At 59.5% G+C, this 52,161-nt stretch carries 49 protein-coding genes; 24 read left to right on the top strand and 25 right to left on the bottom strand.

Annotation, left to right across the window (positions count from 1 at the left end):
* Window positions 1-98: 98 nt before the first annotated feature.
* Complete coding sequence (tyrS, locus tag ACIOYV_RS31705) at window positions 99-1,298, bottom strand: tyrosine--tRNA ligase (RefSeq protein ID WP_401330196.1); 1,200 nt, start codon at window positions 1,296-1,298, stop codon at window positions 99-101.
* A 211-nt stretch (window positions 1,299-1,509) separates the two neighbouring features.
* Between tyrS and ACIOYV_RS31700 the strand changes: the two genes are divergently transcribed.
* Window positions 1,510-2,928: a peptidoglycan DD-metalloendopeptidase family protein gene (locus tag ACIOYV_RS31700; RefSeq protein WP_401330193.1), complete on the top strand. Its 1,419-nt coding sequence runs from the start codon at window positions 1,510-1,512 to the stop codon at window positions 2,926-2,928.
* Window positions 2,929-2,931: 3 nt separating this feature from the next.
* Window positions 2,932-4,023, top strand: a complete 1,092-nt coding sequence (locus ACIOYV_RS31695; protein ID WP_401330191.1) for an anhydro-N-acetylmuramic acid kinase — start codon at window positions 2,932-2,934, stop codon at window positions 4,021-4,023.
* Window positions 4,024-4,115: 92 nt separating this feature from the next.
* Here the strand turns inward: ACIOYV_RS31695 and erpA are convergent, their stop codons facing one another.
* Together erpA and argC are read right to left on the bottom strand one after the other, a co-directional pair.
* A complete protein-coding gene (gene erpA / locus ACIOYV_RS31690) occupies window positions 4,116-4,466 on the bottom strand; it encodes an iron-sulfur cluster insertion protein ErpA (RefSeq protein ID WP_007947969.1) in 351 nt (116 codons plus the stop codon).
* Between the two features lie 168 nt (window positions 4,467-4,634).
* Complete coding sequence (gene argC / locus ACIOYV_RS31685; RefSeq protein ID WP_401330187.1) at window positions 4,635-5,669, bottom strand: N-acetyl-gamma-glutamyl-phosphate reductase; 1,035 nt, start codon at window positions 5,667-5,669, stop codon at window positions 4,635-4,637.
* Window positions 5,670-5,804: 135 nt separating this feature from the next.
* Here argC and hemJ point away from each other — a divergent pair, with 135 nt between their 5' ends.
* The 6 genes from hemJ (at window position 5,805) to coq7 (ending at window position 10,435) form a co-directional block, all read left to right on the top strand.
* Entirely contained in the window at window positions 5,805-6,233 is a 429-nt protein-coding gene (gene hemJ / locus ACIOYV_RS31680) for a protoporphyrinogen oxidase HemJ (RefSeq protein ID WP_401330184.1), read from the top strand.
* Between the two features lie 34 nt (window positions 6,234-6,267).
* Window positions 6,268-7,236, top strand: a complete 969-nt coding sequence (locus tag ACIOYV_RS31675; RefSeq protein ID WP_265041254.1) for a nitronate monooxygenase family protein — start codon at window positions 6,268-6,270, stop codon at window positions 7,234-7,236.
* Between the two features lie 92 nt (window positions 7,237-7,328).
* Window positions 7,329-8,315, top strand: coding sequence for a DUF805 domain-containing protein (locus ACIOYV_RS31670; protein WP_054044113.1), 987 nt, complete (start codon window positions 7,329-7,331; stop codon window positions 8,313-8,315).
* A gap of 62 nt (window positions 8,316-8,377) precedes the next feature.
* The gene (locus ACIOYV_RS31665; protein ID WP_054044114.1) at window positions 8,378-9,166 is read left to right on the top strand and encodes an SDR family oxidoreductase; all 789 of its coding nucleotides are present in this window, start codon (window positions 8,378-8,380) and stop codon (window positions 9,164-9,166) included.
* 81 nt (window positions 9,167-9,247) lie between these two features.
* Window positions 9,248-9,586, top strand: coding sequence for a histidine triad nucleotide-binding protein (locus ACIOYV_RS31660; RefSeq protein WP_163911318.1), 339 nt, complete (start codon window positions 9,248-9,250; stop codon window positions 9,584-9,586).
* A gap of 201 nt (window positions 9,587-9,787) precedes the next feature.
* Window positions 9,788-10,435, top strand: coding sequence for a 2-polyprenyl-3-methyl-6-methoxy-1,4-benzoquinone monooxygenase (coq7, locus tag ACIOYV_RS31655; protein ID WP_054044116.1), 648 nt, complete (start codon window positions 9,788-9,790; stop codon window positions 10,433-10,435).
* 136 nt (window positions 10,436-10,571) lie between these two features.
* Here the strand turns inward: coq7 and speD are convergent, their stop codons facing one another.
* Entirely contained in the window at window positions 10,572-11,366 is a 795-nt protein-coding gene (speD, locus tag ACIOYV_RS31650; protein WP_054044117.1) for an adenosylmethionine decarboxylase, read from the bottom strand.
* Between the two features lie 239 nt (window positions 11,367-11,605).
* Window positions 11,606-12,028: an OsmC family protein gene (locus ACIOYV_RS31645; RefSeq protein WP_007941657.1), complete on the bottom strand. Its 423-nt coding sequence runs from the start codon at window positions 12,026-12,028 to the stop codon at window positions 11,606-11,608.
* Window positions 12,029-12,276: 248 nt separating this feature from the next.
* Here ACIOYV_RS31645 and crp point away from each other — a divergent pair, with 248 nt between their 5' ends.
* The gene (crp, locus tag ACIOYV_RS31640; protein WP_054044118.1) at window positions 12,277-12,921 is read left to right on the top strand and encodes a cAMP-activated global transcriptional regulator CRP; all 645 of its coding nucleotides are present in this window, start codon (window positions 12,277-12,279) and stop codon (window positions 12,919-12,921) included.
* Here crp and ACIOYV_RS31635 read toward each other — a convergent pair.
* From ACIOYV_RS31635 to ACIOYV_RS31620, 4 genes are all read right to left on the bottom strand, one after another.
* Window positions 12,918-13,619: a biotin/lipoate A/B protein ligase family protein gene (locus ACIOYV_RS31635; RefSeq protein ID WP_401330178.1), complete on the bottom strand. Its 702-nt coding sequence runs from the start codon at window positions 13,617-13,619 to the stop codon at window positions 12,918-12,920. The genes crp and ACIOYV_RS31635 overlap by 4 nt on opposite strands.
* Window positions 13,620-13,763: 144 nt before the next feature.
* The gene (gene trpC / locus ACIOYV_RS31630) at window positions 13,764-14,600 is read right to left on the bottom strand and encodes an indole-3-glycerol phosphate synthase TrpC (protein WP_163911312.1); all 837 of its coding nucleotides are present in this window, start codon (window positions 14,598-14,600) and stop codon (window positions 13,764-13,766) included.
* On the bottom strand, window positions 14,597-15,646 hold the full coding sequence (trpD, locus tag ACIOYV_RS31625) for an anthranilate phosphoribosyltransferase (RefSeq protein ID WP_054044121.1): 1,050 nt from the start codon (window positions 15,644-15,646) through the stop codon (window positions 14,597-14,599). Before trpD ends, trpC begins: the two co-directional genes overlap by 4 nt.
* Window positions 15,647-15,655: 9 nt before the next feature.
* Window positions 15,656-16,249 carry an aminodeoxychorismate/anthranilate synthase component II gene (locus tag ACIOYV_RS31620; protein WP_007906885.1) on the bottom strand — a complete coding sequence of 198 codons (594 nt, stop codon included), beginning with the start codon at window positions 16,247-16,249 and terminating at the stop codon, window positions 15,656-15,658.
* 47 nt (window positions 16,250-16,296) lie between these two features.
* Between ACIOYV_RS31620 and ACIOYV_RS31615 the strand changes: the two genes are divergently transcribed.
* Both ACIOYV_RS31615 and estP read left to right on the top strand, forming a co-directional pair.
* Window positions 16,297-16,572 carry a hypothetical protein gene (locus tag ACIOYV_RS31615; protein WP_401330199.1) on the top strand — a complete coding sequence of 92 codons (276 nt, stop codon included), beginning with the start codon at window positions 16,297-16,299 and terminating at the stop codon, window positions 16,570-16,572.
* An 84-nt stretch (window positions 16,573-16,656) separates the two neighbouring features.
* The gene (gene estP / locus ACIOYV_RS31610) at window positions 16,657-18,567 is read left to right on the top strand and encodes an esterase EstP (RefSeq protein WP_290026668.1); all 1,911 of its coding nucleotides are present in this window, start codon (window positions 16,657-16,659) and stop codon (window positions 18,565-18,567) included.
* Between the two features lie 217 nt (window positions 18,568-18,784).
* On the opposite strand, the gene trpE is transcribed toward estP, so the two are convergent.
* The 10 genes from trpE to ACIOYV_RS31560 all read right to left on the bottom strand — a co-directional run bounded on the left by trpE (window position 18,785) and on the right by ACIOYV_RS31560 (window position 31,325).
* A complete protein-coding gene (gene trpE / locus ACIOYV_RS31605) occupies window positions 18,785-20,266 on the bottom strand; it encodes an anthranilate synthase component I (protein WP_054616816.1) in 1,482 nt (493 codons plus the stop codon).
* Window positions 20,267-20,337: 71 nt separating this feature from the next.
* Window positions 20,338-21,156 carry a phosphoglycolate phosphatase gene (locus ACIOYV_RS31600; protein WP_163911307.1) on the bottom strand — a complete coding sequence of 273 codons (819 nt, stop codon included), beginning with the start codon at window positions 21,154-21,156 and terminating at the stop codon, window positions 20,338-20,340.
* On the bottom strand, window positions 21,153-21,827 hold the full coding sequence (gene rpe / locus ACIOYV_RS31595; protein ID WP_401330172.1) for a ribulose-phosphate 3-epimerase: 675 nt from the start codon (window positions 21,825-21,827) through the stop codon (window positions 21,153-21,155). Before rpe ends, ACIOYV_RS31600 begins: the two co-directional genes overlap by 4 nt.
* A gap of 116 nt (window positions 21,828-21,943) precedes the next feature.
* Window positions 21,944-23,092: an iron-containing alcohol dehydrogenase gene (locus tag ACIOYV_RS31590; RefSeq protein ID WP_054044126.1), complete on the bottom strand. Its 1,149-nt coding sequence runs from the start codon at window positions 23,090-23,092 to the stop codon at window positions 21,944-21,946.
* 227 nt (window positions 23,093-23,319) lie between these two features.
* On the bottom strand, window positions 23,320-24,144 hold the full coding sequence (locus ACIOYV_RS31585; protein ID WP_169372820.1) for an ABC transporter permease: 825 nt from the start codon (window positions 24,142-24,144) through the stop codon (window positions 23,320-23,322).
* Between the two features lie 13 nt (window positions 24,145-24,157).
* Complete coding sequence (locus tag ACIOYV_RS31580) at window positions 24,158-25,405, bottom strand: ABC transporter permease (RefSeq protein WP_401330168.1); 1,248 nt, start codon at window positions 25,403-25,405, stop codon at window positions 24,158-24,160.
* A 192-nt stretch (window positions 25,406-25,597) separates the two neighbouring features.
* Entirely contained in the window at window positions 25,598-26,641 is a 1,044-nt protein-coding gene (locus ACIOYV_RS31575; protein WP_054044129.1) for an ABC transporter substrate-binding protein, read from the bottom strand.
* Window positions 26,642-26,689: 48 nt separating this feature from the next.
* Window positions 26,690-27,814, bottom strand: a complete 1,125-nt coding sequence (locus ACIOYV_RS31570; protein WP_054044130.1) for an ABC transporter ATP-binding protein — start codon at window positions 27,812-27,814, stop codon at window positions 26,690-26,692.
* 345 nt (window positions 27,815-28,159) lie between these two features.
* Window positions 28,160-28,789, bottom strand: coding sequence for a response regulator transcription factor (locus ACIOYV_RS31565; RefSeq protein WP_003210977.1), 630 nt, complete (start codon window positions 28,787-28,789; stop codon window positions 28,160-28,162).
* A gap of 139 nt (window positions 28,790-28,928) precedes the next feature.
* A complete protein-coding gene (locus ACIOYV_RS31560) occupies window positions 28,929-31,325 on the bottom strand; it encodes a PAS domain S-box protein (protein ID WP_401330164.1) in 2,397 nt (798 codons plus the stop codon).
* A gap of 73 nt (window positions 31,326-31,398) precedes the next feature.
* On the opposite strand from ACIOYV_RS31560, the gene ACIOYV_RS31555 reads away from it, so the two are divergent.
* Entirely contained in the window at window positions 31,399-32,391 is a 993-nt protein-coding gene (locus ACIOYV_RS31555; protein WP_401330162.1) for an alpha/beta hydrolase family protein, read from the top strand.
* Between the two features lie 114 nt (window positions 32,392-32,505).
* On the opposite strand, the gene ACIOYV_RS31550 is transcribed toward ACIOYV_RS31555, so the two are convergent.
* Genes ACIOYV_RS31550 through ACIOYV_RS31540 form a run of 3 tightly spaced genes read right to left on the bottom strand, consistent with a single transcriptional unit; the run spans window position 32,506 to window position 34,962 of the window.
* The gene (locus ACIOYV_RS31550; protein WP_054044133.1) at window positions 32,506-33,273 is read right to left on the bottom strand and encodes a TerB family tellurite resistance protein; all 768 of its coding nucleotides are present in this window, start codon (window positions 33,271-33,273) and stop codon (window positions 32,506-32,508) included.
* A 1-nt stretch (window position 33,274) separates the two neighbouring features.
* On the bottom strand, window positions 33,275-33,946 hold the full coding sequence (gene murU, locus ACIOYV_RS31545) for an N-acetylmuramate alpha-1-phosphate uridylyltransferase MurU (protein WP_401330158.1): 672 nt from the start codon (window positions 33,944-33,946) through the stop codon (window positions 33,275-33,277).
* Complete coding sequence (locus ACIOYV_RS31540; RefSeq protein WP_401330155.1) at window positions 33,943-34,962, bottom strand: aminoglycoside phosphotransferase family protein; 1,020 nt, start codon at window positions 34,960-34,962, stop codon at window positions 33,943-33,945. The genes murU and ACIOYV_RS31540 overlap by 4 nt, the downstream gene beginning before the upstream one ends.
* Before the next feature lie 130 nt (window positions 34,963-35,092).
* Between ACIOYV_RS31540 and ACIOYV_RS31535 the strand changes: the two genes are divergently transcribed.
* The 11 genes from ACIOYV_RS31535 (at window position 35,093) to ACIOYV_RS31485 (ending at window position 49,285) form a co-directional block, all read left to right on the top strand.
* Window positions 35,093-37,894 (top strand): LPS-assembly protein LptD, encoded by a 2,802-nt coding sequence (locus ACIOYV_RS31535; RefSeq protein WP_401330152.1) that lies wholly within the window; start codon window positions 35,093-35,095, stop codon window positions 37,892-37,894.
* Window positions 37,875-39,191 carry a peptidylprolyl isomerase SurA gene (surA, locus tag ACIOYV_RS31530; protein WP_054616825.1) on the top strand — a complete coding sequence of 439 codons (1,317 nt, stop codon included), beginning with the start codon at window positions 37,875-37,877 and terminating at the stop codon, window positions 39,189-39,191. The genes ACIOYV_RS31535 and surA overlap by 20 nt, the downstream gene beginning before the upstream one ends.
* Window positions 39,188-40,177 carry a 4-hydroxythreonine-4-phosphate dehydrogenase PdxA gene (gene pdxA / locus ACIOYV_RS31525; protein WP_401330149.1) on the top strand — a complete coding sequence of 330 codons (990 nt, stop codon included), beginning with the start codon at window positions 39,188-39,190 and terminating at the stop codon, window positions 40,175-40,177. The genes surA and pdxA overlap by 4 nt, the downstream gene beginning before the upstream one ends.
* Window positions 40,174-40,992, top strand: a complete 819-nt coding sequence (rsmA, locus tag ACIOYV_RS31520; protein WP_401330146.1) for a 16S rRNA (adenine(1518)-N(6)/adenine(1519)-N(6))-dimethyltransferase RsmA — start codon at window positions 40,174-40,176, stop codon at window positions 40,990-40,992. Before pdxA ends, rsmA begins: the two co-directional genes overlap by 4 nt.
* Before the next feature lie 123 nt (window positions 40,993-41,115).
* Entirely contained in the window at window positions 41,116-41,496 is a 381-nt protein-coding gene (gene apaG / locus ACIOYV_RS31515) for a Co2+/Mg2+ efflux protein ApaG (protein ID WP_054044140.1), read from the top strand.
* Window positions 41,496-42,377, top strand: coding sequence for a symmetrical bis(5'-nucleosyl)-tetraphosphatase (locus ACIOYV_RS31510; RefSeq protein WP_401330142.1), 882 nt, complete (start codon window positions 41,496-41,498; stop codon window positions 42,375-42,377). Before apaG ends, ACIOYV_RS31510 begins: the two co-directional genes overlap by 1 nt.
* 33 nt (window positions 42,378-42,410) lie before the next feature.
* Window positions 42,411-42,740, top strand: coding sequence for a thiosulfate sulfurtransferase GlpE (gene glpE, locus ACIOYV_RS31505; RefSeq protein ID WP_054044142.1), 330 nt, complete (start codon window positions 42,411-42,413; stop codon window positions 42,738-42,740).
* Window positions 42,741-43,036: 296 nt separating this feature from the next.
* Entirely contained in the window at window positions 43,037-44,959 is a 1,923-nt protein-coding gene (locus ACIOYV_RS31500; RefSeq protein WP_054044143.1) for a PrkA family serine protein kinase, read from the top strand.
* Window positions 44,960-45,161: 202 nt separating this feature from the next.
* Window positions 45,162-46,433, top strand: coding sequence for a YeaH/YhbH family protein (locus tag ACIOYV_RS31495; RefSeq protein WP_054616829.1), 1,272 nt, complete (start codon window positions 45,162-45,164; stop codon window positions 46,431-46,433).
* A complete protein-coding gene (locus ACIOYV_RS31490) occupies window positions 46,430-47,992 on the top strand; it encodes a SpoVR family protein (protein ID WP_054044145.1) in 1,563 nt (520 codons plus the stop codon). The genes ACIOYV_RS31495 and ACIOYV_RS31490 overlap by 4 nt, the downstream gene beginning before the upstream one ends.
* A 63-nt stretch (window positions 47,993-48,055) precedes the next feature.
* The gene (locus ACIOYV_RS31485; RefSeq protein ID WP_401330138.1) at window positions 48,056-49,285 is read left to right on the top strand and encodes a multifunctional CCA addition/repair protein; all 1,230 of its coding nucleotides are present in this window, start codon (window positions 48,056-48,058) and stop codon (window positions 49,283-49,285) included.
* An 85-nt stretch (window positions 49,286-49,370) separates the two neighbouring features.
* On the opposite strand, the gene folK is transcribed toward ACIOYV_RS31485, so the two are convergent.
* Window positions 49,371-49,889, bottom strand: coding sequence for a 2-amino-4-hydroxy-6-hydroxymethyldihydropteridine diphosphokinase (gene folK / locus ACIOYV_RS31480; protein ID WP_401330135.1), 519 nt, complete (start codon window positions 49,887-49,889; stop codon window positions 49,371-49,373).
* Complete coding sequence (folB, locus tag ACIOYV_RS31475; RefSeq protein ID WP_008051601.1) at window positions 49,880-50,236, bottom strand: dihydroneopterin aldolase; 357 nt, start codon at window positions 50,234-50,236, stop codon at window positions 49,880-49,882. The genes folK and folB overlap by 10 nt, the downstream gene beginning before the upstream one ends.
* 74 nt (window positions 50,237-50,310) lie before the next feature.
* Between folB and plsY the strand changes: the two genes are divergently transcribed.
* Window positions 50,311-50,880: a glycerol-3-phosphate 1-O-acyltransferase PlsY gene (gene plsY / locus ACIOYV_RS31470; protein WP_054044148.1), complete on the top strand. Its 570-nt coding sequence runs from the start codon at window positions 50,311-50,313 to the stop codon at window positions 50,878-50,880.
* Between the two features lie 23 nt (window positions 50,881-50,903).
* Here plsY and tsaD read toward each other — a convergent pair whose 3' ends face one another.
* On the bottom strand, window positions 50,904-51,929 hold the full coding sequence (gene tsaD / locus ACIOYV_RS31465) for a tRNA (adenosine(37)-N6)-threonylcarbamoyltransferase complex transferase subunit TsaD (protein WP_401330130.1): 1,026 nt from the start codon (window positions 51,927-51,929) through the stop codon (window positions 50,904-50,906).
* Window positions 51,930-52,161: the final 232 nt, after the last annotated feature.

Raw genomic sequence — 52,161 nt, 5'->3', positions numbered from 1 at the left:
TAACTCTTTGTTTACCAAGGAGTTTTCCGTTTCGACTGCGCCGGAAGTGGGGCGAATTATAGACTTCCAGAATCTGCCGTCAACCCCTGATTTCAGGTTTATTCGGATTTGAGCGTAATACGCGCAAATGCCTTCTTTCCGGCCTGGCAAACATGGGTCGCGCCCAGTACGTATATAAAGGTGCGATCGACAACCTCACCATCTACACGCACACCACCGGAATTCAGAAGATCACGCGCCACTGCCGAGTTCTTCACCAGGCCAGCCTTATTAAGGACAGCGGCGATCGGCATGTCTTCGGCAGCCGTCAATTCGATCTCTGGCAGATCATCCGGCAGCTCGCCTTCCTTCATGCGATTACCCGCCGCACGATGAGCATTGGCCGCAGCCTCTTCACCATGGAAACGCGCAACGATCTCTTCAGCCAGCTTGATCTTGATATCCCGCGGATTTGCACCCGCTTCGACATCAGCCCGGAATGCATTGATCTCATCCATGGAGCGGAAGCTGAGCAGCTCGAAATAGCGCCACATCAGCGCATCAGGAATGGAAACCAGCTTGCTGTACATCACACCCGGCGCTTCCTGGATACCAACGTAGTTGCCCAACGACTTGGACATCTTCTTCACGCCGTCCAGACCTTCAAGCAATGGCATGGTCAGAATGCACTGCGGCTCCTGACCATAACCACGCTGCAGCTCACGCCCCATCAGCAGGTTGAACTTCTGATCGGTGCCACCCAACTCGACATCCGCGCGCAAGGCAACCGAGTCATAGCCCTGGACCAGCGGATAGAGGAACTCATGAATAGCGATGGGTTGATTGGTCGTGTAGCGCTTATCGAAATCGTCGCGCTCGAGCATGCGAGCCACAGTGTATTGCGAAGTCAGGCGAATGAAGTCAGCCGGCCCCATCTGATCCATCCAGGTGGAGTTGAACGCCACCTCGGTTTTGGCAGGATCCAGAATCTTGAAGACTTGAGTCTTGTAGGTCTCGGCATTCTCGAGAACCTGCTCGCGGGTCAGCGGAGGACGAGTAGCACTCTTGCCACTCGGATCACCGATCATCCCGGTGAAGTCACCTATAAGGAAGATCACCTGGTGGCCCAGCTCCTGGAACTGGCGCAGCTTATTAATAAGCACCGTGTGACCCAGGTGTAAATCCGGCGCAGTCGGATCAAAGCCCGCCTTAATACGCAGCGGTTGGCCACGCTTGAGCTTTTCGATCAGCTCGGACTCGACCAACAGTTCTTCCGCACCACGTTTAATCAGCGCTAGCTGCTCTTCAACCGACTTCATAACAGACCCGCAAGGCTCAGATTCAAAGGGAACCAACCATACAAGATCGCGCACCAAATACAAGTTTTGCCCGGCGCACGCACGCCAATCCACGGACAGAGCATCCGCAGGCTTGCTTCAGAGATGATTTGGTTATATTTTATACAGTTATTTCATCTTCATCATGTCATTCATCTTTTCCAATTCATCTTTTCAAAGTCAAAAATTACCTATGACCACAGAACCGTCTAAAGCGCCCCCGCTTTACCCGAAGACCCACCTGCTTGCCGCAAGTGGAATAGCCGCCCTTCTCAGCCTGGCGCTCCTGGTATTCCCTTCCAGTGATGTTGAAGCCAAAAAGACGACCCTGAGCCTTGAACTGGAAAGTCCTGCTGAACAACTGACACAAGATCAAGACGCTGCCGAAGCCGTCCAAGCCACAAATGAGCCAGCAGCTTCTCCTTTCGCGCAGATCGAAGACAGCGCCGAAGACACCAAGCAAACCGCCCAGGCCGTGCCTGAGCCAGTGGTCGAAGTAAAGAAAGCGCCGAATCATAAAGAAGTGATCGTCGGCAAAGGCGACACCCTTTCGACTCTGTTTGAAAAGGTCGGCCTTCCCGCCGCCTCCGTGCATGAAGTCCTGGCCAGCGACAAGCAGGCCAAGCAATTCAGCCAGCTCAAACATGGCCAGAAACTCGAATTCGAGCTGAACCCTGAAGGCCAACTGACCAACCTGCACAGCAAGGTCAGCGACCTCGAAACCATTACCCTGACCAAGAATGACAAGGGTTATGTGTTCAACCGCGTTACCGCCAAACCGACCGTGCGCTCCGCCTACGTTCATGGCGTGATCAACAGCTCGCTTTCGCAGTCCGCCGCTCGCGCCGGCCTGTCCCACAGCCTGACCATGGACATGGCCAGCGTGTTTGGCTACGACGTCGACTTCGCCCAGGATATTCGCCAGGGTGACGAATTCGACGTGATCTACGAACAGAAAGTCGTCAACGGCAAGGCTGTCGGCACCGGCCCGATCCTTTCCGCACGCTTCACCAACCGCGGCAAGACCTACACCGCCGTGCGTTACACCAACAAACAAGGCAACAGCAGCTATTACACCGCTGACGGCAACAGCATGCGCAAGGCGTTCATCCGCACACCGGTAGACTTCGCCCGCATCAGCTCGAAGTTCTCCATGGGCCGCAAGCACCCGATCCTTAACAAGATCCGCGCCCACAAAGGCGTCGATTACGCAGCCCCTCGCGGCACGCCGATCAAGGCCACCGGTGACGGCAAAGTATTGCTGGCCGGGCGTCGCGGCGGTTACGGCAACACCATCATCATCCAGCACGGCAACACCTACCGTACGCTGTATGGCCACATGCAGGGCTTCGCCAAAGGCGTACAAACCGGCGGTAGCGTCAAGCAAGGCCAGGTGATTGGTTATATCGGCACTACTGGCCTGTCCACCGGCCCGCATTTGCACTATGAGTTCCAGGTTAACGGCGTCCACGTCGACCCACTGGGCCAGAAGCTGCCAATGGCTGATCCGATCGCCAAGGCCGAGCGCTCACGTTTCCTTGCGCAAAGTCAGCCATTGATGGCGCGGATGGATCAAGAGAAGGCCACCATGTTGGCTTCGAGCAAACGCTAAGCCATGGCGCTCTATATAGGTGTGATGTCCGGGACCAGCCTCGATGGCCTGGACATCGCGCTGATCGAGCAAACCTCGGCGATCAGGCTGATCGCCACGCACTACATCCCCATGCCGGAATCCCTGCGCGCCGAGCTGCTTGGCTTGTGCGCCAGCGGCCCGGATGAGATTGCCCGCTCGGCCATCGCCCAGCAAAACTGGGTGAAACTGGCTGCGCAGGGCATTCACACCCTCCTCGATCAACAACATCTGAAACCCGAAGACATTCGCGCGATTGGCAGCCACGGCCAGACCATTCGCCACGAACCGGCGCGCGGTTTCACCGTGCAGATCGGCAACCCTGCCCTGCTGACCGAGCTGACCGGCATCACCGTAGTCAGCGACTTCCGCAGCCGCGATGTCGCCGCTGGCGGCCAGGGCGCACCACTGGTTCCAGCCTTCCACGAAGCCTTGTTTGAAGAACGACCAGGCAATCGCGCGGTACTGAACGTTGGCGGTTTCAGCAACCTCAGCCTGATCGAACCCGGCAAACCAGTTGCCGGTTTCGACTGTGGCCCGGGTAATGTGCTGCTGGATGCCTGGATTCACCAGCAGCGAGGCGACAATTTTGATCGCGACGGCCAATGGGCAGCCAGCGGCAACGTCGAACCGGCCTTGTTGAGCGAACTGCTCAGCGATCCCTTCTTCGTGACCAAAGGCCCCAAGAGCACCGGCCGCGAAGTGTTCAACCTGCCCTGGCTGACTCAGCATCTGTCGCACTTGCCCGCCTTCGCAGCAGAAGACGTACAAGCGACCCTGCTCGAACTGACCGCCCTGACCATCGTCGAATCACTGCAAAGTGCCCAGGCAGATACCCGGGAACTGCTGGTCTGCGGGGGCGGCGCGCACAACGCTACGCTAATGGCCCGTTTGGCGAGTTTGTTACCCAACGCCAAGGTCAGCAGCACCGCAACTTACGGCGTAGACCCGGATTGGGTCGAAGCGATGGCTTTCGCCTGGCTGGCCCATTGCTGCCTGGAAGGCATCGCCGCCAATCGTCCGAGCGTCACCGGCGCCCGCGGCTTGCGCGTACTTGGCGCCATCTACCCCGCCTGACAACCCCGACTGACCTATCCCGATGAATCCCGGACAGCAAAACGCCGCAGGACTGTGAAGCCCTGCGGCGCTTTGTAATTCGGTGACGCGGATCAGATCGAGAACGACGAACCGCAGCCACAAGTCGTGCTGGCATTCGGATTCTTAATCACGAAACGCGAACCTTCCAGACCTTCCTGATAATCCACCTCGGCACCTGCCAGGTATTGGAAGCTCATCGGATCAACCACCAGACTCACACCTTCGCGCTCGACGATGGTGTCGTCATCGGCCACTTCTTCATCGAAGGTGAAGCCGTACTGAAAACCTGAACAACCACCACCCGTAACGAATACGCGCAGCTTCAAGCGATCATTCCCCTCTTCATCGACCAGGCTCTTCACCTTGTGCGCGGCACCGTGGGTGAATTGCAAAGCCGTGGGGGTGAAGGATTCGACGCTCATGCTAACTATCTCCCGGCGTTACGCCGCCATAATGCGTGATGTCGGGCATTATCCGCTTCTCCTAGAAAATTGGTCAACTATTGTTACGGTATATCAATCGATCCAATTGTCAGACCAGAATGCAAAAAGGCCCTTTAGAAGGGCCTTTTTGCCGAGCGCGATAAAGCCTTACGGCAGCATGCCCGCGTGGGACAGGCCGAAGCGCTCATCCAGACCGAACAGGATGTTCATGTTCTGCACCGCCTGGCCCGACGCACCTTTGACCAGGTTATCGATCACCGACAACACCACCACCAGGTCACCATCCTGTGGACGATGCACGGCGATACGGCAAACGTTGGCACCGCGCACGCTGCGGGTTTCCGGATGGCTGCCAGCCGGCATCACATCGACGAACGGTTCGTTGGCATAACGCTTTTCAAACAGCGCCTGCAGATCCACCGAGCGATCGACGACAGTCGCGTACAGCGTCGAGTGGATGCCGCGAATCATCGGGGTCAAGTGCGGAACGAAGGTCAGGCCGACGTCCTTGCCCGAGGCGCGACGCAGCCCTTGGCGAATTTCCGGCAGGTGACGGTGCCCTTTGACGGCGTAAGCCTTCATGCTTTCCGACGTCTCGGAGTACAGCGAACCTACCGCAGCACCACGACCGGCGCCGCTGACACCGGATTTGCAGTCAGCGATCAGACGGGAAGTGTCCGCCAGGCCCGCTTCGAGCAATGGCAGGAAACCCAATTGCGTGGCGGTTGGATAGCAACCCGGCACGGCGATCAGGCGCGCTTGCTTGATCTGCTCGCGATTGACTTCCGGCAGGCCGTAGACCGCCTCTTCCAGCAACTCTGGCGCACCGTGCGGCTGGCCGTACCACTTGGCCCACTCATCGGCATCTTGCAAACGGAAGTCTGCCGACAGGTCGATGACCTTGGTCCCGGCGGCCAGCAGTTCACCGGCCAGGGCGTGAGCAACACCGTGAGGCGTGGCGAAGAACACTACGTCGCAGGCGCCCAGGGTCTTGATGTCCGGAACGCTGAACGCCAGGCCGTCATAATGGCCTCGCAGGTTCGGGTACATGTCAGCCACGGCCAGACCGGCCTCGGATCGGGAAGTGATCACTACCACTTCAGCTTGCGGATGCTGCGCCAACAGACGCAGCAGTTCGACACCGGTGTAACCCGTGCCGCCGACGATACCGACCTTGACCATAAACCTGCCCTCAACGAACCCACTGGAAAGCCGTCGATAATAGGGGCCGCGCGCGCCTGCGACAACCGTCAAGGTGACGTGCGGAGCTTCTAGCCTCTACTATTCCCGCTACCGTGAACCTGGGAATAACTAAAAATGCTTTATCTGTGGCTCAAAGCGCTTCATATCGTCAGCATGGTCTGCTGGTTTGCCGGCCTGTTTTATCTGCCGCGCCTGTTCGTTTATCACGCGCAAAGCGAAGACACCGTCAGCAAGGAACGCTTCAGCATCATGGAGCGCAAGTTGTACCGGGGCATCATGGGCCCGGCAATGATCGCCACACTGATCTTCGGTATCGCACTGATCTACCTCAACCCCAGCATTTTCAGCCAGGGCGCGTGGATTCACGCCAAGTTGACCCTCGTCGTGATCCTGATCGGCTACCACCACATGTGTGGCGCCCAGGTAAAACGTTTTGCCCGTGGCGAAAACACCCGCAGCCATGTCTTTTATCGCTGGTTCAATGAAGTGCCGATTCTGATATTGCTGGCAATCGTAATTCTGGTCGTGGTTCGACCGTTCTAAACTCAATAAGCCGCAACTAACCGGGGTACTTCCAATGTCGCTGCCCGCTCTGCTCGAACAACGCTTGCGTCTGCCGGTAGTAGCCGCGCCGATGTTCCTGATTTCCAATCCTCAATTGGTGCTGGCCTGCTGCCGAAATGGCGTAGTCGGCAGCTTTCCTGCATTGAACCAACGCGAAAGCAGCGGCTTCAAGGCTTGGCTGGAAGAGATCGAAGCAGGCCTCGCGACGCTGGAGAACCCGGCGCCTTACGCGGTGAACCTGATCGTTCACAACACCAATCCACGACTGCAGGCCGACCTTGCGATCTGTATCGAGCACAAAGTGCCGATCGTGATCACCAGCCTCGGCGCGGTAAAAGAAGTGGTCGATGCGGTGCACAGCTATGGCGGTCTGGTGTTTCACGACGTGACGACGCGTCGCCATGCCGAGAAAGCCGCCGAAGCGGGCGTGGACGGTTTGATCGCCGTGGCCGCTGGTGCCGGTGGACATGCCGGAACCTGGAGCCCGTTCTCGTTGATCGCCGAGATCCGTCAGTTCTTCGACAAGACCCTATTGCTGGCCGGCTGCCTGAACCACGGCCACGAGATTCTCGCCGCGCAATTGCTCGGCGCGGATTTGGCCTACTTCGGTACGCGATTTATCGGCACCACTGAAAGTCATGCGCCTGACGCCTATAAGGAGATGCTCCTGACTTCCAGAGCAGCAGACATCGTGCATACTCCAGCGGTGTCGGGCGTACCGGCGAGTTTCATGCGCCAGAGCCTGGAAGCGGCCGGTTTCGACATGGCGGCACTCCAAGGTAAAGGCGAAGTGAACTTCGGCTCCAAACTCAAGCCTATAAGCGATGAAGCCAAAGCCTGGAAAACCGTGTGGTCTGCCGGACAGGGCGTTGGCGAAATCGATGACTTGCCAAGTGTCGATCAGTTGGTCGCCCGGCTGGATGCGGAGTACCGCAAGGCGCTGGAATTGGCGGCACAGTTGCCTAAACGCTGGCCGCGCTGACTGTAAAGCTTGGCCAGCCTCTCCCGGCTGGCCTTACACTGCTCGATCGCAACACCCCCTTTCCAAACCTGCGCGACAAGGATGCCTCGGACATGAGCGAAAACCGTTTCAAGATCGTCTTCGACGGCGCTCTGCTGCCAGGCGTCGACGTCACTACCGCCAAACTCAACCTCGCTGAACTGTTCAAAAGCGACGTCGCCGCCATTGAACGGCTATTCAGTGGCCGCACTGTTGCGCTCAAACGCGACCTGTCACAGCTCGACGCACAATCCTATCTCCAGGCGCTGACGAAAACCGGCATCGATGCCCGAATCGAAGCCGAGCCGTCGATCGAGCTGAACCTGTCCGACGTTCACGAACATGTCCCCACCAGTTACCAGACAGTATCGGCAGACCCTGAGTCGCCGTATGCCCCGCCACGGGCAACCGTCGGTGAAGCCTTGCCAGCGTTCGCCACTCTCAAGCCGTTCAGCTTCGAAGGTCGTATCGGGCGCTTGCGATTCCTGGCCTGGACCATGGCCCTGACCTTGGTGACGTTGGCCGTGGGTTCGGTGCTGGCACTATTCGGCCTCGCGCTCATCGGCGCGGACTCGACCGCCGGCCTGATTCTCGGCGGTCTGGTGGCCTTTATTCTTTTTGTGGCGCTGGGGTTCGTCAGTATTCAGTTCAGTGTTCAGCGTCTGCATGACTGCGGTTGGTCCGGATGGCTTTGGCTCCTGAACCTTGTGCCGTTCGTGGGCAGCTTCTTTCCGTTCGTGATCATGGTGGTTCCGGGTAATCCCACCGCCAATCAGTACGGCGCCCCGCCCCCGCCGAACAGCACGGCGGTCAAAGTGCTGGCCTGGCTCTGGGTGGTGTTTATTGCACTCATCTTCATCGGCGCACTGGCTGGCGGCATCACCGCTATCCAGCAAGAGTATGAAAGCGCGGCCGAAACCAGCTATGACAGCGGCTCGGTGACCACCGACGAAGTGGAAGTCGAACCGGCGGACGAGGCGGAACAAGCACCAAATGCAGCCGACGATGCAGCGGATGCAGCCGAAGAAGCCCAGCCCCCTGTAGACTCTGCGAAAGAATGAACAGCGCTCCCCGCCCGTGACACCTGCGTCGCTGGCGCGGAGCTGTTGCGATGGAGAACTGCATGACCCGTTACGCTCTGATCACTGGCGCTTCCAGCGGCATCGGCCTGGCGATGGCCGAAGCGCTGGCCCGGCGCGGCCACAGCTTGATTCTGGTGGCCCGACAACGTGATCAGCTGGAAAGTATTGCGATTGAACTGACTCAACGTTTTGGCGTTGAGGTGTTATTCCGCGCCTGCGACCTGGGCGAGCCGTTAAGGCTGTCCGGGTTTCTGCTGGAACTGGAGGAAGGCGACCGGCAAATCGACTTGCTGGTCAACTGCGCCGGCATCGGTACGTGCGGCCCGTTCCTGGCCCAGGACTGGATGACTGAGCAAGACCTGATCGAGGTAAATATCCTGGCCCTCACCCGCCTGTGTCATGCCATCGGTAACAGCATGGCCTTGCAGGGCGGCGGTCAGATTTTGAACGTGGCCTCGGTGGCGGCATTTCACCCCGGCCCGTGGATGAGCACTTACTACGCGAGCAAGGCTTATGTGCTGCATTTTTCCGAAGGCTTGCGCGTCGAGCTGAAGAAATGCGCGGTCAAGGTGTCGGTACTGTGCCCAGGCCCTACTCGCACTGGGTTTTTCCATACTGCTCAACTGGACACCGCAAAGGTCACCGACAGCAGGCTGCTGATGAGCCCGGAAGAAGTTGCGTTGTACACCGTGCGCGCCCTGGCGAAAAACCGCGCGATCATTATTCCCGGAAGGTTGAATCGATGGTTCGCCTTCCTGCCGCGACTTGGCTCGCGGTGGCTGACCCGGACAATCGCCGGTATGGTCAACAAGGCCTACTGCCCGCGCTAATAGCCCCTAAAGGTAAATGGCTGGGCTCGGGTTTACCCCATGGGTACACTCAGGCCAGCCCAAACAACGGAGAAAACAGCTGTGGATACTCTGTTCACCAAGATCATCAACCGGGAAATCCCGGCCAAGATCATTTACGAGGACGACCAGGTACTGGCCTTCCACGACATCGCGCCACAGGCACCGGTGCATTTTCTGGTGATCCCGAAGAAACCGGTGCGCACCCTCAACGACCTGACCGAGGACGACAAGACGCTGGCCGGGCATATCCTGTTCACCGCCCAACGTCTGGCGCTGGAGCTGGGTTGCGAAAAAGGTTTCCGCGTTGTCATGAACTGCAATGAAGAAGGTGGGCAGACTGTCTACCACATTCATATGCACGTGCTGGGTCAGCGCCAGATGACCTGGCCGCCGGGCTGATTCACCCGCCCCGCCATGTAGGAGCAAGGCTTGCCCGCGAAGAACGATAATGCGGTCTATCTGAATGACCGCGTTGACCCCATTCGCGGGCAAGCCTCGCTCCTACAGGTTCGGTGGCGGCCTCGCCTGAAATGACCCAGCGCAAACCTTCCCCGGCCGATTCGGTTAAACTGGCCGCCGAGATTCCTCCCGGAGGTCAGCATGACTACCCAACGTCACTACTCGCCGATTGACCGTCTTCTGCTGCAAGCCGATGCCGCGATGCGTACCCTGCTGCCTTTCAGTGGCCAGCCGTACCGTCCGTCGCCGGCTATCGTGCAGCCGGAAACGCAAATGAGCGACGAAGACACCCGGCACGTTGCCGGTCTGATGCGCATCAACCATACCGGCGAAGTCTGCGCCCAGGCGCTGTATCAAGGCCAGGCCCTGACCGCCAAGCTGCCGCAAGTGCGCGCGGCCATGGAACATGCCGCTGAAGAAGAAATCGATCACCTGGTGTGGTGCGAACAACGCATCCATCAGTTGGGCAGCCATACCAGCATTCTGAATCCGCTGTTTTATGGCATGTCATTCGGGATTGGCGCCGTGGCCGGGTTGATCAGCGATAAGGTCAGCCTGGGATTTGTTGCCGCCACCGAGCATCAGGTCTGCAAACATCTGAACGAACACCTTGAGCAATTGCCGGCCGAGGACGAAAAGTCCCGGGCGATTCTTGAGCAGATGCGCATTGATGAAGAACATCATGCGGAAAGTGCGCTGGAGGCTGGCGGTTTTCGCTTTCCGGCACCGGTGAAGTTCGGGATGAGTTTGCTGGCCAAGGTGATGACCAAGAGTACTTATCGGATCTGACCGTTGGAGCAAGGCTGCTTGCGATGGCTATCTTGAGGACGCCTTCGCGGGCAAGCCTCGCTCCTACAGGGGTTCTGTGCCAGCCATAAAAAAGGCGACTGCCGTGAGGTAGTCGCCTTTTTTGTACCCGAAAATCTTAGGTCGGCATGTTGCGCGCGTAGAAGATTTCCAGCATTTCGTGTTTCACACGGTCGGTCACCTGGGCGCGTTGCTCAGTGGACAGGCTGTTGGTGGCGTCGCCGAACAGGTAGTCGTCCAGTTCGAAGTTCTTCAGCAGCATTTTGGTGTGGAACAGGTTCTCCTGGTACACGTTCACGTCAGTCATCTGGTAACTGTCGCGGGTGTCTTCGGAGAGGTAGTTCTGGATCGAGTTGATCTCGTGGTCGATGAAGTGCTTTTTGCCTTCAACGTCACGAGTGAAACCGCGCACGCGATAATCCACGGTCACAATGTCCGAATCGAACTGGTGAATCAGGAAGTTGAGCGCTTTAAGCGGTGAAATGACACCACACGTCGACACGTCAATGTCCACACGGAACGTCGCGATACCGTCCACCGGATGGATTTCCGGATAGGTGTGCACCGTGATGTGGCTCTTGTCGAGGTGGGCCAGGATAATCTCGGGCAACGGGCCCGGCGACTCTTCGATCTGACTGTCGGTCGGGGTTACCGGCTCTTCAGAGATCAGAATCGTGACGCTGGCGCCTTGTGGATCATAGTCCTGACTGGCGATGTTCAGGATGTTGGCACCAATGATATCGACAACTTCTGTGAGGATCTGCGTCAGGCGCTTCGCGTTGTACTCTTCATTGATGTACTCGACGTAAGCCTGCTGGTCTTGCGGGGTTTCCGCGTAGCAGATGTCATAGATGTTGAAGCTCAAGGTCTTTGTCAGGTTATTGAACCCGTGGAGCTTGAGTTTGCTTTTCACCGTTAAAAACTCTCTATGTATTGCGGCCCGGGCCGCGTGATCAAGCATGCCCGTCAGATGCGAACAACGCAGCTGCGTAGGACGGTTAACACCTCTTCGCGATGGCGATTTTGGTTGTCTGTTCGGGTGCGGGGCCTGTCGGGGGACGGGCCACGACCCTGAAAAAAGTGGCGCATTATGCAGACGTCAGCTATGGATCGCCAGAGTCTGCACTGCTTTTATGATAGTTGAATGTCGATTCAACCGAGTTCGATGATCTCGTAGTCATGCGTGATAGCGACGCCAGCGGCGCCGAGCATGATCGAGGCCGAGCAATACTTCTCGGCGGACAGTTCGATGGCGCGTTTGACCTGGGCTTCTTTCAGCCCGCGCCCCTTGACCACGAAGTGCATGTGGATCTTGGTGAAAACCTTTGGATCTTCGGTCGCGCGCTCGGCTTCGAGGAAGGCTTCACAGCTTTCGACGGCCTGACGGGACTTCTTGAGGATGCTGACCACATCGAAATTGCTGCAGCCGCCGACACCCAGCAGAAGCATTTCCATCGGGCGTACACCCAGGTTACGACCACCGGCGTCCGGTGGACCGTCCATGACCACGACATGACCGCTGCCAGATTCACCGAGGAACATGGCTTCGCCAGCCCATTGGATGCGTGCCTTCATCGCCAAGACTCCACTGTCTAAAAAAGGGTCGCCAGCTTAGCACAGGGCCCCGCTATGACAGCGTTTCACCTTCCTGGGACGAGTGTCCCTGCGCTGTAGGTAAATTCTCGAATCTTGTAGGAATGTGTCTGTTAAGCTGGCGCCAATTCGCTGGCGCATAGCCAGCCATCAAGCGAATGAAAAAATCGCAGGCTTCACCCGCTCCTAAAACAATCAAAAACACCGTGCAGTCTTTTCGGGATACAACCATGGTTGCTATTACCCCCACACCCAAAATCAAGAACCTCGACAAGCTGTTGATGCATTGTCAGCGCCGTCGTTATGCGGCCAAGAGCAACATCATCTGTGCCGGCGACCGCTCGGACACGTTGTTCTTCATCATCAAGGGCTCGGTCACCATCCTGATCGAGGACGATGACGGCCGCGAGATGATCATCTCCTACCTGAACGCCGGGGACTTCTTCGGTGAGCTCGGTTTGTTTGAACAGGCAGGCCTGGAACAGGAACGCAGTGCCTGGGTACGTGCCAAGGTCGAATGCGAGGTTGCGGAAATCAGCTACGCGAAGTTCCGCGAACTGTCCCAGCAAGATCCAGACATTCTTTACGTGCTCAGCGGACAAATCGCACAGCGCCTGCGTAACACCACGCGCAAAGTCGGTGACCTGGCGTTCTTTGATGTGACCGGTCGCGTCGCCCGTTGCCTGCTGGAATTGTGCAAACAGCCAGACGCCATGACCCATCCGGACGGCATGCAGATCAAGGTGACCCGTCAGGAAATCGGGCGGATTGTCGGGTGTTCCCGGGAGATGGTCGGTCGCGTGCTCAAGGACCTTGAGGAACGCAACCTGGTGGATGTCAAAGGCAAGACCATGGTGGTCTTCGGCACGCGTTAAGCCTCGAACATTTCCGTCAGCAACTGGCGATACAGTGCGTCGAGACGCTCCAGTGCATCCGGCGCGGCAAATTTTTCATGCAGGGCGATGTGGCTTTCGGCGCGAACCCGCTGTTCCAGGCCGCACGCCTCATTGAAGCGGTTGACCGCCGCGACCATCGACTCCCGTTCGTTATCCAGCAGCAACGCCCCGTGCACCAGCCCGACCGGACGTGTCCCGCCCTTGCTTTGGCGCCAGCGCTGGGCGGTGCCGACCATCTTGCGACCGTCGAGGTTGACGTTGAAACGGCCATCGCAGAACGCGCCTTCGACTTCGCCCAATGACGAAGTACCGCCCAACTCATCAAGCAACTGACAAATCGGATCGCAGAGTCTTCGGTAGGCAGTTTCGATGCGGTTTTGATCGCCTTCGCTGCGCGGTGGCGCGTAGACCAGTGCGATGTTGATGGTTGAAGACGATTGCGGGACGGGTTCGCCACCGGTTTCGCGCAGCAGCACTGGCCAGCCAGCGGCGGCGGAGACTTCGCAGGCGGATTCGAATTGTGGCAGGCGATTCAAGCGACGCGGCATGACCAGTGCGCGGTCATTGGGTTGCCAGAACAGCAGGCTGAATTCTGAGCTGCCGGTGCAGACGGAAGCCAGCAGATCCTGTTCGGCGAGCAGGCCGGCTTCGGTGGTCAGGGAGGTAATCAGGGTCATAAGGTATTCCGTCGGACTCGAAGTCTATGGTGCTTCTTATGCCGCCTTCGCGAGCAGGCTCGCTCCCACATTTGATCAAGGGTGTTCACACATTTTGTGTCCACCACCAGGCAGTGTGGGAGCGAGCCTGCTCGCGAAGCTTTTTCAGTCGAGTGTCGAACCACTCACCGCAGAACCACGCTCAGGGAAGAACAAGCGCTGCAGTTCAGTGCCCGGGCTTTCGGCGCGCATGAACGCTTCGCCGACCAGGAACGCGTACACGTCGCTGATTTCCATCAGTTCGACATCGGCGCGGTTGAAAATGCCGCTCTCGGTAATCACCAGACGATCACGCGGAATGCGCGGCAACAGGTCGAGAGTAGTTTCCAGATTGACGTCGAAGGTGTGCAGGTTGCGGTTGTTTACGCCGACCAACGGCGTGTCGAGGGTTTTCAAGGCCCGCTCCAGTTCGTTGCCATCGTGGACCTCCACTAGCACATCGAGGCCGACACTTTTCGCCACGGCCGCCAGTTCAGCCATTTTCACGTCGTCCAGAGCGGAGACGATCAACAGCACACAGTCGGCGCCCAAGGCACGGGCTTCAACGATCTGGTACGGATCGATCATGAAATCCTTGCGGATTACCGGCAGTTTGCACGCCGCGCGAGCCTGTTGCAGATACGCATCGGCGCCCTGAAAGTAGTCGATATCGGTGAGCACCGAGAGGCACGTGGCGCCGCCCTTCTCGTAGCTTTTGGCGATGTCGGCAGGAACGAAGTTCTCGCGGATCACGCCTTTGCTTGGCGAAGCTTTCTTGATTTCGGCAATCACCGCCGGCTGCTTGAGCTTGGCCTGGGCGATCAGTGCCTTGGCAAAACCACGCGGAGCATCGGCGGCCTTGGCCAGGCTTTCCAGCTCGGCCAGACTGACACGGGCGCTACGCTCGGCAACTTCCTGGACCTTGCGGGCCAGAATGTTTTCCAGAACCGTCGGTACACTCATCCCTCATTCTCCACTCGAAATACCGCGGTAAACGCACCCAGCTCCTCGAGTTTCTCCCGAGCGAGGCCGGTGTGCAGCGCGTCGTGCGCCAGGGCAACGCCCTCTTTCAAACTTGTTGCGTGGTCAGCGGCATACAGTGCGGCACCGGCATTGAGCACAATCATCTCGGCGGCTTTCTGGCCGTTTTCGGTCTTGCGCTTGCCCAAGGCATCGCGGATCAGTTCGAGGGAAGCGGCCGGGCTGTCGACCGCCAGACCGTGCAGGCTCTGGCTCTTCATGCCCAGGTCTTCCGGCTCGACCCAATACTCGGTGATCTGGTCATTCTTCAGTTCCGCGACAAACGTCGGCGCGGCCAGACTGAATTCGTCCAGACCGTCCTTCGAGTGCACCACCAGCACATGCTTGCTGCCCAGACGCTGCAAGACTTCCGCCAATGGCCGGCACAACGCCGGGGTGAATACGCCCACCACCTGATGTTTCACGCCGGCCGGATTCGTAAGCGGGCCGAGCATGTTGAACAGGGTGCGCAGGCCAAGGTCCTTGCGCGGGCCGGCAGCGTATTTCATGGCGCTGTGGTGAGTCTGGGCGAACATGAAACCGATACCAACGTTATCGATGCAGCGCGCGACCTGGACTGGCGTCAGGTTCAGGTAGATCCCGGCCGCCTCCAGCAAGTCGGCGCTGCCACTCTTGCCCGAGACTGCACGGTTACCGTGCTTGGCCACGGTGCAACCCGCCGCCGCGACCACGAAGGAAGAGGCGGTGGAAACGTTGAAGATGTTCGCACCGTCACCGCCGGTTCCGACCACATCGACGACGCCGTCGAGGGTCTTGAGTTCGACCTTGTCCGCCAGCTCGCGCATGACCGACACCGCGCCGACGATTTCGTCGATGCTTTCGCTCTTCATGCGCATGGCCATCATGAACGCGCCGATCTGCGCGTCCGAGCATTGTCCGGTCATGATTTCGCGCATCACATCGCGCATTTCATCGGTGCTGAGGTCGAGGTGATCGACGATACGGCCCAGGGCTGTCTTGATGTTCATGAAAAGTCCTTAGCGCGTGCCGCCGGTTTGTTTGAGGAAGTTGGCGAACAGCTCATGGCCCTGCTCGGTGAGGATCGATTCAGGGTGGAATTGCACACCCTCGATGTTCAGCGTCTTGTGGCGCAGGCCCATGATTTCGTCGACCGAGCCGTCTTCGAGCTGGGTCCAGGCGGTCAGCTCCAGGCAGTCAGGCAGGGTTTCGCGCTTGACGATCAGCGAGTGGTAGCGAGTGACCGTCAACGGCCGGTTCAGACCTTCGAAAACACCCTTGTCCTCGTGGAATACCGGGCTAGTCTTACCGTGCATGACTTGACGGGCGCGCACCACATCACCGCCAAAGGCCTGGCCGATGGACTGGTGGCCAAGGCAGACGCCGAGGATCGGCAGCTTGCCGGCGAAGTGCTTGATCGCTTCGATGGAAATGCCGGCTTCGGTCGGCGTGCAAGGACCGGGGGACACAACGATGCGCTCAGGGTTGAGCGCTTCGATTTCGGCAATGGTGAGTTCATCGTTGCGCACGACTTTAACCTGGGAGCCGAGCTCACCAAGGTACTGCACAACGTTGTAGGTAAAAGAGTCGTAGTTATCGATCATCAGCAACATGGCGATGGAAACCTCTTGAATTCACTGACTTTTAAGACTGCCTTCGAATGAATACCCGCAGTGTGCTGCGCTTTGGCAGGTGCTGGAGTGAACCCAGCAAAGCGGCATTTCAAACAGGTAAAGAAGGCGAAGCGGTACAGGTCCGGCGGGGCCGGCAAAAGAATTCAGGCGCGCCAACGCCAGCGGGCGTGTGCCTTGATGACTTGATCCAGGAGTTTGCTGATGATCAACACGGGAAAGGTCTCATTCATACGTCTTGGCACAGTAACTTAGCTGGGCAGAGCGTGCAATATGGCGCACGCGAAGGCTGGCGAAACAAATGAAGGGTTCGCGACAGATGGCAAAAGGCCGGAAGTTTTTGGTACTGTCGTTTCGTTCACTACAACAATAAATAAACGGACTTGCACATGATCAAACAGACGTTGTTTGTACCGCTCGCCAGTTGCCTGCTCGCCATGGCCTGCGCCCAGGCGAATGCGGCGCCCAATCCTTACACGAACTTCGTCGTCTTCGGCGACAGCCTCAACGATGCCGGGACGTTTGCCGACACCGGCGGGCCTGCAGGGTCCACCCAACGTTTCACCAACCGCACCGGCCCGGTGTATCTGGACGGCAGCGGTGAAGAGCGCTCGCTCAACGCCACGCAAATCCTTGGGGGGAAACTGGGGTACTCGGCGGATCAGACCGCGTCCTCGTCCTCGGCGGTACGCGCCAACGAAGGTCTGCCCGATGGCAACAACTGGGCGGTCGGCGGTTATCGCACCGACCAGATTCTCGATTCGATCACCGGTACCTCCGCCACCGGCGAACGCACCCGCGCGGGGTATCTGCCGTCGAACAACTTCCGCGCCGACCCGAATGCGCTGTATTACCTCTCGGGCGGTGGTAACGATTTCCTTCAGGGTCGCGTGACCAGCCTGCCCCAGGCTAGCGCCGCCGCCGATCGCCTGGCCGACAGCGTGCAAACCCTGCAACAGGCCGGGGCCCGCTACGTCATGGTCTGGCTGCTACCGGACATCGGCTTCACCCCGGCTTTCAACGGCACCCCGCTGCAAGCCTTCACCTCCCAGCTCAGTGCGCAGTTCAACACCGAACTGGTGAGCCAACTGCAGGGCATCAATGCCAACATCATCCCGCTGAACATTCCGGTGCTGCTCAAGGAGACATTCGCCAATCCGGCGCAATTCGGCCTGGCCGCCGACCAGAACCTGAGCGCCACCTGCTTCAGCGGCAATGGCTGCACCGAGAACGCCCGCTACGGGATCAACAGTGCTACGCCGGATCCGTCCAAGCTGATCTACAACGACTCGGTGCACCCGACCGAAGCCGGGCAACGCCTGATTGCCGATTACGCTTACTCGCTGCTGTCCGCGCCATGGGAAGCGACCCTGCTGCCGCAAATGGCCCAAGGCACGTTGCGCTCGCATCAGGATGAGTTGCGCAACCAGTGGCTGGCGGATTGGGAAAACTGGCAAGGCGTGGGTCAATGGCGGGCGATTGTCGCTGCCGGCGGCCAACATCAGGATTTCGACAGCCAGCGCAGCGGCGCCAGTGCTGACGGCAATGGCGCCAACCTGAACATCGGTGGCAGCTATCGGTTGAACGATGCGTGGCGCGTGGGTCTGGCGGCGGGCTTCTACAACCAGAAACTCGAAGCCGGCGACAACGACTCCGATTACAAGCTCAACACGTATATGGGCACGGCGTTCGCCCAGTACCAGCAAAACCGCTGGTGGGGTGACGCGGCAGTGACCGCCGGGCATCTGGACTACGACAGCCTCAAACGTAAATTCCAGTTGGGGGCCAACGAGCGCGGAGAGAAAGGCGACACCGATGGCTACCTGGTCGCCATCAGCGGCCGCCTGGGTTACGACATCGCGCCAGAAGCAAGCAGCCCGTGGCACCTGTCGCCGTTCGTCAGCGCTGACTTCGCCAAGGTTGAAGTCGACGGTTACTCGGAAGACGGCGCGGATTCCACCGCACTGACCTTCGACGATCAGTCGCGCATCTCCCGGCGTCTTGGCCTCGGGATCCAGGGCAAGTACCAGATCACCTCGCAGACCCAGGTGTTTGGCGAACTGGCCCACGAGCGCGAGTACAACGACGACACCCAGGACGTGACCATGAACCTCAACAGCCTGCCAGGCAACACCTACACCCTGGCCGGCTACACCCCGCAGACCAACCTGAACCGCCTGAACCTGGGCGTGAGTCATAACCTCACCAAGGATTTGGCGTTGCGTGCCAGTTATGACATTCGCAAGGATGATGACTTTACCCAGCAAGGCGTAAACGTGGGGGTCAGCCTGGACTTCTAAACATCAGGCCATAAAAAACGCGGCGCCCTCACAGGCGCCGCGTTTTTTTATGCTGAACACTTATTGTGGCGAGGGGGCTTGCCCCCGTTGGGTCGCGAAGCGGCCCCCTGCATTCGTTCAGGTGTACCGAGTCGTCTGGATTTACGACTGCTGCGCAGCCGAACGGGAGCAAGCTCCCTCGCCACAAAAGCCCGCTCCCACAGGGTTTTGTGTGAGCTCAAGTGTCCGGGGTTTGCTCGGCCAATGCCACGGCGCGGAACATCGCACGGCGTTTGTTCAGGGTTTCTTCCCATTCCAGTGCCGGCACCGAATCAGCAACGATGCCGCCACCGGCCTGCACGTGCAGTTCGCCGTCCTTGATCACCGCCGTGCGGATCGCAATCGCGGTGTCCATGTTGCCGTTCCAGGCGAAGTAACCGACCGCACCGCCATACACGCCACGCTTGACCGGTTCCAGTTCGTCGATGATTTCCATCGCGCGAATCTTCGGTGCGCCAGACAAAGTGCCCGCCGGCAGGATCGCCCGCAGTGCATCCATCGCCGTCAGCCCGGCTTTCAGTTGCCCGGTGACGTTGGACACGATGTGCATCACGTTGGAATAACGCTCGATGACCATCTTCTCGGTGAGTTTCACCGAACCGATTTCCGAAACGCGACCGGTATCATTCCGACCCAAATCGATCAGCATCAAGTGCTCGGCGATTTCCTTGTCGTCCGACAGCAGGTCTTTTTCCAGCGCCAGATCCGCCTCTTCGTTGGCACCGCGTGGGCGGGTGCCGGCGATCGGGCGCACGGTAATCAGGTTGTCTTCGACCCGCACCAGCACTTCCGGCGAACTGCCGACGACGTGGAAGTCGCCGAAGTTGAAGAAGTACATGTAAGGCGTCGGGTTGAAGCAGCGCAGCGCGCGGTACAGATCAATCGGTGCAGCCTTGAAGTCGATCGACATGCGCTGGGACGGCACGACCTGCATGCAGTCACCGGCCAGGATGTATTCCTTGATGGTGTCGACGGCTTTTTCGTAATCGTCCTGGGTGAAACTCGAGCGGAACACCGGGTCAGCGGATTGTTGCTTGCTGAAATCCAGACCGCGACGCGGCGTGATCGGCTGGCGCAGTTGCTCCAGCAATGCTTCCAGGCGGGCCTGGCCTTGCTCGAAGGCATCGGCCTGCGCCGGGTCGGCGAGGACAATCGCGTGCATCTTGCCGGCGAGGTTGTCGAACACCACCACCGCATCGGAAACCATCAGCAGAATGTCCGGCACGCCGAGCGGATCCGGGTTCGGACATTTGCCCAGACGCTTCTCCACATAGCGCACGCAGTCATAACCGAAATAACCCACCAGACCGCCATTGAAGCGCGGCAGGCCGGGAATAGTCGGCACGTTGTAGCGGGCTTTGAATTCTTCGACGAAGGCCAATGGATCTTCGGCTTCGTGGCTTTCGATCTCGACGCCGTCGTGGGTCACGCTGATGCGGTGATCGTGAACCCGCAGCACGGTGCGGCACGGCAGGCCGATGATCGAGTAACGGCCCCATTTCTCACCGCCCTGCACCGACTCCAGCAGGTAGGAGTTGGGCTGGTCGGCCAGTTTCAGGTAGATCGACAGCGGCGTGTCGAAGTCGGCCAGGGTTTCACAGGCCATCGGGATACGGTTGTAGCCGGCAGCGGCCAAACGCAGGAATTCTTCGCGGATCATGGGGTAGCCTCGTGGCTTGAGGGTCTAACAGTCAGGTATGCAAACGCGCCGGGATACCGGCCAGGAACAAGTCAGGCGCGCCAACGCCAGCGGGCCAGGGCCTTGATGACTTTCATCCAGAGTTTGCGAGTGACCACCACGATGGGATTTCCAGCAGGGGATTGAACAGCGTCGGGCAACGTTATCTCAGCGGCCGGGTCCAGGCAACCGGGAATTAGCTTGCGCAGATCGTCGATCACCAGCGCCGGCGATTCTTCGGCAATCGGTCGGCCATGGTTGTAGCCATAACTCAGGGCCACACACTTGACCCCCGCTGCTTTCGCCGCCAGCACATCACTGCGCGAATCGCCGACAAACAGCGATTGCGAGGCCGGAATGTTGGCCATTTTCATCACGAAAAACAGCGCCGCCGGATCGGGTTTCTTTTGCGGCAGGGTGTCGCCGCCGATAATCCACTTGAAGTAGCGACCGATCTTCATCTGATCCAGCAGCGGCGCGACAAAGCGCTCCGGCTTGTTGGTGATCAGCGCCATCTCGACGCCCTGCTTGTGCAGCCACTTCAGGGTGTCGCGTACGCCGGGGTAAACCACGGTCAGCTCATGGCTTTCGCTATAAGCCTCCATGAAAATCTCCAGCGCGCCTTCGGCCTCGCCGTCATCGACCGTCGAATGGTCGATGCCACCGGCCAAAGCACGGCGCACCAGCACTGGCGCGCCGTTGCCGACCCATTCGCGCACCGACGCGAGGCCGGCGGGTTCGCGGCCCATCTTGAGCAGCATGTTATCCACGGCAACCGCGAGGTCGGGGACCGAATCGATCAACGTGCCATCCAGATCGAACATCACCAGTCGCGGCAGTCGCCCCGGGAACAGCTGCTCAAAGCCACTCATGGGCGAGCCAGCGCCAGTTCGGAACGCATCTTCTCGATCACTTCCTGGTAGTTCGGCGAATTGAAGATCGCCGAACCGGCCACGAAGGTGTCGGCGCCAGCGGCGGCGATTTCGCGGATGTTGTTCACGTTCACGCCGCCGTCGATTTCCAGGCGGATGTCACGACCGGACGCATCGATCAGCGCACGGGCCTGACGCAGTTTGTCGAGGGTGCCGGGGATGAACTTCTGCCCGCCGAAGCCCGGGTTGACGCTCATCAGCAAGATCATGTCGACCTTGTCCATCACGTACTCGAGCACGCTCAGCGGAGTCGCCGGGTTGAACACCAGGCCTGACTTGCAGCCGCCTTCGCGGATCAGTTGCAGGGAACGATCAACGTGTTGCGTGGCTTCCGGGTGGAAGGTGATGTAGGTCGCGCCGGCTTCGATGAAGTCACCGACGATGCGGTCCACCGGGCTGACCATCAAGTGGGCGTCGATCGGCGCGGTCACGCCGTATTTGCGCAGTGCCGCGCAGACCATCGGGCCGATGGTCAGGTTGGGCACGTAGTGGTTGTCCATGACATCGAAGTGCACGAAGTCGGCGCCAGCGGCCAGGACGTTGTCCACTTCTTCGCCCAGGCGGGCGAAGTCGGCGGAGAGAATCGACGGAGCAATTACGAAGGGCTGCATGACGCACCTTTTCTGAGCAGAATCACGATGGCGCGCATTGTATACCTCATGCTTTGACGCGCGCACTGTGACCGCGATGATTGGGCCTGCCTTCAATCATTAAGTGCCGACGGGCTCTAGTACGCCGCCCGGTAGATCTTCTCGATATCGACGGCACTCAATTTGCGCGGATTGTTGCGCATCAGGCGCTCGATCCCCGCCGCTTCCACGGCCATCGCCGGGATCGCGTCTTCAGGTACGCCGAAACTGCGCAGCCCCAGCGGGATTTCCACCGCCAGGCACAATGCGGTCATCGCCTCCACGGCTTTGTCCGCCGCATCGATGGCGCTCAAGTGCGCGGTTTTCACGCCCATGGCTTCGGCAATATCCTGCATGCGCTCGACGCAGGCCAATTTGTTCCAGGTCATGACATACGGCAGCAGCAAGGCATTGCTGACGCCATGGGCAATGTTGTAGCGCCCGCCCAGCGGATACGCCAGCGCATGCACCGCGCCGACCCCGGCATTGCCGAACGCCATCCCGGCCATCAGGCTGGCGGTGGCCATGTCTTCGCGGGCTTGCAGGTTGGCCGGGTTGGCGTAGGCCTTGGGCAGCGCCTGGGTGATCAGTTTGATCGCACCAATCGCCAGGGCATCGGTAATCGCCGAGGCATTCAGCGACAGATAGGACTCGATCGCATGCACCAACGCATCGACGCCACTGGCGGCAGTGACACTGCGTGGGCAGGTCAGGGTCATTTGCGGGCTGACCAGTGCAACGTCCGGTAATAGATAGTCGCTGACGATGCCCTTCTTCAGCTGCGCGAGTTTGTCGGAGAGGATCGCCACGTTGGTGACTTCCGAACCGGTGCCGGCGGTGGTCGGGATGGCGATCAGCGGCGGGCCTTTGCGCGGTACTTGATCGACGCCGAACAGATCCTCCAGCGCGCCGTGATAACCGGCGTAAGCCGCCACGCTCTTGGCGATGTCGATGGCACTGCCGCCACCCAGCCCGATCAAGCCGTCATGCCCGCCTTCGCGGTAGACGCGCATGCAGTCTTCGACGATGGCGATTTCCGGGTCAGGCAGGACGCGGTCGAATATTTCATAGGTGCGACCACCCAGATGGGCCAACGCCAGCTCGACCGTGCCGGACTTGACCAGCGCGGCATCGGTGACGATCAGCGGGTTATCGACATCCAGGCGAGTCAGCTCGGCGGCCAGTTGCTCGATGGCAGCGGCGCCGGTGATCAGTTTGTGGGCAATTTTGAAAGAGGAAAGACTCATGTGCGCAGCCTCTTATCGTGATGGGAGCTGGGCACAATAGTAGCTGGGGATTGGGGTTTGTCGTTTATTCACGGCGCGAATGATTGAGGTGCACTTAAAACTGTAGGAGCGAGGCTTGCCCGCGAAGGCGTCAGCACATCAAACATCTATGTTGACTGACACGCCGTCTTCGCGGGCAAGCCTCGCTCCTACAGGTTCCGGCGAGTTTCCGATTGTTCCCACATTTTTTAGACTTGGGCGGTACGCAGTTTCTCGCTACGGCCACGCAACCATTCCAGCGTCAGCAACAGGATCACTGAGAAGGCAATCAGCAACGTCGCCGCAGCAGCAATGGTCGGGCTGAGGTTTTCGCGGATGCCGCTGAACATTTGCCGTGGCAAGGTCGCTTGCTCAGGACCGGCGAGGAACAGCGTCACCACCACCTCATCGAACGAAGTCGCGAAGGCAAACAGCGCCCCGGAAATCACACCCGGCGCGATCAACGGCAAGGTCACCCGCCGGAACGCGGTCAGCGGCGAAGCCCCGAGGCTGGCAGCGGCGCGCACCAGGTTGTGATTAAACCCCTGCAAAGTCGCCGACACCGTGATGATCACAAACGGCACACCCAACACCGCGTGCACCACGATCAGCGAGAAAAAGCTGTTGCCCAGGCCTAGCGGCGCGAAGAACAGATAACTCGCCACACCAATGATCACCACCGGCACCACCATCGGCGAAATCACCAACGCCATCACCAGCGCCTTGCCCGGGAAATCACCACGGGTCAGGCCAATCGCCGCCAGCGTGCCGAAGATCATCGCCAGCACCGTGGCAGCCGGGGCGACGATGATGCTGTTCTTCAGCGAGCGCATCCATTCCGCCGAGGCAAAGAAGTCCTGATACCAGTGCAGCGAAAAACCTTGCAGCGGGTACACCAGGAAACTGCCGGAGTTGAACGACAGCGGAATGATCACCAGCACCGGCAGGATAAGGAACAACAAAACCAGGCCGCAGAGAATCCGCAAGCTGTAGAACCACACCCGTTCAATGGGCGACATATAAGGACTCAGCATTTCAATTCTCCCCTTAGCTCAGGCGCAGGCGGCTGGCGCCCACCAGCCAGCTGTAAATCAGATAAAGCACCACGGTCGCCAGCAACAGCAGCCCACCGAGCGCGGTCGCCATGCCCCAGTTGATGCTGGTGTTGGTGTAGAAGGCGACGAAGTAGCTGACCATCTGATCGTTCGGGCTGCCCAGCAACGCCGGGGTGATGTAGTAGCCGATGGCAAGGATGAACACCAACAGGCAACCGGCGCCGACACCGGCATAGGTCTGCGGGAAATACACCCGCCAGAAGCTGGCGAACGGGTGGCAGCCGAGGGAAATCGCGGCGCGCATGTAGGTCGGCGAGATGCCTTTCATCACGCTGTAGATCGGCAGGATCATGAACGGCAGCAGGATGTGCACCATCGAGATGTAGACCCCGGTGCGGTTGAACACCAGCTCCAGCGGCTTATCAATGATGCCCATGGCCATCAGCCCGCTATTGATCAATCCGCCGGATTGCAGCAACACGATCCACGCGGCGACCCGCACCAGGATCGAGGTCCAGAACGGCAGCAGCACCAGAATCATCAGCAGGTTGCTTTGACGCGATGGCAGGTTCGCCAGCAAGTAGGCCAATGGATACGCCAGGAACAGGCAGATCACGGTGATGACCAGGCCCATCCAGAAGGTACGGGCGAAGATGTCGAGGTAGATCGCTTGATCCGGGGTGGCCGGGGCCACTTCGCCGAGGTCGTCGATCCGGTGATCGACCGCCGCCAGCAAGTAGTACGGCGTGATGCTGCTGGTGTTGCGCCGCACGGCTTGCCAATAGGCTGGATCACCCCAGCGCTCGTCGAGACTTTCCAGCGCTTCTTTATAAGAGGCCGGTTCGGTGGCGAACGGCAAGGCGCGAGCGGTTTTGGTCAGCAGGCTGCGGTAGCCGGCCAGTTCCATGTTCAAGCGCTTGGACAGGTCGCCCAAGGTCTGGTTTTTGCGCGCTTCAGCGAGGTCTTCGCTGGCGGCTTTATAAACCGGTTCGGCTGGAAGGCCACGGCCGTCCCAACTGGCGATAGCCGTCACGGTGCGCGGCATGCCGCCGACCACTTCCGGGTTACCGACACTTTTGTAGAGCAGCGCCACGATCGGCACCAGGAACACCAGCAACAGAAACAGCACCAGTGGCGCGATCAAGGCTTGTGCTTTCCAGCGGTTGATCCGCTCGGCGTGCTTGAGCCGCTGCTTCAAGGTGGGGTCAGTGCCCGCGTTCAGGGGAATGGCGGTGGCCATGGCGTACTCCGGAAATCTTTGATCGTTACAGAGGCAGCCAGGCCACCTCTGTTCTTGTTAGCTATACATCCCCCTGTAGGAGCGAGGCTTGCCCGCGAAGACGGTGTGTCAGTCAACACCAATGTTGAATGTACCGACGCTTTCGCGGGCAAGCCTCGCTCCTACAAGGGTGGATAAGCCCACGGGGTGGGCTTATTTCGCAGCCCAGGAATTGAAGCGCTGTTCCAGTTGCTCGCCGTTGTCAGCCCAGAAGCTGACGTCGATCTGCACCTGGTTGGCGATGTTTTCCGGGGTGGTCGGCATGTCTTTCAACACGTCCTTGGCCAGCAACGGTACGGCTTGGGTGTTGGCCGGGCCGTAGGCGATGTTTTCCGAGTAGGTCTTCTGCTGCTGCGGCATGACCGAGTAAGCGATGAATTTCTTCGCCGCTTCGGCACGGGTTTTATCCAGGCCTTTTGGAATCGCCCACGCGTCGAAGTCGTAGATCCCGCCGTTCCACACGACTTTCAGGTTGCTTTCTTTCTGTACGGCAGCGATCCGGCCGTTGTAGGCCGAGCTCATGACCACGTCACCGGAAGCGAGGTATTGCGGCGGCTGTGCGCCGGCTTCCCACCACTGGATGCTTGGCTTGAGTTCATCGAGTTTCTTGAACGCGCGGTCCTGGCCATCCTTGCCGGCCAGCACTTTGTAGACGTCTTTCGGCGCAACGCCGTCGGCCATCAGAGCGAATTCCAGGGTGTACTTGGCGCCCTTGCGCAGGCCACGCTTGCCCGGGAATTTCTTGGTGTCCCAGAAATCGACCCAGCCAGTCGGTGCAGAAGCCAGTTTGTCAGCGTTGTAGGCCAACACGGTCGACCACACGAAGAAGCCCACGCCGCACGGCTGGATCGCGCCTTTGACGTAGTCTTCAGTCTTGCCGAACAACTTCGGATCGAGCTGCTCGAACATGTCTTCGTCGCAACCACGGGACAGTTCTGGCGATTCAACTTCTACCAGGTCCCAGGACACACTCTTGGTGTCGACCATGGCTTTGACCTTGGCCATCTCACCGTTGTATTCGCCCGCGACGATCTTGCCGTTGCCCGCCGCTTCCCACGGTGCATAGAAGGCTTTGACTTGCGCTGCCTTGTTCGCCCCGCCAAAGGACACCACGGTCAGGTCCGGGCCCGCCGCCATCGCGTGTGCCGCACCGATCATGCCCATGACCAAAGCGGTTAATTTCAGGGATCTCAACATTTATTGTTCTCTCCACGTGCAGGGTTGGTGTTGGTGTAGCCGGGGCGATCAATGCGCCTCTAGAAGTGGATCGAGCGCGCGAACGTGCTCGACCTGCCAGCCAAGCGGTACCACGTCGCCCACCGCCAGCTCGGGATCGAGCTCGGCAATCGGTTGTTTCACAAAGAAGTCGGTCTTGCCGCAGACTTCCAGGCGAACCCGGACGTGGTCGCCCAGATAGATGAATTCCGCCACCCTTCCTGAGAAGCGATTGACGCAGGATTCGCTGGAACCATTGAGGCTCACGCGTTCCGGGCGAATCGACAGCGTGACCGGTTCGCCGGTCTTGCCGACGTTGACCGCCAGGGCTTCAACCTTTTCGCCGCGACCGAGTTCGACAATGCAGCGGTCGCCGGTCTGGCTGTGCAAGCGGCCGTTGAGACGGTTGTTCTCGCCGATGAAGTTGGCGACGAAGGTGTTCTTCGGTTCTTCGTAGAGCGTGCGCGGCGGGGCGATCTGTTGGATCTCGCCCTGGTGGAACACCGCTACCCGGTCGGACATGGTCAGGGCTTCGCCCTGGTCGTGGGTCACGTAGACCACGGTCACGCCGAGGCGCTGGTGCAGGTGTTTGATTTCCATCTGCATGTGTTCACGCAGTTGTTTGTCGAGTGCGCCGAGGGGTTCGTCCATCAGCACCAGTTGCGGTTCGAACACCAACGCGCGGGCCAACGCCACACGCTGCTGCTGGCCACCGGACAGTTGCGCCGGGTAGCGCTGGGCGAAGGCGTCGAGCTGAACCATGCTCAGGACTTTTTTGACCTTGTCACTGACATCGCTCTTGTTCAAGCCGCGCACCGTCAACGGGAACGCGAGGTTCTCGGCGACGGTCATGTGCGGGAACAATGCGTAGTTCTGGAACACCATGCCGATGTCACGCTTGTGCGGCGGCACGTTGTTGATGGAACGTCCGGCCAGCAGGATTTCCCCGGCGGTCGGGGTTTCGAAACCGGCGAGCATCATCAGGCTGGTGGTCTTGCCGGAGCCGGACGGCCCGAGCAAGGTGAGGAATTCGCCTTTGCGAATGTCCAGGTTGAGGTCTTTGACGATCAGGTTCTCGCCGTCGTAGCTTTTCTGCACTCCACGAAAGCTGACCAGAATGTCATTGGCCCCTGCACTTGAATCGACCTGGCTCATACCCACACCTTTGTTGTTGATGACTGCTTGTGGTCTAAGCCTAGTGGACGCTGGGGACCACGCAAATCGGGGCGCAGGAGAGAATCGCCTCAGCCGGATGGAAGGTTGGGGGTAGGGATTGCCCTACAAGGATGGCGCGTTTTGATAAGCGCAGCGGCAAGCGGTCAGCTGCAAGCCGTGAGGACAGGTAAAAGCGAGGTTGCGGGGTGTCGCAAATGGATATGCCGACGCAATCTTGTAGGAGCGAGGCTTGCCCGCGAAAGCGTCAGCCCATTCAACATTGATGTTGGCTGACACGCCGCCTTCGCGGGCAAGCCTCGCTCCTACAAGGGATCGCGTTCTTTATTAGAGAAGTTTGTGCTCCATCGCGTATTTCACCAGTTCCGCCAGGGAGGTGATGTTGAGCTTCTGCATCAGCCGCGCCTTGTGGGTGCTGATGGTTTTGCTGCTCAGGGCCAGTTGCTGGGCGATGTCGTTGACGTTGGCGCCCTGGGCCAGGCGTTCGAACACCGAGAACTCGCGCTCCGAGAGCAATGAGTGCAATGGCCGCGAATCGGTCAGGCCAACTTCGAAGACCATGCGATCGGCCAGGTCTGGGTCGATGTAGCGCCCGCCCGCCGCGACTTTGCGGATCGCCGTCAGCAACAGCGCCGGATCACTGTCCTTGGTCGCATAGCCCGCCGCGCCAACCTTCAATGCGCGCGCGGCCATTTGCGCTTCGTCGTGCATCGACAACACCAGGATCGCTGGCGGATTGTTCAACGCGCGAATCCGTGGGATCGCCTCCAGACCGTTGACCCCGGGCATGGAAATGTCCAACAGCACCACTTCGCAGGGCACATGACGCAAGGTTTCGAGCAACTGCTCGCCATTGCTCGCCTCCCCCACCACCAGCAAGTCCTTGGCCAGGCCGATCAATTGCTTGATGCCTTCGCGGACGATGGTGTGGTCTTCGGCTACCAGTACACGGATCACGTTGTTCTCCAGATAGAAAATCTATCGCGAGCAAGCTCGCTCCCACATTGATCGGGGTGCACCAGAGATCGATATCTCAACCCAAATCCCTTGTGGGAGCGAGCTTGCTCGCGATGACGTCAGCAAAGACACAAAACCATCAAGCCTCATCCACAGGCACTCGCACACTCAGCGTCGTGCCCTCCCCCGGCTCACTCTCAAGTGACAACTGCCCGCCCATGATCAACACCCGCTCACGCATGCCTACCACGCCAAACGACGTCGGCCGACCGGTAGTGGCGACAAATCCTACGCCATCATCACTCACCGTCAGACACAACTCGTCGCCTTCCAGCGCCAGGGTCAGTTCGACAGTATGCGCCTGGGCATGGCGCATGACATTGGTCAGCGCTTCCTGAAGGATGCGGAACAAGCCAATCGCCTTGGCATCGCTGAGCACCGGCAGATTCTCCGGCACCTGCACCAGGCATGGAATCTGCGTACGCGCCTCGAAACGCCGGGCCTGCCATTCGATGGCCGAGGCGATCCCTGCATCGAGAATCGGTGGCCGCAGCGCCGTGGCCACATCCCGCACCAGTTGGAACAGCTGGGCGATCAGTCGCTTCATGCTGTTCAAGCGCTCGTTCAAACCTGGGTCGAGCTGGGCGTAGGCCAATTCGCACATGGAGGTTTCCAGTTTCAACACAGTCAACATCTGCCCCAGTTCATCGTGGACTTCCCGGGCGATGCGGGCCTTTTCCTCTTCCCGCACACTCTCCAGATGCGCCGACAACTCGCGCAATTGCTCCCGGGAGCTGGCCAGTTCCAGCTCGATGCGCTTGCTCTCGCTGATGTCCCAGACAATCCCGTCCCAGACATACGCGCCATCCTCCAGCCTTCGAGTGATGGCCTTGATCTCGGCCCAGCGCTGTTCACCCGAACGGGTCAGGATCCGCCCTTGCCACGACCAGTCGCTGTCAGTGTCCAGCGCATGATCCTGGGTCTGGTGATAACTGGCCTTGTCGTCCGGATGCACCAGACTTCGTAGTCCTTTATCCCGATGGGCCAAAGTCGCCGGTGAGTAACCGACCAGGCTCTCGCTGCCTTCGCTGATGTAGGCAAAATCGATCTGCCCGGTCACCGGCGCCCGCTCCAGACGAAAGACCAATCCCGGAACGTTGGCGGCGATCCCTTGCAGTCGCGCCTCGCTTTCCTGCAACGCGGCCAGGGCACGGCGGCGTTCGGTGACGTCGTTGAGGTAAACCACCAGGTATTCGCCGTCGCGAAACCGCAGGAAGCTCAACGAAACATCCGCTGGCAGGATGCTGCCGTCGGCCCGCACACAATTGGTTTCGAAACTTTGCGGCCCCTCCTCGCTGGCCCGCGCGCGTTTCCACAGGCTCAGCCAGCGGTCCATGTGCAGGCCAGGTTCGAAGTCGATCAACGGGCGGTCGATAATCCCGCCGGACGGATAGCCGAGCATGGTTTCGGCGGCACGGTTGGCGTAGCGCACGTGGCTGTCCCAGTTGACCCACAGGATGCCGACGGTGCTCTGATCGATGGAAAACTGGGTCAGGCGCAGGGCTTCTTCGCTCGCTTCGCGCAGTGCAATGTCCTCCCGCGCCGCCAGCAAACGTTGCTCCAGGCTGTGTTGCTGGCGCCGCTGCCAGAACACGATGGCCATGCTGCTCAGCAACAACACCGCCAACAGCAGGCAAAGGTTTTGCCAGAATCCCGGCGATTCAGATAACCGTGGGTATTTGGGTTGCAGCCATTGGTTGTGCAGCTGTTCCAGGTCCTTGGCCGGGATCGCCCGCAACGCACTTTCGACGATGCCGGCCAGCTCCGGCCAGTCCCGACGCGTGGCGACCCGCAGCAGTTGCGGCAAGCCAATGTCGCCCACGACCACCAGCCCGGCGAACTCCGGCTCGGCGGACAAACGCCCGAGTTGCGCCTCGTCGACCACCGCGTAACCGGCCTGTTGACTCAACAGCAACTGCAACGCCTGACGCTCGATCGGCACGCCTTGCAGATTCAGATGGGGAAAGTTGCTGCGCAGGTAATCGGCGATGACGCTGGGCATGCGCACGGCGACGCGGGTCTGGCTGTCGAGTTTTTCCAGCTCCACCACACCGGCGCCCTTCTGGTCACTGACCACCAGTTGCGGCACGCGCATGTACGGATCGGAGAACTGCCAGAGCCGCAGCCCGCCAGGAGTCTGGGTCAGCCCGGGAGCGATATCGACTTCACCTTCGCGCACCGCCGCTTCCAGTTGTTCCACGTCGGGGAAGTTGCGCCAGCTGAGCTCGACCTTGAGCGCCTTGGCCAGCCACTTCATCAGCTCGACATTGACCCCGGACAAGCGCTGCAAGCGCCGATCGTATTGCGCATAGGGCGCCTGCAATACAACGCCGACGCGCAATTCGCCATGCTCGGCCAGCCATTGCTGCTGGGCCGCCGACAACTGTGCAACATGCGCCGGGGGCGCGGGCGCCGCCCAGCCCATCAAGGGAAACCACAAACAGCCGATAACCCACAGGCAGCGAAAACGCATCATTGAAGTCTCACACACTGACAAATACTGACCAACCCATTAGGCTGCCGGAATAACTTCTGGCCTGGAATATCCGATGCCCCCTGTCTCCCGCCTGGCACTGCCAGCATTGTGCCTGTCGCTGCTCCTGCCTTGCGCCTTTTCCGTCGAGGCCGCCGACCCTGCACCTGCTTCTACCGAAAAAGCCGCAGAAACAAAACCGGTGGAACGTCAGCCGCTGCTTGAGCGTAGTCAGGAAGAAGCGACAGCACTTGAGCGAAAAATCCCTGCCCAGGAACAGCAACAGCTTCAGGCCGGGGCCGATACGTTTCTCGCTCTGTGGAAACCGGCCAACACCGCAGACCCCAGGGGCGCGGTGATTATCATCCCCGGCGCTGGCGAGACCGTTGACTGGCCGCAAGCAATCAGCCCTTTGCGCAACAAACTGCCGGACGCCGAGTGGAGCAGCCTGAGTATCACCTTGCCGGACCTGCAAAGCGATGCCATTGCGCCACGCGTCGTGGAAGTCCCGCCGACGATCAAAGCCCCTGACACCGGCAGCAAAGACTCGACCACCGCGACGCCCATCGAGCAGGCGGCCAGCGGTGAATCGGACATCGCCGACAAAGCGGTCGTGGAAACGAATGAAGAACAGTCCAAGGCTGACGCCGAGCGCATTTTCGCGCGCATCGATGCCGCCATCGCCTATGCCGAACAGCAAAGTGCGCGGCGTATTGTTGTGCTCGGGCATGGCACCGGGGCTTACTGGGCCGCGCGCTACCTGAGCGAGAGGCAGCCGTCGCAAGTGGAGAAATTCGTGATGGTCGCGGCGCAGACGCCGTTGACGGTCCAACCACCGCTGGCTGAATTGACGCCAACCTTGAAGTTGCCGACTGCCGACCTCTTCTATAAGGACAAGCCGCTGGATCGCAGCGCAGCGCTGGAACGCATGCAGGCCAGCAAGCGCTTGAAGACTTCAGCGTTCAGCCAGGTATCGCTCAAGGCATTGCCGGGCAATGCCCAGGCTGAGCAAGAGCAATTGTTTCGCCGGGTGCGTGGGTGGTTGAATCCGCAGCCTGTGGCGGAGTGATGGACCGAGTCGCCCCTTTCGCGGGCAAGCCTCGCTCCTACAAGGTCACCACCAACCCTGTAGGAGCGAGGCTTGCCCGCGAAAGCGTCATCACTGACAACACATCTGATGCTGCTAACGAAAATCCCGCCGCTCCTTGATCAACGTATAAGCGTTGTGCAACTCACGGGTCTTGTCCGTCGCTTCCCGCACCTGCATCGCCGTCGCCCCGGAACCGGCGATCTTGTCCGGGTGATGACGACTGAGCAGACGCCGATACGCCCGTTTGATCTGCGCCGGCTCGCTGGTAGCCGACACTCCCAGTAGCCGCATGGCGTCCTGATAAGTCACGGCGCTGCTGACTTGCGGGCGTTTCTGCGGTTCATAGTCATGCGCCAACGCCAGCACCTGTTGCGGCGTCCAGCCCAGCCATTTGCCCCATTGCGCCAGCAAGTCACGTTCACTGGCCCCTGCACGACCGTCGGCCCAGACCATTCGCCAACAGGCACGCAGCACGCCTTCGGCAGCATGGGGCTGCGCACTCAGGCGCCGCAGATAGCCACGCAAGCGGTCGTGCCCGGTTTTTCCACGATTGAACGCGGCAATCGCGCGACGTTGTGCCGACTCGGTCATTTCCAGTGAGCGCATCTCCTGACGGGCCTGCTGAATGTGTCCATCCACCACGCGCCCATCGCACTTGGCCAACCGGCCGAGCAACACGAACAACAGTTCATCGTTGCGCAACACCGGTCGGCCGCCGAGTTTTTCGCGCAAATGCGCCCAGCTCTGCAATTGCAGGCGCCTATCCAGCGCCTGCCCCAACAATGCGCCGAGCATGGCCCCCGGAATGCTGGCTATGGCAAAACCTGCTCCGGCTCCGATCAGAGTCCCTGGCCACAACATGTCAGCGGCTCGCTTCTATCAGAGTTTCGGCTTCGGCCAGGCGCTCGTAAGTACCCACATCCACCCAATGCCCGTCCAGGCGTTCACCCGACACCTGCCCGACGGCCATGGCCTTGCGAAACAGTGGCGCCAGTTTGAATGCGCCCGCCGTGCAACCCTCGAACAGCTTCGGGTGCAGCACGGCGATGCCGCTGTAGGTCAGGGTCTTGGCATCGGGTTCGCCATCGCGCACCTGGCCATCGACCAGGATGAAATCCCCGGCCGGGTGATGGGCCGGGTTGTCCACCAGTACCAGGTGAACCAGGCCGGCAATCGGTTGGCGCAGGGCGTTGAAGTCGTAATCGGTCCAGATATCACCGTTGACCACCACAAACGCCTCGTCCCCCAGCAACGGCAACGCGCGGAAGATCCCGCCACCAGTTTCCAGCGGTTCACCTTCCGGCGAATACTGAATGCTGACGCCGTACCGCGAGCCATCGCCCAAGTAGTCTTCGATCTGCTGACCGAGCCAGGCGTGGTTGATCACGATTTCGGTAAACCCGGCGGCCGCCAGGGCGCGCAGGTGATACTCGATCAACGGCACACCGCCGGCACGCACCAGCGGTTTTGGCGTGGTCAGGGTCAGCGGACGCATGCGTTCGCCTTTGCCCGCAGCCAGAATCATTGCCTTCATGCATTGGCTCCAGCACGCAGACTGGCCAACAACACATCCAGCTCGGCCAACTCGGGACGACGGGCAATCACCGCGTCTATATAAGCAAAGAAACGCGGCACGTCGGCGAGGTAGCGCGGTTTGCCGTCGCGATGACAGATGCGCGCGAAGATGCCGATCACTTTCAGGTGACGCTGCACGCCCATCAGATCGCTGGCACGGTGAAACTCGTCGAAGTCAGGCTGAACCGGGATGCCCAGTGCGCCGGCCTGCTGCCAGTAATCCTGCAGCCAGGCGAACACACGTTCTTCGGGCCAGCTGAGGAACGCATCCTTGAACAGGCACGTCACGTCATAGGTCACCGGGCCATAGACCGCGTCCTGGAAATCCAGCACGCCGGGATTCGGCTCGCTGAGCATCAGGTTGCGCGGCATGTAGTCGCGGTGCACCAGTACTTTTGGCTGAGCCAGGGCGCTGTCGATCAACAGTTCAGTGACCTGCTGCCAGAGCATTTGCTGTGCGGCGTCAAACTCGATGCCCAGCTCATGCTTCACGTACCACTCGGGAAACAGTTCCAGTTCGCGGCGCAGCAATGCCACGTCATAACTCGGCAACGGCGCCACCATTGGCAATTGTTGAAATGCCAACAGTGCCTGTAGGGCATCCTTGAACAAATCGTCGGCATTTTCGCTGTCGATCACGTCCAGATAGGTCTTGTTGCCCAGGTCATTGAGCAAAAGAAAACCGCGTTCGAGGTCTTCGGCATAAATTTTCGGAACATTTATTCCTGATTTCGCCAGCAGAAAAGCGATATCCACGAAGGGTTTGCAGTTTTCCTGGGGCGGCGGAGCGTCCATCACGACAAAACTTCTGCCCTCGCCTTCCCAGCGGAAATAGCGCCGAAAACTCGCGTCGCTACTGGCCGCGGTCAACGTGGCCGGGGGAACGGCGCCCCAGCCTTGCTCGGCAAAGAGGGTCGCCAACTGCTCGTCGAGCCAAACTTTCAGGTGTTGCAAGCGTACATCTTGGTCAGGCATTACAAGGGTCTCCGACGGCGCTAGCCGTCAAGCGGGTCATGCTTTATTATCCAGCATCTTTTTCAGACCATCGAGAGGCGTGCGGCCCACACCGCGGGCAGATGGCACGCAGGAAGCCCGGACTAATAAGATGGCATTGAAATCCCCCGCGTTTCGTAAAAAATTTCCGTTGTTGGTTACCGGCAGTCTGCTGGCCCTGCAACCCCTAGCCACTTCCTACGTGGTCGCCGCGGAACAGTATGACTGCTCAGTCTCTGCTTCGGGTGCCTGGGACTGTGCGCCCAAGTCGCCGGCAGCTGCATTGCCGCCGCGACCCGTCCATGACGGCAGCGCAACAGTCACCGCGAACGGCGAAGCTCCGGCCCAGAACGGCTCCAGTGAAGACACTGGCGCCAAGCCTGTGCTCGTCACCGAGTCCAAGGGCCGCGGCCTGAAGTCGCGTAGCGCAGACTACAGTCACCTCGACTGGGTTCCGCGTGAGAACCTCACTGCTGCGCAGTTGGCCGAAACCGGTCCTTACTGCTCTGGTTCCTATATCGAACCAATTCGTCCTGGCATGAATGACAAGACGAATAAAAGTGACGCTCCGACCTTTATCGGCGCGAAGGCTTCCCGCTATAACACCGAAGATCAGGTCGGCACGCTGGCCGGTGACGTCGTCATGCGCCAAGGCAGCATGCAGGTCGAAGCCGACGAAGCGAGCCTGTACCAGGCCGAGAGCCGTGGCGAACTGAACGGCAACGTCCGGGTTCGCGACAATGGCGCGCTGATCGTGGGCGACCACGCAGAAGTGCAACTCGACACAGGTGAAGCCAAGGTTGATAACGCCGAATACGTGATGCACAAATCCCGTATCCGCGGTAACGCGCTGTACGCCAAACGTGCCGAAAACGCGATCATCCGCCTCAAGGATGGTACGTACACCACGTGCGAGCCGAACAGCAATGCCTGGCAGCTCAAGGGCAACAACATCACCTTGAACCCGGCCACCGGTTTCGGTACCGCGACCAACGTGACGCTGCGAGTCAAGGACATTCCGGTCCTGTACACGCCGTACATCTACTTCCCGATCGACGACCGTCGCCAATCCGGTTTCCTGCCGCCGACCATCGGCACGGGCAGCGATACCGGCTTCCTGCTGGTCACGCCGTACTACTTCAACCTGGCACCGAACTACGACGCCACGTTGTACCCGCGCTACATGAGCAAGCGTGGCTTGTTGATGGAAGGCGAGTTCCGTTACCTGACCAAGTCCAGCGAAGGTCAGTTCGGCGCCGCGTACCTCAACGACGACAATACCGATCGCAGCAAGCAGACCGACTACGAAAAAACCCGCTACATGTACAACTGGCAGCACAAGGGTGGCCTCGACTCGCGTGTGCTCACGCAGGTCGATTACACCAAGATCAGCGATCCGTATTACTTCCAGGATCTGCAGACTGACCAGATTGGCGTGAAAAGTGCCGATTACGTAAATCAGCAGGGTTCCGTCACGTACCGTGGCGATAACTACACCGCTGCGGTAAATGCCCAGGCTTATCAGCTGGCAACCGTTTCGAACATCACGCCGTACAACCGCTTGCCGCAGATCACCTTCAATGGTGCGCTGCCGTATCATCCAAACGGTCTGAATTTCTCGTACAACACCGAACTCGTGCGGTTTGACCGGGATCTGGAAAACGGCAACTTCAGCGACGAAGACGGCAACATCACTCCTCGCCTGGACAACAACATTCAAGGCCTGGCCCGCGCCACCGGTGACCGCCTCAACCTGGCACCGGCCGTCAGCCTGCCATTGAACTGGACGTATGGCTTCCTGAAGCCAACGCTCAAGTATCAATACACACAGTATGACCTGGACCTGGATGGCACTGGCAAAAGCCAGATTGCTGCTCAAGGTGCTGAAGGCGACCGTCTGAACGGCACCTACGATCGCAACCAGAACCGTGGCGTACCCATCGCCAGCATCGACAGCGGACTGTATTTCGATCGCAATACCCAATGGTTCGGCAAGAACTATCGCCAGACCCTGGAACCTCGCCTGTACTATCTCTATGTGCCTGAGAAAGACCAGGCCGACATTCCGGTGTTCGATACCAGCGAGTACACGTTCAACTACGCGTCACTGTTCCGTGACAACCGCTTCTCTGGCTCCGACCGCGTCGGTGACGAGAACAAGCTGTCCCTGGGCGTGACCAACCGCTGGATCGAAGACGACGGTTTCGAGCGTCAACGCATCAGCGTCGGCCAAGCGGTGTACTTCAAGAATCGTGAAGTCCAGCTGCCAGGTATCGACGTCAAGGATCGCGACGACGCAAGGTCCAAGGTTTCGCCTTACGCACTGGAATACGAATATCGCTGGAACCGCGATTGGCGCACCACGGCCGACTACAACTGGGATCCGGACAGCCGCAGTCCGCGTTCGGGTAGCGCGATGTTCCACTACCAGCCTGAAGACAACCCGAACAAGGTCATCAACGCCGGTTATCGCTATCGCAATGATCAGGTCCGCTTCGACCAGAACACTGGTAAATGGACTGTAGGCGGCGGCGACCTGGGTGTTGAAGGCCAGCCTGGTTTCGTGAAGGATTACTACAAAATTCAACAGCACGACTTCTCGGTAATCTGGCCGATCGTGCCGCAATGGAACGCCATCAGCCGCTGGCAGTATGACTACAACCGCAACCGGACCCTGGAAGCCTTCGGTGGTTTCGAGTACGACAACTGCTGCTGGAAACTGCGCCTGATCAACCGTTACTGGGTGGCTTATGACGAAACCAGTCAAGACGTCCAGCAAAACGAAAAAGGCGACCATGGCGTCTTCCTCCAAATTGTTCTGAAGGGACTCGGCGGCCTCACCGGCGCCAAAGTAGAGAGCTTCCTCGACAAAGGCATTCAAGGTTATCGTGAACGTGAAGACCAAGCTTTCTGATTGTCTGCGCCCGCTAGTGCTGGGCGCGCTGTTCCTGGGTACCGCGGCTAACGCCGCGGTACAGTCCATCGATAAAGTAGTGGCGATCGTCGACAACGACGTGGTCATGCAGAGCCAACTGGACCAACGGGTCCACGAAGTTCAGCAAACCATCGCCAAACGCGGCGCTGCCGTACCGCCGACCAGCGTGCTGGATCAGCAGGTACTGGAGCGCCTGATCGTCGAAAACCTGCAATTGCAGATCGGCGAACGTTCCGGCATCCGCATTACCGATGAAGAACTGAACCAGGCCGTCGGCACCATTGCCCAGCGCAATAACATGTCGATCGATCAATTCCGCGCCGCCCTGGCTCACGATGGTCTGTCTTACGACGACGCACGTGACCAGATCCGTCGCGAGATGATCATCAGCCGTGTGCGCCAGCGTCGTGTGGCCGAGCGCATCCAGGTGTCCGAGCAGGAAGTGAAGAACTTCCTGGCTTCCGACCTGGGCAAAATGCAGCTGTCCGAAGAATTCCGTCTGGCCAACATCCTGATTCCTACGCCGGAAAGCGCCAACTCCGACGCGATTCAGGCTGCAGCCAAACAAGCGGATGCGGTTTATCAGCAACTCAAGCAAGGCGCTGACTTCGCTCAGTTGGCAATCGCCAAATCCGCCAGCGAAACCGCGCTTGAAGGCGGCGATATGGGCTTCCGCAAAGCGGCCCAATTGCCACCTCCGTTCGATCGCATGCTGAGCACCATGGCTGTTGGCGATATCACCCAGCCAATGCGCACCCCGGGCGGCTTCATTATTCTGAAGATCCTCGAGAAGCGTGGCGGCGAGACCCAGATGCGTGACGAAGTGCATGTACGTCACATCCTGGTCAAACCAAGCCCGATTCGCGACGAAGAAAAAACCAAGGCCCTGGCTCAATCGCTCTACACCCGTATCGAAGCGGGCGAAGATTTTGGCGAGCTGGCGAAAAGCTTCTCGGAAGATCCGGGTTCCGCCCTCAACGGCGGCGATCTGAACTGGATCGACCCGAACGCGTTGGTGCCTGAGTTCCGCGAAGTGATGGCCAGAACCCCACAAGGTCAGCTGTCCAAGCCGTTCAAGACCCAATATGGCTGGCACGTCCTGGAAGTCCTTGGCCGCCGCGCCACTGACAGCACCACCCAGGCCCGTGAGCAGCAAGCGATGACCGTACTGCGTAACCGCAAATACGACGAAGAGCTGCAAACCTGGTTGCGTCAGATCCGTGACGAAGCGTACGTAGAGATCAAACTCCCTGGTGCAGACCAGGCAGCGCAGTGAAACCCAAGCGTTTCGCGCTGACACCCGGCGAACCGGCCGGCATAGGTCCTGACCTGTGCCTGCTGCTCGCCTCGCAAGCCCAGCCACACCCCCTGATTGCCATTACCAGCCGCGACCTGCTCAACGAGCGGGCCGCGCAGCTGGGCGTGGTCGTCGACCTGTTGTCGGTCACCCCGGACAACTGGCCGGATGTTCCTGCACCGGCCAACAGTCTTTACGTCTGGGATACCCCGCTCAACGCCAAGGTCACCGCCGGGCAACTGGACAAGGCCAATGCGGCGTTCGTCCTGGAAACCCTGACCCGTGCCGGTCAAGGCTGCATGGACGGGGATTTCGCCGGGATGATCACCGCGCCGGTTCACAAGGGCGTGATCAATGAATCCGGGATCGCCTTTTCCGGGCACACGGAATTTCTCGCCGACCTGACCCATACCGCACAAGTGGTGATGATGCTCGCCACGCGCGGATTGCGTGTGGCCTTGGTCACCACTCACCTGCCCCTTCGCGAGATTGCCGATGCAATCACTCCGGAGCGGCTGGAGCGGGTGACGCGGATTCTGCACACCGACCTGCAAGAAAAATTCGGCATTGCTCAGCCATGCATCCTGGTCTGTGGGCTCAACCCCCACGCCGGTGAAGGCGGACACCTGGGCCATGAAGAAATTGACATCATCGAACCCACCTTAGAGCGTCTGCGCGGCGAAGGCATGGACCTGCGTGGCCCCCTGCCCGCCGACACTCTGTTTACCCCCAAATATCTGGAGCACTGCGACGCAGTGCTGGCGATGTACCACGACCAGGGCCTGCCGGTGCTGAAATACAAAGGCTTCGGCGCGGCAGTCAACGTGACCCTCGGCTTGCCGATCATCCGTACATCGGTGGACCACGGCACAGCCCTGGACCTGGCCGGTAGCGGCAAAATCGACACCGGCAGCCTGCAAGTCGCCCTGGAAACCGCCTACCAGATGGCCGAGACCCGTTTATGACCGAGCATTACCAACACAAGGCGCGCAAACGCTTTGGCCAGAACTTCCTGCACGATGCCGGCGTTATCGACCGCATTCTGCGCGCCATTCGGGCCAAGCCCGAAGACCACCTGCTGGAAATCGGCCCGGGCCAGGGCGCATTGACTCAAGGCCTGCTCAACAGCGGCGCGCAACTGGACGTGGTTGAACTGGACAAGGACCTGATCCCGATCCTCAACCAGCAATTCGCCGACAAGAGCAATTTCAACCTGCACCAGGGTGACGCGCTGAAGTTCGACTTCAACAGCCTGAATGCCGCGCCGAACAGCCTGCGTGTGGTCGGTAACCTGCCGTACAACATCTCTACGCCGCTGATTTTTCACCTGCTGAACAACGCCGGCATCATTCGTGACATGCACTTCATGCTGCAAAAGGAAGTGGTCGAGCGACTGGCGGCGGGCCCTGGCGGTGGTGACTGGGGTCGCTTGTCGATCATGGTTCAGTACCATTGCCGGGTCGAGCATCTGTTCAACGTCGGCCCGGGGGCGTTCAATCCGCCGCCGAAAGTCGACTCGGCCATCGTCCGCCTGGCGCCCCACGACGTACTGCCGCACCCGGCCAAGGACCACAAGCTGCTGGAGCGCGTCGTGCGCGAAGCCTTCAACCAGCGCCGCAAGACCCTGCGCAACACCCTCAAGTTGCTGCTGAGCAACGACGAGATCGAAGCCGCCGGTGTCGATGGCAGCCTGCGTCCCGAGCAGCTCGACCTGGCCGCTTTCGTGCGCCTGGCCGACAAGCTCAGCGAACAAGTCCTGCAGGCTCCCGCCGCCGACTGACAACCGATGAGCGTGATCGGGTAGGACGCCAGACGCGATGTCTGGTTTACTACCCGATACTTGGCCTAGACTGAATCCCATCAGCTACGCCCCGCGTCTCGCATCGTTTTTAAGGCCTCTTGCATGTCCGATCCTCGTTATCAGGTCGACGTCAGCGTCGTCACTCGCTATCTGGCAGAACAATCGCAACCCGAGCACAACCGCTTTGCCTTCGCCTACACCATCACCGTGCACAACAATGGCGAGCTACCGGCCAAACTGTTGTCACGGCACTGGGTGATCACCGACGGTGACGGTCACGTGGAAGAGGTTCGCGGTGCTGGCGTCGTGGGTTTGCAGCCGCTGATCCAGGCCGGTGAAAACCACACCTACAGCAGCGGCACGGTGATGACCACCCGGGTCGGCACCATGCAAGGCACCTACGAAATGATCGCCGACGACGGCAAGCATTTCGATGCCGTGATCGCGCCGTTCCGTCTGGCGGTGCCCGGAGCCCTGCACTGATGGCGACGTATGCCGTCGGCGACCTGCAAGGCTGCCTCGAACCGCTGCAATGCCTGCTCAAGCAAGTAGCCTTCGACCCTGCCCAGGACACACTCTGGGTCGTGGGCGATCTGGTCAACCGCGGGCCGCAGTCACTGGAAACCCTGCGCTTCCTCTACAGCATCCGCGAATCGCTGGTGTGCGTGCTCGGCAACCACGATCTGCACTTGCTGGCGGCCGGGCACAACATCGAACGCCTGAAGAAAAACGACACCCTGCGCGAAATCCTCGAAGCGCCTGATCGTGCGGAACTGCTGGAGTGGCTGCGTCAGCAAAAACTCATGCACTACGACGAACAGCGCGATATCGCCTTGGTCCATGCAGGCATACCGCCACAATGGTCGCTGCGCAAAGCCTTGAAGTGCGCCGGCGAAGTCGAAGCCGCCCTGCGTGACGACAACCTGTTCCCACCATATCTGGATGGCATGTACGGCAACGAGCCGACCAAGTGGAACAGTGACCTCACCGGCGTCGATCGACTGCGGGTGATCACCAACTATTTTACCCGCATGCGCTTCTGCACCAGCGAAGGCAAGCTCGACCTCAAGGGCAAGGAAGGCGTCGACACCGCGCCACCGGGTTACGCCCCATGGTTCAAGTACAAGGAGCGCAAGACCAAAGGCCTGAAGATCATCTTCGGCCATTGGGCAGCCCTTGAAGGCAAATGCGACGAGCCCGGCATCTTCGCCCTCGACACCGGTTGTGTCTGGGGCGGCGCCATGACACTGATGAACGTCGACACCCTTGAGCGCCTCAGTTGCAAATGCGATGAACAGGGCCACGCCCAGCCGTCAGTCGCCCCACTTACTCCCGAACAAACGTCAGCCAGCGCCCAGCGCTAGACTGCGCTTTCAGCCGAGCCACAGGAGCCCGCCATGAGCGAATTCAAACGTATCCCCCCAGAACAGGCCCAGGCCCTGCGCGAACAAGGCGCAGTGGTCGTCGATGTCCGCGATCCGCAAACTTACGCCGCGCTGCACATCGCAGGCTCCAAGCATCTGGACAACGTTTCCATCTCGGATTTCATCCGGGCCGCAGACCTGGACGCACCGACGGTCGTGGTCTGCTATCACGGCAACTCCAGCCAGAGCGCGGCGGCGTACCTGATCAGCCAGGGCTTCTCCGACGTCTACAGCATGGATGGCGGTTTTGAGCTGTGGCGCACGACTTATCCCGCGGAAACTGCGCAAGGCACTTCCGAATAATTTTTTTGTAACGTGCAAGCCCCGGCCCCCGTGGGCTCGCGCGGTGGCAGACGAACGGTCTGCCACAACTAATTACGTATCTCGCCTTTACCTCCTGAATAAGCAACTATCCTTAAGCGCAGGCCATCCAAAACAGGGGAGAGCCGGTACACCGGCGCGCGGGTCATCGGGAGTAGCTTTCGGGGGAGTCAGCTCCGAAAGAGTTCTGGGGGGTAAACAGCGACTGCATATCCAGTGGCTGCCAGCATCGACTGAATGATCCGGCGTCGGCTCCACGTATCGAGCGAGGTGACGTCATGAGTATCTTTAGCCACTTCCAACAACGCTTCGAGTCCACACGCCAGGAAGAACTCTCACTACAAGAGTATCTGGAGCTGTGTAAAAAGGACCGCAGCGCCTACGTTTCCGCCGCCGAGCGTTTGCTGCTGGCCATCGGAGAACCGGAGCTGCTCGACACCTCGGCCAACTCGAGACTGTCGCGAATCTTTTCCAACAAGGTGATCCGCCGCTATCCGGCCTTTGAAGACTTCCACGGGATGGAAGAATGCATCGACCAGATCGTGTCGTATTTCCGCCACGCAGCCCAAGGCCTGGAAGAGAAGAAACAAATTCTCTACCTGCTCGGCCCCGTCGGCGGCGGTAAGTCATCCCTGGCCGAGAAGCTCAAACAGCTGATCGAGAAAGTGCCCTTCTACGCGATCAAGGGCTCCCCGGTATTCGAATCGCCCCTGGGTCTGTTCAACGCCACTGAAGATGGCGCGATCCTCGAGGAAGACTTCGGCATTCCACGGCGTTACGTGAACACCATCATGTCGCCATGGGCGACCAAACGCCTGGCCGAATTTGGCGGCGACATCAGTCAATTCCGGGTGGTGAAACTCTATCCGTCGATCCTCAACCAGATCGCCGTGGCCAAGACCGAACCTGGAGATGAAAACAACCAGGACATCTCGGCACTGGTGGGTAAGGTCGATATCCGCAAACTGGAAGAATTCCCGCAAAATGACGCCGACGCCTACAGCTACTCGGGTGCTCTGTGCCGGGCCAACCAGGGCCTGATGGAATTCGTCGAAATGTTCAAGGCGCCGATCAAGGTGCTGCACCCATTGCTGACGGCCACCCAGGAAGGCAACTACAACAGTACCGAAGGCCTGGGCGCGATTCCGTTCACCGGGATCCTGCTGGCTCACTCCAACGAATCGGAGTGGCACACCTTCCGCAACAACAAGAACAACGAAGCGTTCATCGACCGGATCTACATCGTCAAAGTGCCGTACTGCCTGCGGGTCAGTGACGAAGTGAAGATCTACGACAAACTGCTGTTCAACAGCTCGTTGGCCAAGGCTCATTGCGCGCCCGACACCTTGAAAATGCTCGCCCAGTTCACCGTGCTCTCGCGTCTCAAAGAGCCGGAAAACTCGAACATCTACTCCAAGATGCGCGTGTATGACGGCGAGAATCTCAAGGACACCGATCCGAAAGCCAAGTCGATCCAGGAATACCGCGATAACGCCGGCGTGGATGAAGGCATGAACGGTCTGTCGACCCGGTTCGCGTTCAAGATCTTGTCGAAGGTCTTCAACTTCGACCCGCACGAAATCGCCGCCAACCCGGTGCACCTGCTCTACGTGCTGGAACAACAGATCGAACAGGAACAATTCCAGGCCGAGACCCGCGAACGCTACCTGCGTTTCCTCAAGGAATACCTGGCGCCGCGTTATATCGAGTTCATCGGCAAGGAAATCCAGACCGCCTACCTCGAGTCTTACAGCGAGTACGGCCAGAACATCTTCGATCGCTACGTGCTGTACGCCGACTTCTGGATCCAGGACCAGGAATACCGCGACCCGGAAACCGGCGAAATCCTCAACCGCGTAGCCCTGAACGAAGAACTGGAGAAAATCGAAAAACCGGCCGGTATCAGCAATCCGAAGGATTTCCGCAACGAAATCGTCAACTTCGTACTGCGCGCCCGGGCCAACAACAACGGCAAGAACCCGACCTGGCTCAGCTACGAAAAACTGCGGGTGGTCATCGAGAAGAAAATGTTCTCCAACACCGAGGACCTGCTGCCGGTCATCAGCTTCAATGCCAAGGCCAGCAAAGAGGACCAACAGAAGCACAACGACTTCGTCACAAGGATGGTCGAGCGCGGCTACACCGACAAACAGGTACGACTGCTGTCCGAGTGGTATCTGCGGGTCAGAAAATCACAGTAACCCGCTGCCGGTCAGACCGGTTGTCGTCAGCCAGGGGCCTGTGCACGGTTTTTCTGTTACACAGACCTCTGGAAGGTGTTCGAAAGTCGGTAACGAGGTTCATGCAGCATCCATAAGCGCTTGGGGGAGCGTGATCATCCCTTCGCTCGGTCGATGCTGCAAAACCGCTCGCCCCTTTCAGGACAGCTTCTAAGGAGCAGTCATGAGCTATGTGATCGACCGACGTCTCAATGGCAAGAACAAGAGCACGGTGAACCGCCAGCGGTTCCTGCGGCGTTACCGTGATCACATCAAAAAGGCCGTCGAAGAGGCGGTCAGCCGGCGTTCCATTACCGATATGGAACATGGCGAACAAATCAGCATTCCCGGCCGTGACATCGACGAGCCGGTGCTTCACCACGGCCGCGGTGGCAAGCAGACCGTCGTGCACCCCGGCAACAAGGAATTCACCAGCGGCGAGCACATTGCCCGGCCACCCGGAGGTGGTGGCGGCAGAGGTCCCGGCAAGGCCGGCAACTCTGGCGAAGGGATGGATGAGTTTGTCTTCCAGATCACTCAGGAGGAATTCCTCGAATTCATGTTCGAGGACCTCGAACTGCCGAACCTGGTCAAACGCAACCTGACCGGTACCGACACCTTCAAGACCGTTCGTGCGGGCATCAGCAACGAGGGCAACCCGTCGCGGATCAACATCATCCGCACCCTGCGCTCAGCCCACGCCCGGCGCATCGCCCTGTCCGGCAGCAGCCGTGCGCGGCTGCGGGACGCCAAGGAAGAACTGGCCCGACTTAAACGGGAAGAACCGGACAACTTCGGCGATATCCAGGAAATCGAAGCGGAAATCGAGAAACTCAGCGCGCGAATTCACCGTGTGCCATTCCTCGACACCTTCGACCTCAAGTACAACTTGCTCATCAAGCAGCCCAACCCCAGCTCCAAAGCGGTGATGTTCTGCCTGATGGACGTATCCGGCTCGATGACCCAGGCGACCAAGGACATCGCCAAGCGCTTCTTCATCTTGCTGTACCTGTTTCTCAAGCGTAACTACGACAAGATTGACGTCGTGTTCATCCGCCACCACACCAGCGCCCGCGAAGTGGACGAGGAAGAGTTTTTCTACTCACGGGAAACCGGCGGCACCATCGTTTCCAGCGCCTTGAAACTGATGCAGGAGATCATGGCCGAGCGTTATCCGAGCAACGAATGGAACATCTACGCGGCCCAGGCTTCCGACGGCGACAACTGGAACGACGACTCGCCGATCTGCCGCGACATCCTGATCAACCAGATCATGCCGTTTGTGCAGTACTACACTTACGTTGAGATCACCCCACGCGAACACCAGGCATTGTGGTTCGAATACGAACGCATCGCCGAAGCCTTCTCTGACACTTTTGCCCAGCAGCAACTGGTCTCGGCCGGGGATATCTATCCGGTCTTCCGTGAACTCTTCCAGCGCAGGTTAGTGACATGACCGCCAAAGAGCAGAAGCGCCAACCCATTTCCACCGGCTCCGAATGGACATTCGAGCTGATCCAGGCTTATGACAAGGAAATCAGTCGCCTGGCGGCCCGTTATGCCCTGGATACGTACCCCAACCAGATCGAAGTGATCACCGCCGAGCAGATGATGGACGCCTACGCCTCCGTCGGTATGCCCCTGGGTTATCACCATTGGTCCTACGGCAAACACTTCCTCAGCACCGAAAAATCCTACACCCGCGGGCAGATGGGCCTGGCTTACGAGATCGTCATCAACTCTGACCCGTGCATCGCCTACCTGATGGAAGAGAACACCATCTGCATGCAGGCGCTGGTAGTGGCGCATGCCTGCTATGGCCACAACAGCTTCTTCAAGGGCAATTACCTGTTCCGCACCTGGACCGACGCCAGTTCGATCATCGATTACCTGGTGTTCGCCAAGCAGTACATCATGCAGTGCGAAGAGCGCCACGGCATCGACGCGGTGGAAGACTTGCTCGACTCCTGCCACGCGCTGATGAACTACGGCGTTGACCGTTACAAACGTCCATATCCGATTTCGGCCGAAGAAGAACGTCGTCGGCAGAAGGATCGGGAAGAGCATCTGCAGAAACAGATCAACGACCTGTGGCGCACCATTCCAAAAGGTGCGGACAAGTACAGCGACAAGGACAATGCACGCTTCCCCGCCGAACCGCAGGAAAACATCCTGTACTTCATCGAAAAACACGCGCCGCTGCTGGAGCCTTGGCAGCGGGAAATCGTGCGAATCGTGCGCAAGATCGCACAGTATTTCTACCCGCAACGCCAGACCCAGGTGATGAACGAAGGTTGGGCGACGTTCTGGCACTACACGCTGATGAACGACCTGTACGACGAAGGCCTGGTCACCGACGGCTTCATGATGGAGTTCCTGACGTCCCACACCAGCGTCGTCATGCAACCAGGCTTCGACAGCCCTTACTACAGCGGCATCAACCCCTACGCCCTGGGCTTTGCGATGTACCGGGACATCCGGCGCATGTGCGAGCACCCAACGGAAGAGGATTACCGCTGGTTCCCGGAAATCGCCGGCACCGATTGGTTGTCGACCATCAAGTTCGCGATGAGCAGCTTCAAGGATGAGAGTTTCATCCTGCAGTACCTGTCGCCTCAGGTGATTCGCGACCTGAAGCTGTTCAGCATTCTCGATGACGATCAGAAGGATGACCTACTGGTCCCCGCCATTCACGACGAGCCCGGCTACCGGACCATCCGTGAAACCCTGGCGGCCCAGTACAACCTGGGCAATCGCGAACCCAACGTGCAGATCTACAGCATTGATCGACGTGGCGACCGTTCATTGACCTTGCGTCATCAGCAACACGACCGCAAGCCACTGGGAGAATCTACCGAGGAAGTGCTCAAGCACCTGCATCGGCTGTGGGGCTTCGACATCCACTTGGAAACCCTGCAAGGCGACCAGGTGATGAAAGTCCATCACGTACCGCCCAGAAGTGAACACGCCGAGGGGGATTACGGCCGGCTCGACTTGGCTGTCATTCACCTTTGATTTGGTTTCTGCCTCCGGAAGTTCGACGCAACGGTTATTCTGTCGAGCTAACGGAGGTTTTTTATGCAGATTTATAAAGTTGGCGGCGCCGTACGCGATCGCCTGCTGGGCAAGCCTGTCACCGATATCGACTGGGTCGTGGTAGGCGCCACCACCGAAGAAATGCTCGCCAAGGGTTTTCGCCCGGTGGGCTCGGACTTCCCGGTGTTTCTTCACCCAAAAAGCGGTGAGGAATACGCCCTGGCCCGGACCGAACGCAAAAGCGGACGCGGTTACGGCGGCTTCACCTTCCACGCCAGCCCTGAAGTCACTCTCGAAGAAGACTTGATCCGCCGCGACCTGACGATCAACGCCATGGCCGAGGATGATCAACAGAACCTGACCGACCCTTACCATGGTCAACGCGATCTCGAAGCGCGCATTCTTCGCCACGTTTCCCCCGCGTTCGCCGAAGATCCGCTCCGGGTGCTGCGTGTTGCGCGCTTCGCCGCGCGTTATGCAACGCTGGGTTTCACCGTCGCACCGGAGACTCTGGAGCTGATGCGTCAGCTCAGCGACTCCGGCGAACTGGAGGCCCTAACCGCTGAACGCAGCTGGAAGGAAATTTCCCGCGCCCTGATGGAAGATCAGCCACAGGTCTTCATCGAAGTCCTGCGTGCGTGCGGCGCACTCAAAGTGCTGATGCCAGAGGTCGACGCGCTGTTCGGCGTCCCGCAACCGGAAGCCCATCACCCGGAAATCGATACCGGCGTGCACACCTTGAGCGTGCTGGAACAAGCGGCGCTGCACAAACAACCGCTAACAGTGCGCTGGGCGTGTTTGCTGCATGACTTGGGTAAAGGCCTGACACCCGAGGAGGAATGGCCGCGACACATTGCCCATGAGCACAAGGGGCTGAAGCTGATCAAAGCGGTCAACGAACGGTTCAAGGCGCCGAAGGATTGTCAGGAACTGGCATTGCTGGTCGGCCAATATCACACCCACGGACACCGAGCCCTGGAGCTGAAGCCGTCGACGTTGCTGGAGTTGCTGCAGAGTTTTGACGTCTATCGGCGACCGCAGCGGTTTGAGGAGTTTATTGCGGCGTGTGAGATGGATGCCCGCGGGCGCAAGGGGCTGGAGCAACGAAGTTATCCACAGGCGGATTATTTGCGCGGGGCGGCTTCAGCGGCACGAGGCGTTGCCGTGCAGCCGTTGCTGGAGAAGGGTTTTAAAGGGCCGGAGCTGGGTGAGGCGATCAAGCGGGAGCGGCTTAAGGCGTTGAAGGCCTATAAAGAATCGGCGCCTGCCTGAAAAGCTTCGCGGGCAAGCCTCGCTCCTACAGGGATCAGCGAACATCCTGTAGGAGCGAGGCTTGCCCGCGAAGGCGTCATCCGCCTCACAACAAACTCGAAGGGGTCAACTGCTCCCCACGCCACTCAAACGCCACTGGCGCCAACACCTGATCAATCTGTGCTTCAGCCCACAAGGTCGCAAAGCTTTTGCCTACGCCCGGATGCACTCTGTCCGGCGCAATCAGCGACAACGGCCACAGCACGAAGGCATTTTTCAGGATTTCTGCCCGGGGCAGGATCAATCCATCGAAGTTGCCCACCAGATCACCGAACAACAACACGTCGATATCCAGAGGCAAACCCTTGCGATCCGGCGCGTAACGGCCGTTGTCCGCCTCGATGAATTTCAGCCGCCGATCGAGTTCCACCAGTGGCAGGTCAGTGAATGCCGACACCACGAAATTGAAGAACGGACCACTCTTGATCCCCACCGGCTGGCTTTCAAACACCGCCGAGCAGCGGATATCCACCAGAAAACCTGCCAGGGCTTCCAGGCCAGCCTGCAAATGGGCTTCGCGCTCGATATTGCTACCGAGCCCGAGGTAAACCTGAGTCAGCGACATCCGCGCTCGATCTCCACGCCCACGCCACCGGTGGCCGCCGGCACAGCACCCGGCTTGGTCAGTTTGAGGCGCATCCAGGTGATTTTGAATTCGCTCATCAACACTTCAACCAAACGTTCGGCAAAGGTCTCGACCAGTTGAAACTGCGCCTGCTCGGCGAACGCCTGGATACGCGACGAAACGCTCGCATAATCGAGCGCCAGGGTCAGGTCATCGCCAGCCGCTGCCGGGCGATTGTCCCAGGCGAAGCTCAGGTCCAGTCGCAGACATTGGCGGATGCCTCGTTCCCAGTCATAGGCACCAATCACGGTGTCAACTTCCAGGCCCTCGATAAACACTCTGTCCAAGCACTTTTCTCCGCTGCACGACAAGGGCGCAATGCGCCGTTAGAATCAGGGCGTCCTCGCCCGGAATAGTTAGCATGTTTTGGTTATTGGCGACCTTCGCCTACCTGCTCGGCTCTCTGTCCTTCGCCATTTTGCTCAGCCGCCTGACCGGTAACCCGGATCCGCGAATGAGTGGCTCGGGCAATGCCGGCGCCACCAACATGTTGCGCCTGGTCGGCAAGAAACTCGCCGTCCTGACCTTGCTCGGCGACCTGTGCAAAGGCTTGTTACCCGTACTGATCGCCGCTGTTGCCGGCCTTTCGCTACAAGAACAGGCCTGGATCGGCGTTTATGCCGTCATCGGCCACCTGTTCCCAATTTACTTCCGCTTTCGCGGCGGCAAAGGTGTCGCCACCGCCGCCGGCATGTTGCTGGGCCTGTACCCGCCAGCGGCCTTGCTGGCGGTCTGCGCCTGGCTGCTGACGTTCTACCTGACCCGCACCAGCTCACTGGCGGCGCTGATCGCGACACCGCTGACCCTGCCATTGCTCGCCTGGCAAGAGCCAGCGGCATTGCTACCCATGAGCGCGCTCACGGCGCTGATCGTCTGGCGGCATCGCGGCAATCTACGCGACCTGTTTGCAGGGCGCGAACGGCATTTTTAAATACCGCACATGAGCGCCGCTCATTACAGCGCGGTCAACTGCTCCATCGGCCAGCGCGCCTGCACGCTGATCGCAAGGCTTTCGTGCTGACCCGCCTGCAAACGCTGACAACCGGCAAACGCAATCATCGCGCCGTTATCGGTGCAGAACTCGGGACGCGCATAAAACACGTCGCCCTTCATGTCACCGAGCATTTTTTCCAGTGAAGTGCGCAAAGCCTTGTTGGCGCTAACGCCCCCAGCAATCACCAGACGCTTCATGCCGGCCGCTTTCAGGGCGCGCTTGCACTTGATGGTCAAAGTCTCCACCACGGCTTGCTGGAACGCCAGCGAGATGTCGCAACGGGCTTGCTCGCTGTCGTCCCCGGCGCTGACGCATTGCTGCCAGGTGTTCAGGGCAAAGGTTTTCAAGCCGCTGAAGCTGAAAGCCAGGCCCGGACGGTCGCACATCGGGCGCGGGAACGTGAAACGCCCTGCAACCCCTTGCTCCGCCAGGCGCGCGATTTCCGGACCACCCGGATAATTGAGGCCCATCATCTTCGCGGTCTTGTCGAACGCTTCACCGGCGGCATCGTCGAGGGTCTCGCCCAACAACGTGTATTGGCCGATCCCGTCGACCTGAACCAGCTGCGTATGACCGCCCGACACCAACAAAGCGACGAACGGGAATTCCGGCGGTTGCGACTCCAGCATCGGCGCCAGCAAGTGACCTTCCATGTGGTGCACGCCGAGGGCCGGAATGCCCCAGGCAAAGGCCAGCGCCTGGGCGCAGGAAGCCCCCACCAGCAGCGCCCCAACCAGGCCGGGGCCGGCGGTATAAGCGATGGCGTCGATCTCGGTCGGCACGCAGCCAGCTTCCGCCAACACCTGACGAATCAAGGGCAGCATACGTTTGACGTGATCACGCGAGGCCAGCTCCGGCACCACACCGCCATAGGCGCGATGCAGGTCGATCTGGCTGAACAGCGCGTCGGCCAGCAAGCCGCGTTCACTGTCATATAATGCGACACCGGTTTCGTCGCAGGAGGTTTCTAATCCCAGTACTAGCATGGGTTTGCGCCTTGTTTAGGCTAGATTCGAAGGCGCGCATAATAGTCGCCATGGGATGCCCCGACTAGCGGTTTTCGATCAGAGGCTTTGCATTCCGGTCGATGAGGAGTTAACATCCGCAACCCTTAAAAACCGACGTCTTCAAGTGCTCTTTTGCCGCGAGGATGTTGACCCCGGTAATGAATGAAGGTAGCTCTGGATGCCAGCCGTAAAAGTAAAAGAGAACGAACCC

The sequence above is a fragment of the Pseudomonas sp. NPDC087342 genome (assembly GCF_044744265.1).
In the GTDB taxonomy this organism is placed as follows: domain Bacteria; phylum Pseudomonadota; class Gammaproteobacteria; order Pseudomonadales; family Pseudomonadaceae; genus Aquipseudomonas; species Aquipseudomonas nunensis.
The sequence above is the reverse complement of the archived record's forward strand: the minus strand, read 5'-3'. Positions and strand labels throughout refer to the sequence as shown.

What these genes read in the sequence shown, in the direction of transcription:
- ACIOYV_RS31615 (WP_401330199.1), top strand. Translation starts at nt 16,297, where the DNA reads ATGAATACCCGCAGTGTGCTGCGCTTTGGCAGGTGCTGGAGTGAACCC.
- rsmA (WP_401330146.1), top strand. Translation starts at nt 40,174, where the DNA reads ATGACCGAGCATTACCAACACAAGGCGCGCAAACGCTTTGGCCAGAAC.
- ACIOYV_RS31550 (WP_054044133.1), bottom strand. Translation starts at nt 33,273, where the DNA reads ATGTTGTGGCCAGGGACTCTGATCGGAGCCGGAGCAGGTTTTGCCATA.
- ACIOYV_RS31490 (WP_054044145.1), top strand. Translation starts at nt 46,430, where the DNA reads ATGACCGCCAAAGAGCAGAAGCGCCAACCCATTTCCACCGGCTCCGAA.
- ACIOYV_RS31635 (WP_401330178.1), bottom strand. Translation starts at nt 13,619, where the DNA reads ATGACCCTGATTACCTCCCTGACCACCGAAGCCGGCCTGCTCGCCGAA.
- argC (WP_401330187.1), bottom strand. Translation starts at nt 5,669, where the DNA reads ATGGTCAAGGTCGGTATCGTCGGCGGCACGGGTTACACCGGTGTCGAA.
- ACIOYV_RS31580 (WP_401330168.1), bottom strand. Translation starts at nt 25,405, where the DNA reads ATGGCCACCGCCATTCCCCTGAACGCGGGCACTGACCCCACCTTGAAG.
- hemJ (WP_401330184.1), top strand. Translation starts at nt 5,805, where the DNA reads ATGCTTTATCTGTGGCTCAAAGCGCTTCATATCGTCAGCATGGTCTGC.
- trpC (WP_163911312.1), bottom strand. Translation starts at nt 14,600, where the DNA reads ATGAGTGTACCGACGGTTCTGGAAAACATTCTGGCCCGCAAGGTCCAG.
- crp (WP_054044118.1), top strand. Translation starts at nt 12,277, where the DNA reads ATGGTTGCTATTACCCCCACACCCAAAATCAAGAACCTCGACAAGCTG.
- estP (WP_290026668.1), top strand. Translation starts at nt 16,657, where the DNA reads ATGATCAAACAGACGTTGTTTGTACCGCTCGCCAGTTGCCTGCTCGCC.
- tyrS (WP_401330196.1), bottom strand. Translation starts at nt 1,298, where the DNA reads ATGAAGTCGGTTGAAGAGCAGCTAGCGCTGATTAAACGTGGTGCGGAA.
- trpD (WP_054044121.1), bottom strand. Translation starts at nt 15,646, where the DNA reads ATGAACATCAAGACAGCCCTGGGCCGTATCGTCGATCACCTCGACCTC.
- ACIOYV_RS31665 (WP_054044114.1), top strand. Translation starts at nt 8,378, where the DNA reads ATGACCCGTTACGCTCTGATCACTGGCGCTTCCAGCGGCATCGGCCTG.
- ACIOYV_RS31590 (WP_054044126.1), bottom strand. Translation starts at nt 23,092, where the DNA reads ATGAGTCTTTCCTCTTTCAAAATTGCCCACAAACTGATCACCGGCGCC.
- ACIOYV_RS31700 (WP_401330193.1), top strand. Translation starts at nt 1,510, where the DNA reads ATGACCACAGAACCGTCTAAAGCGCCCCCGCTTTACCCGAAGACCCAC.
- ACIOYV_RS31485 (WP_401330138.1), top strand. Translation starts at nt 48,056, where the DNA reads ATGCAGATTTATAAAGTTGGCGGCGCCGTACGCGATCGCCTGCTGGGC.
- ACIOYV_RS31570 (WP_054044130.1), bottom strand. Translation starts at nt 27,814, where the DNA reads ATGAGCCAGGTCGATTCAAGTGCAGGGGCCAATGACATTCTGGTCAGC.
- rpe (WP_401330172.1), bottom strand. Translation starts at nt 21,827, where the DNA reads ATGCAGCCCTTCGTAATTGCTCCGTCGATTCTCTCCGCCGACTTCGCC.
- tsaD (WP_401330130.1), bottom strand. Translation starts at nt 51,929, where the DNA reads ATGCTAGTACTGGGATTAGAAACCTCCTGCGACGAAACCGGTGTCGCA.
- ACIOYV_RS31510 (WP_401330142.1), top strand. Translation starts at nt 41,496, where the DNA reads ATGGCGACGTATGCCGTCGGCGACCTGCAAGGCTGCCTCGAACCGCTG.
- ACIOYV_RS31540 (WP_401330155.1), bottom strand. Translation starts at nt 34,962, where the DNA reads ATGCCTGACCAAGATGTACGCTTGCAACACCTGAAAGTTTGGCTCGAC.
- apaG (WP_054044140.1), top strand. Translation starts at nt 41,116, where the DNA reads ATGTCCGATCCTCGTTATCAGGTCGACGTCAGCGTCGTCACTCGCTAT.
- ACIOYV_RS31560 (WP_401330164.1), bottom strand. Translation starts at nt 31,325, where the DNA reads ATGATGCGTTTTCGCTGCCTGTGGGTTATCGGCTGTTTGTGGTTTCCC.
- ACIOYV_RS31620 (WP_007906885.1), bottom strand. Translation starts at nt 16,249, where the DNA reads ATGTTGCTGATGATCGATAACTACGACTCTTTTACCTACAACGTTGTG.
- ACIOYV_RS31670 (WP_054044113.1), top strand. Translation starts at nt 7,329, where the DNA reads ATGAGCGAAAACCGTTTCAAGATCGTCTTCGACGGCGCTCTGCTGCCA.
- ACIOYV_RS31695 (WP_401330191.1), top strand. Translation starts at nt 2,932, where the DNA reads ATGGCGCTCTATATAGGTGTGATGTCCGGGACCAGCCTCGATGGCCTG.
- ACIOYV_RS31645 (WP_007941657.1), bottom strand. Translation starts at nt 12,028, where the DNA reads ATGAAGGCACGCATCCAATGGGCTGGCGAAGCCATGTTCCTCGGTGAA.
- ACIOYV_RS31495 (WP_054616829.1), top strand. Translation starts at nt 45,162, where the DNA reads ATGAGCTATGTGATCGACCGACGTCTCAATGGCAAGAACAAGAGCACG.
- ACIOYV_RS31500 (WP_054044143.1), top strand. Translation starts at nt 43,037, where the DNA reads ATGAGTATCTTTAGCCACTTCCAACAACGCTTCGAGTCCACACGCCAG.
- trpE (WP_054616816.1), bottom strand. Translation starts at nt 20,266, where the DNA reads ATGATCCGCGAAGAATTCCTGCGTTTGGCCGCTGCCGGCTACAACCGT.
- ACIOYV_RS31575 (WP_054044129.1), bottom strand. Translation starts at nt 26,641, where the DNA reads ATGTTGAGATCCCTGAAATTAACCGCTTTGGTCATGGGCATGATCGGT.
- ACIOYV_RS31535 (WP_401330152.1), top strand. Translation starts at nt 35,093, where the DNA reads ATGGCATTGAAATCCCCCGCGTTTCGTAAAAAATTTCCGTTGTTGGTT.
- plsY (WP_054044148.1), top strand. Translation starts at nt 50,311, where the DNA reads ATGTTTTGGTTATTGGCGACCTTCGCCTACCTGCTCGGCTCTCTGTCC.
- folK (WP_401330135.1), bottom strand. Translation starts at nt 49,889, where the DNA reads ATGTCGCTGACTCAGGTTTACCTCGGGCTCGGTAGCAATATCGAGCGC.
- ACIOYV_RS31675 (WP_265041254.1), top strand. Translation starts at nt 6,268, where the DNA reads ATGTCGCTGCCCGCTCTGCTCGAACAACGCTTGCGTCTGCCGGTAGTA.
- glpE (WP_054044142.1), top strand. Translation starts at nt 42,411, where the DNA reads ATGAGCGAATTCAAACGTATCCCCCCAGAACAGGCCCAGGCCCTGCGC.
- ACIOYV_RS31555 (WP_401330162.1), top strand. Translation starts at nt 31,399, where the DNA reads ATGCCCCCTGTCTCCCGCCTGGCACTGCCAGCATTGTGCCTGTCGCTG.
- ACIOYV_RS31600 (WP_163911307.1), bottom strand. Translation starts at nt 21,156, where the DNA reads ATGAGTGGCTTTGAGCAGCTGTTCCCGGGGCGACTGCCGCGACTGGTG.
- murU (WP_401330158.1), bottom strand. Translation starts at nt 33,946, where the DNA reads ATGAAGGCAATGATTCTGGCTGCGGGCAAAGGCGAACGCATGCGTCCG.
- erpA (WP_007947969.1), bottom strand. Translation starts at nt 4,466, where the DNA reads ATGAGCGTCGAATCCTTCACCCCCACGGCTTTGCAATTCACCCACGGT.
- ACIOYV_RS31585 (WP_169372820.1), bottom strand. Translation starts at nt 24,144, where the DNA reads ATGCTGAGTCCTTATATGTCGCCCATTGAACGGGTGTGGTTCTACAGC.
- coq7 (WP_054044116.1), top strand. Translation starts at nt 9,788, where the DNA reads ATGACTACCCAACGTCACTACTCGCCGATTGACCGTCTTCTGCTGCAA.